General features: G+C 72.4%; 35 protein-coding genes and 2 riboswitches. Of the genes, 16 read left to right on the top strand and 19 right to left on the bottom strand.

The features are described from left to right. Window positions 1-74: 74 nt before the first annotated feature. From I0C86_RS09040 to I0C86_RS09015, 6 genes are all read right to left on the bottom strand, one after another. Entirely contained in the window at window positions 75-494 is a 420-nt protein-coding gene (locus I0C86_RS09040) for a hypothetical protein (RefSeq protein ID WP_196200768.1), read from the bottom strand. A gap of 53 nt (window positions 495-547) precedes the next feature. Continuing rightward, window positions 548-1333 carry a GTP-binding protein gene (locus I0C86_RS09035; RefSeq protein ID WP_230393829.1) on the bottom strand — a complete coding sequence of 262 codons (786 nt, stop codon included), beginning with the start codon at window positions 1331-1333 and terminating at the stop codon, window positions 548-550. After that, window positions 1311-1832 (bottom strand): DUF742 domain-containing protein, encoded by a 522-nt coding sequence (locus I0C86_RS09030; RefSeq protein ID WP_196200766.1) that lies wholly within the window; start codon window positions 1830-1832, stop codon window positions 1311-1313. Before I0C86_RS09030 ends, I0C86_RS09035 begins: the two co-directional genes overlap by 23 nt. 99 nt (window positions 1833-1931) lie before the next feature. Next, the gene (locus I0C86_RS09025; RefSeq protein ID WP_196200765.1) at window positions 1932-2402 is read right to left on the bottom strand and encodes a roadblock/LC7 domain-containing protein; all 471 of its coding nucleotides are present in this window, start codon (window positions 2400-2402) and stop codon (window positions 1932-1934) included. Continuing rightward, complete coding sequence (locus I0C86_RS09020) at window positions 2399-5548, bottom strand: sensor histidine kinase (RefSeq protein WP_196200764.1); 3150 nt, start codon at window positions 5546-5548, stop codon at window positions 2399-2401. Before I0C86_RS09020 ends, I0C86_RS09025 begins: the two co-directional genes overlap by 4 nt. Further along, complete coding sequence (locus I0C86_RS09015; RefSeq protein ID WP_196200763.1) at window positions 5535-6869, bottom strand: hypothetical protein; 1335 nt, start codon at window positions 6867-6869, stop codon at window positions 5535-5537. The genes I0C86_RS09020 and I0C86_RS09015 overlap by 14 nt, the downstream gene beginning before the upstream one ends. A 401-nt stretch (window positions 6870-7270) precedes the next feature. On the opposite strand from I0C86_RS09015, the gene I0C86_RS09010 reads away from it, so the two are divergent. From I0C86_RS09010 to I0C86_RS09000, 3 genes are all read left to right on the top strand, one after another. Next, entirely contained in the window at window positions 7271-10300 is a 3030-nt protein-coding gene (locus I0C86_RS09010; RefSeq protein ID WP_196200762.1) for an alpha/beta fold hydrolase, read from the top strand. Next, complete coding sequence (locus I0C86_RS09005) at window positions 10300-11193, top strand: ABC transporter permease subunit (protein WP_196200761.1); 894 nt, start codon at window positions 10300-10302, stop codon at window positions 11191-11193. Before I0C86_RS09010 ends, I0C86_RS09005 begins: the two co-directional genes overlap by 1 nt. Before the next feature lie 61 nt (window positions 11194-11254). Further along, complete coding sequence (locus I0C86_RS09000; RefSeq protein ID WP_196200760.1) at window positions 11255-12151, top strand: aldo/keto reductase; 897 nt, start codon at window positions 11255-11257, stop codon at window positions 12149-12151. 100 nt (window positions 12152-12251) lie between these two features. Here the strand turns inward: I0C86_RS09000 and I0C86_RS08995 are convergent, their stop codons facing one another. Both I0C86_RS08995 and I0C86_RS08990 read right to left on the bottom strand, forming a co-directional pair. Then, window positions 12252-12530, bottom strand: coding sequence for a DUF6295 family protein (locus I0C86_RS08995; protein ID WP_196200759.1), 279 nt, complete (start codon window positions 12528-12530; stop codon window positions 12252-12254). A gap of 35 nt (window positions 12531-12565) precedes the next feature. Further along, window positions 12566-13327, bottom strand: coding sequence for a dienelactone hydrolase family protein (locus tag I0C86_RS08990; protein WP_230393828.1), 762 nt, complete (start codon window positions 13325-13327; stop codon window positions 12566-12568). A gap of 231 nt (window positions 13328-13558) precedes the next feature. Between I0C86_RS08990 and I0C86_RS08985 the strand changes: the two genes are divergently transcribed. From I0C86_RS08985 to paaN, 5 genes are all read left to right on the top strand, one after another. Continuing rightward, complete coding sequence (locus I0C86_RS08985) at window positions 13559-14575, top strand: hypothetical protein (protein WP_196200758.1); 1017 nt, start codon at window positions 13559-13561, stop codon at window positions 14573-14575. A gap of 184 nt (window positions 14576-14759) precedes the next feature. Beyond that, entirely contained in the window at window positions 14760-15854 is a 1095-nt protein-coding gene (locus I0C86_RS08980) for a hypothetical protein (RefSeq protein ID WP_196200757.1), read from the top strand. 31 nt (window positions 15855-15885) lie between these two features. Continuing rightward, window positions 15886-16002, top strand: a riboswitch (SAM riboswitch). Between the two features lie 13 nt (window positions 16003-16015). Then, on the top strand, window positions 16016-17311 hold the full coding sequence (thrC, locus tag I0C86_RS08975; protein ID WP_196200756.1) for a threonine synthase: 1296 nt from the start codon (window positions 16016-16018) through the stop codon (window positions 17309-17311). Window positions 17312-17737: 426 nt separating this feature from the next. Continuing rightward, on the top strand, window positions 17738-18763 hold the full coding sequence (locus I0C86_RS08970) for a GNAT family N-acetyltransferase (RefSeq protein ID WP_196200755.1): 1026 nt from the start codon (window positions 17738-17740) through the stop codon (window positions 18761-18763). A 52-nt stretch (window positions 18764-18815) separates the two neighbouring features. Next, window positions 18816-20489, top strand: a complete 1674-nt coding sequence (gene paaN / locus I0C86_RS08965) for a phenylacetic acid degradation protein PaaN (protein ID WP_196200754.1) — start codon at window positions 18816-18818, stop codon at window positions 20487-20489. 61 nt (window positions 20490-20550) lie between these two features. Here paaN and I0C86_RS08960 read toward each other — a convergent pair whose 3' ends face one another. After that, window positions 20551-21039, bottom strand: a complete 489-nt coding sequence (locus tag I0C86_RS08960) for a GNAT family N-acetyltransferase (protein ID WP_323373546.1) — start codon at window positions 21037-21039, stop codon at window positions 20551-20553. Between I0C86_RS08960 and I0C86_RS08955 the strand changes: the two genes are divergently transcribed. Further along, a complete protein-coding gene (locus I0C86_RS08955; protein ID WP_196200752.1) occupies window positions 20996-21373 on the top strand; it encodes a hypothetical protein in 378 nt (125 codons plus the stop codon). The two genes, I0C86_RS08960 and I0C86_RS08955, sit on opposite strands and share 44 nt — an antisense overlap. 280 nt (window positions 21374-21653) lie before the next feature. After that, window positions 21654-21857: a cold-shock protein gene (locus I0C86_RS08950; RefSeq protein WP_173040429.1), complete on the top strand. Its 204-nt coding sequence runs from the start codon at window positions 21654-21656 to the stop codon at window positions 21855-21857. A 219-nt stretch (window positions 21858-22076) separates the two neighbouring features. On the opposite strand, the gene I0C86_RS08945 is transcribed toward I0C86_RS08950, so the two are convergent. Next, the gene (locus tag I0C86_RS08945; RefSeq protein ID WP_196200751.1) at window positions 22077-22331 is read right to left on the bottom strand and encodes a hypothetical protein; all 255 of its coding nucleotides are present in this window, start codon (window positions 22329-22331) and stop codon (window positions 22077-22079) included. A 150-nt stretch (window positions 22332-22481) separates the two neighbouring features. On the opposite strand from I0C86_RS08945, the gene I0C86_RS08940 reads away from it, so the two are divergent. Then, entirely contained in the window at window positions 22482-23261 is a 780-nt protein-coding gene (locus I0C86_RS08940; protein ID WP_196200750.1) for a hypothetical protein, read from the top strand. 329 nt (window positions 23262-23590) lie between these two features. Further along, window positions 23591-25213, top strand: coding sequence for a chaperonin GroEL (gene groL / locus I0C86_RS08935; protein ID WP_196200749.1), 1623 nt, complete (start codon window positions 23591-23593; stop codon window positions 25211-25213). Window positions 25214-25504: 291 nt separating this feature from the next. Here groL and I0C86_RS08930 read toward each other — a convergent pair whose 3' ends face one another. The 5 genes from I0C86_RS08930 to I0C86_RS08915 form a co-directional block, all read right to left on the bottom strand. Continuing rightward, entirely contained in the window at window positions 25505-26464 is a 960-nt protein-coding gene (locus I0C86_RS08930; RefSeq protein WP_196200748.1) for a GNAT family N-acetyltransferase, read from the bottom strand. A gap of 100 nt (window positions 26465-26564) precedes the next feature. Then, the gene (locus I0C86_RS08925) at window positions 26565-29054 is read right to left on the bottom strand and encodes a S8 family serine peptidase (protein ID WP_407676282.1); all 2490 of its coding nucleotides are present in this window, start codon (window positions 29052-29054) and stop codon (window positions 26565-26567) included. Then, the gene (locus I0C86_RS45410) at window positions 29012-29293 is read right to left on the bottom strand and encodes a pentapeptide repeat-containing protein (RefSeq protein ID WP_407676281.1); all 282 of its coding nucleotides are present in this window, start codon (window positions 29291-29293) and stop codon (window positions 29012-29014) included. Before I0C86_RS45410 ends, I0C86_RS08925 begins: the two co-directional genes overlap by 43 nt. Before the next feature lie 68 nt (window positions 29294-29361). Continuing rightward, a complete protein-coding gene (locus I0C86_RS08920) occupies window positions 29362-29715 on the bottom strand; it encodes a winged helix-turn-helix domain-containing protein (protein ID WP_196200746.1) in 354 nt (117 codons plus the stop codon). Continuing rightward, window positions 29708-30481 (bottom strand): hypothetical protein, encoded by a 774-nt coding sequence (locus tag I0C86_RS08915; RefSeq protein ID WP_196200745.1) that lies wholly within the window; start codon window positions 30479-30481, stop codon window positions 29708-29710. Before I0C86_RS08915 ends, I0C86_RS08920 begins: the two co-directional genes overlap by 8 nt. A 194-nt stretch (window positions 30482-30675) precedes the next feature. Here I0C86_RS08915 and I0C86_RS08910 point away from each other — a divergent pair, with 194 nt between their 5' ends. Continuing rightward, window positions 30676-32505: a glycerol-3-phosphate dehydrogenase/oxidase gene (locus I0C86_RS08910; protein ID WP_323373544.1), complete on the top strand. Its 1830-nt coding sequence runs from the start codon at window positions 30676-30678 to the stop codon at window positions 32503-32505. Window positions 32506-32705: 200 nt separating this feature from the next. Here the strand turns inward: I0C86_RS08910 and I0C86_RS08905 are convergent, their stop codons facing one another. Further along, on the bottom strand, window positions 32706-34100 hold the full coding sequence (locus tag I0C86_RS08905) for an FAD-binding oxidoreductase (RefSeq protein ID WP_196200743.1): 1395 nt from the start codon (window positions 34098-34100) through the stop codon (window positions 32706-32708). A 162-nt stretch (window positions 34101-34262) separates the two neighbouring features. Here I0C86_RS08905 and I0C86_RS08900 point away from each other — a divergent pair, with 162 nt between their 5' ends. Further along, window positions 34263-35492, top strand: coding sequence for an FUSC family protein (locus tag I0C86_RS08900; RefSeq protein ID WP_323373543.1), 1230 nt, complete (start codon window positions 34263-34265; stop codon window positions 35490-35492). An 80-nt stretch (window positions 35493-35572) separates the two neighbouring features. Here the strand turns inward: I0C86_RS08900 and I0C86_RS08895 are convergent, their stop codons facing one another. Next, the gene (locus I0C86_RS08895) at window positions 35573-36850 is read right to left on the bottom strand and encodes an aminotransferase class V-fold PLP-dependent enzyme (protein ID WP_407676283.1); all 1278 of its coding nucleotides are present in this window, start codon (window positions 36848-36850) and stop codon (window positions 35573-35575) included. A gap of 66 nt (window positions 36851-36916) precedes the next feature. Further along, window positions 36917-37036, bottom strand: a riboswitch (SAM riboswitch). A gap of 24 nt (window positions 37037-37060) precedes the next feature. Here I0C86_RS08895 and I0C86_RS08890 point away from each other — a divergent pair. Next, entirely contained in the window at window positions 37061-38608 is a 1548-nt protein-coding gene (locus tag I0C86_RS08890) for a PrsW family intramembrane metalloprotease (RefSeq protein ID WP_196200740.1), read from the top strand. Window positions 38609-38669: 61 nt separating this feature from the next. Here the strand turns inward: I0C86_RS08890 and I0C86_RS08885 are convergent, their stop codons facing one another. Continuing rightward, complete coding sequence (locus tag I0C86_RS08885) at window positions 38670-39008, bottom strand: GroES family chaperonin (RefSeq protein WP_196200739.1); 339 nt, start codon at window positions 39006-39008, stop codon at window positions 38670-38672. A gap of 102 nt (window positions 39009-39110) precedes the next feature. On the opposite strand from I0C86_RS08885, the gene I0C86_RS08880 reads away from it, so the two are divergent. Further along, window positions 39111-40412, top strand: coding sequence for an AI-2E family transporter (locus tag I0C86_RS08880; RefSeq protein ID WP_323373545.1), 1302 nt, complete (start codon window positions 39111-39113; stop codon window positions 40410-40412). Window positions 40413-40469: 57 nt separating this feature from the next. On the opposite strand, the gene I0C86_RS08875 is transcribed toward I0C86_RS08880, so the two are convergent. Further along, a partial coding sequence (locus I0C86_RS08875) for an ATP-dependent DNA helicase (RefSeq protein WP_196200737.1) occupies window positions 40470-41179 on the bottom strand: 710 nt, incomplete at its 5' end.

Here is a 41179-nt window from a genome sequence, read left to right as displayed (position 1 = left end):
GGTCAGGGCTGGCGCGGCCCGGCCGGTCAGGGCTGGCGCGGCCCGGCCGGTCAGGGCTGGCGCGGCCCGGCCGGTCAGGGCTGGTGGTCGTCCGGGCCGAGCAGGGACGGGTCCCGCCGGATCAGGTCGGCCAGCCGGGCGGCGGCGTCGGGTGCCGGAGGATCCTCGGGCGCTGCCCAACTGGGCACTGTCTTGACCGACATCGGCCAGGAATGCGGGGGCTGGCCGGCTGTCGGCAACGCCGGCTCGGCCGCCGGCCGTACCGTCACGGTTCCGTCCATCCAGGCGACGTGCATGGCCGAGATGTTCGGGCCGTCGGCAACCCACATCGTGACCGCCAGCGCCCGATGTTCGGCGACGACCCGCTGTACGGCCTCGATCACCTCGTCGACGGGTGAGCCGGCCCGGGCCGCTGCCGCCTCCTCGGCCCGCCGTCGCTGCAACGCCTCGCGACGCTCCATCCGTGCCAGCGCGTCGTCCAGTTCGCCCCTCATGGTGTCACCTTCCCCGGCCCAACCGACGACCGAATTGGCCGGACCGTCGCGGGCTAAGTCTCCCGCTCCCGGATCGCTCGATCCAGGGCCCGATCCAGCACGATCAGTAGGGCATCGCGGACTGAAAGCCGCTCGCGCGCGTCAAACTGGATTAATGGGACATGCTCTCCGATCGCCAGCGCCCAGCGGATCGCGGTCAGATCGTGCGCGATCTGCCCGTCGAACGCGTTGACCGCGACCACGAACGGTATCCGGGCGCGCTCGAAGTAGTCGATGGCGGGGTAACAGTCGTCGAGCCGGGAGCTGTCCACCACCACCAGGGCACCGAGCGCCCCCCGGGCCAGGTCGTCCCACATGAAGCCGAACCGCGACTGACCGGGCGTACCGAAGAGGTAGAGCTTGAGGCTGCGGTCGATGGTGACGCAGCCGAAGTCCATCGCCACGGTGGTGGTCGTCTTGTCGGAGCGGATGCCCGGGTCGTCGATGCCGATCCCGGCAGTGGTCATCTCCGCTTCGGTGGTCAGAGGCGCGATTTCCGAGATCGCGCCCACCGTGGTGGTCTTGCCGACCCCGAAGCCACCCGCGATGAGGATCTTCACCGGGATCGGCGGGGCGGAGCCGCGTCGCTGTTCGGACCGGTGCGCCGCCACCGGATCGCCGTCCGACTCGCGCGCGTGGCGTGGCTGTTGGCGGGCGGGTTGGGGGTACCCGACCGGTGGTGGCATCCGCCCAGTCTGCACGCCGTACCCCGCCGGGCTGCCGTAGCGTCCGGGCGCACTGTTGGCCAATGGGCCGGCCGGCGGGGACGCCGGCCAGTCAGGAGATCGCACGAAGTCCATCGATCACTCGCATAATGAGGTCGGGGTCGTGGGCATCCTCTACGTCACAGACGTGTACGTCGAGGTGGCCGGCAGCCCGCAGGTCACCGACCAGGATCTTGGTGACGCCGAGGTGCATCCGGAGCCGTGCGGAGATCTCCGCCACGGACATCGGCTCGACGCACAGCGCGACGATGTCCTGGAGTTCCGTAGCGAGACGGGTGACCGGCTGACTGGTCCAGGAACTGTCCTCGTACCTGGCGGTGACCTGCGTCTCCAGCCCGATCGCCGGGTCGGTCCCGGACACCCGCCCAGCGGTGAGTACGAACGGACGTAACCCGGTCGGCACCGGGTCGGGCACCGGAATCTCCCCGGTGTCCGCCTCCGCCTCCGGCTCGGGCTCCGCCTCCGGCAGCACGGCCCGGAGGTACGGGCGGATCCGGACCGGCGCCAGCACATCCGACTCCGACTCCGGCTCTGGTTCCGGCTCTGGCACCTCGTCCGCAGCAGGCCAGCTCACGGCACCTCCTCGCTGCGTTCGGTCACGACGTCTCCTCACTCCGACGGTGGGCGTACCGCGATGTACGGCTGAGCGGACCGGACACCGCACCACCGGCGATCATGACTGCACGGAGTTCTTCAGCTCGACGATGAGCCGAGGGGTGAGCGCGCCTCCGGCCCGACCGGCGAAGAGGGTCATTTCGTAGGCGACGGTGCCGAGGTTGGCCGATCGGTCGGCGACCACCCCCAGGACCGAGCCGCTGCTGATCGCGCTGACCAGCAGGTAGCCGTCGGTCATGTCCACCACGACCCGGTTGAGCGCCCCCAATGTGTACCAGTTGGCGGCTCCACTGGCCAGGCTGGTCATTCCGGACACCACCGCGGCGAGTCGCTCGGCGTTGGACCGGTCCTTGATCGACGACATGGCCATCAGCAGGCCGTCGGAGGAGACCGCGATCGCCTCCTGCACGCCGGCGGTGCCGGACGTGAACGAGTCGAGCAGCCAGTTGAAGGTGCGCGCCTCCTGGCTCAGCTCGCCGGTGCCGTTTCCCTGCTGGTCCTGTTCCAAGCGGATGAAGGGACTGCTCATCGTGGGGTTCCCTCTTCGTGGCGGTTGTCTGAACGGACTTCGTTCAGCGCGCGGGCGACGCCGGACTCGAATTGCATGATCAACTCGCGGACCCGGTCGGGATCGTCCGGCGTGGCGGTCGCGGTGGTGGGCGGCGCCTGGCCGTGTGGGGTGGCAGGTGCCGGAATGCTCAGGTTCGCGCCGGGGACCCGCCGGTTGAGTTGCGGCGGGGCGGCGGCAGATCCCGTCCCGGCGGGGGCCGCCGCTCCCACCCCGTTGGCCCGGGCCGCCGTCGGCGCCGGCCGCAGGTCAGCCTGTTCCCGCTGGGAGCCACGGGATTCCGGCGGTGCCGGGCTTCCCGGGTCAGGTCGGGATCCACCCGGGTCGGTTCGGGATCCACCCTGGTCGGGGTGGGGGTCACCGGGCGTTGCCCGTGTACCGGACTGCGGGTCACCGGGCGTTGCCCGTGCGCCGGACTGCGGGTCACCATGCTCCACCCGCACTTCGGCCTGCGCCGGCCGTGGGCCTTCGGGCTCCAGTCGGCTGGCCTCGTAGCCCGGCGTCGGTCGACGGGCGGGAGGCCGGGACTGCTGCTCGCGCTGCGCCCGGCGTACCCCGGCCTCGAACTCCTCGATCGACGCCCGGACCACCGACGGGTCGGCCGGGGTCGGTTCGGGTCGGCTCTTGCGGCCGGTCACGGGGAGTTGAGCGCCCGGGACCCGCTGGCGCAGCCCGGTGCCGGGGCCGGATGCCGCGGGTCCCGGGCCGCTGTCGGCGGTGCCCGCCGCCGGACCGCCCGATGCCGGCTGGCCGGGCGCACCGTTGCGCTGGCCCGAATGATCCGGCCGATTCGAAGTGTCCGGCCGATCCGAAGCGTCCGGCCGATCCGGGACATCGGCTTGCCCCGGTGCGTCCGGTCGCCTTCCGAGGTCCCGGGCCTCCGGGTGGTCCGGACCATCCCCATGGGGCGCGGTGGCCGGTTGGTCCGGGACATCCGCTCCGGTACCCGAGGACGGCCGGGTCAGGAAGGCGTTCCACGGTCGCCCGGACGCCAGCGAACGGGTCGCCCGGCTGATCAGCTCGGCGTCGAACACCGGCGCGGTCGAGGCCGCCGCCGGTACCAGCTCCGGGATCGGCGCCATCGGCATCTGGCTCGGCCTCGGCGCGGTGTCCGGCCTCATGATCGGGTTTTCCACCGGAAGCCGGCCCGGCACCGGGGCCATCGGCGGGCCACCCTCGGGGGCGCTGACCGGCCGGACGGGCAGCGGCTGCGTCACCGGTGCCCGGGCCGCCACCACGGGCGCTTCCGGGTGGCGGGTGATCAGAAGCTGGTCGTCGATCTCGACGCCCACGGTCACGCCGCCACCGGGCGTGGTGCCGGAGAGGGTGACCCGCCAGCCGTGCCGACGGGCGAGCCGACCCACCACGAACAGTCCGAGTACCTCGGTCGGAACGAGGTCGAGCCGTTCCCGTCGGGTCAACCGGGCGTTCTCCTCGGCCATTCGCTCCGGCGACATGCCGATGCCGTGGTCGACCAGGTTGAGTCGTACCCCACCGGGCATGACCTCGGCGAGCACCGTCACCCGGGTGTGCGGTGGGGAGAAGGCGGTGGCGTTCTCCATCAGCTCGGCGAGGGTGAGGACGAGATCACCGATGACTCCCGGTGCCACCGCGACATCGAGCCGGACCTGCACGTCGACCCGGGTGTAGTCCTCGATCTCACCGAGTGCGAGCCGGACCACGTCGCCGAGCGGGAGCGGAGCCACGTGCCCGTCCCCGCCGGCTCCGCCGGAGAGCACGACGAGGCTGCTGGCGTTGCGGCGCAGCCGACTGGAGATGTGGTCGAGCCGGTACAGGTGCTGGAGGCGACCCGGGTCCGTCTCCTGGTGCTCCAGCCGGTCGATCAGCGCGATCTGCCGGCCGACCAGGTTCTGGGTACGCCGTCCGACGTGCCCGAACATCTGGGCCACGTTCCGTCGGCTGGCGGCCTGCCGTTCGACCAGTCGGGCGGCCGTACCCTGCACCCGCTCGAAGGCTCGGGCCAGGTCGCCGATCTCGTCCCGACCGCGTACGTCCACCGGGTCGAGCCGGATCGGGTCGGGCGACTCGGACTCGTCGTCGACGATCCGGACGAGTTCCGCCTCGGCGACCCGCGCCATCCGGTCGGCGGAGACCGTCAGCCGGGTCAGCGGCCGGGCGACGGTGCGGGCCACGGCCAGGCTGAGCAGCATCATCAGCGCGATGATGAGCAGCACCAGCAGTCCCACGGTGTACGCGCCGGCGATCGCCCGCTGGCGCTGGTCGGAGACCTCGGCGATCACGTCGGTGACGATCTTCTTCTCGATGAACTGGCCGAGGGTGGTCAGCGAGGAGACGGCCGGGAACAGCCGGTCCAGGGAGAGCCCGATGACGGCGCTGGTCGGGTTGAGCGAGCCGACGCTGAGGAATTCGGGGCTGGTCCGGGCCGCCACCGCCCGTTCCACCAGCCCGTACAGCTCGTTCTGGGCCGGGGTGGCGAAGCCGCGGAACCGGGCCAGGTTCGACTGTAGGCGGGACATGTTGGCCACGTACGCGGTGCCGGCCGACGCGCTGTTCGTCCCGACGACCAGCACGATCAGGGTGCCGGCGGCGCTGATCGCCTCGTCGGTCCGGAGCACCGCGTCCAGGGCGATCATCTGACGCCCCTCGGGCGTGTTCCCGTCCGCGGTCCGGGTCAGCCGCAAGGACTCGATCAGGGTGTTGTTGGTGTGCCCGAACCCGTTGACCACCTCGTCCGGGCTGATTCGCTTGGCGAGTACGCCGAGTCGCAGGTCGGTGAGCCGCTGCACGCTACCGAGGGCGGTCTCGATCTCCGGGGTCGACTCGTCGCCGAGTTCGAGGCGCAGGTCGGCGAGTCGGTCCCCGACCTGCGCGGTCTGGGTGACCAGTTCGGACCGGTCGACGGCGTTCAGCAGGTAGCCGATCGAGAGCAGGCGCTCCAGTTGCAACTCCTGCACGAGAGTGCCGACCCGGCCGGCACGGCGTACCGAGTCGGCGGTGTCGGCCGCGTTCCTGGCCGAGTCGATCCGGTCGACAAGCACCGGAACGGCGAGGCCGATGGTGCTGAGCAGCGGGATGACGACGAGCAGCGCGAGTCTGCCCCGGATCCGCAGCCTATCGAGCAGCATCGGGACGTCCCCAGTGCGCCGGCTGACCGTCCGGGCCTCCCGGCATGGCCGGATTGGCCTGCCCGGCGGGGACCGGGTCCGGCCAGTCCGGCAGTGGGCCGCGCCGGCCCGGCTCGCCGGCCGGGTCCGGCCGGTACGACCGGCGCTCGGGCAGCACCGACGGCCCGGTGGGCAGCCCCGACGGCCCTGCCAGGGGTGACGGTCCGGCCAGCGGCGATCCGATGACGGGCGGTGGTCCGCCCAGTGGTGGCCCGCCCGGCGGCGGTCCGACCTCGGGCGCCGCGCCGGGGTGGATCGCGCCCGGTGGGACCATGCCGGGCTCACCCAGGTAGGCGAAACCGGGTCGGGTCACCCGGCCCGCGATCATGATCCCGGCGGCCAGGGCCACGATCATCAGCACCGCGAGTACGAACGCGCCGATCGCGACGAGCCCCTGGTCGGTCAGTTCGTCGGCGCGCTCCTGGATCAGGATGTCCAGCTCGGACAGGATGATCGTGGAAAGCTCCGCCCCCGACAGGTGCGCCGACGACCGGGCGGTGCTCACCTGGATCGGATCCGCACTCCTCGGATCCGCGGTGAGGCCGGACAACGACTCCACCGCGCGCTGATAGCCGTCGAGCCGGCGGAGCAGGTTACCGCCCAGGGTTCGGCTCTCGGTGTCCTCGACCGCCACCCGCAGGCCGCTGACCAGGTCACTCGCGGGCTCGATCACGGCTGCGCGGGCCAGCGCCATCTCACCCGCCGTGCGCAGCCGTTCGGACGTCGGCCGCTTCGCCGCCATCACCGTGAGGTCGGCGAGGCGCCCGGCCGCGACCAGGGCCTCCGGCAGCTCCTCGGCCACGGCGTCCTGCAGGTGGTAGGAGTCGGATTCCGGGTCCCGGATCAGCCCGGAACTCTCCCGCACCTTCGCGTAGAGGGCCAGCAGCAGGTCGCCGGCCTCGCTGTACGCCGCCGACGCCGTCGCCGGATCGGTCGGGGTACGGGCCGGAAGCGCTTCGATCTTGGCGCGTATCCCGGCCCAGCGGTCGCTGGTCCGCAGTTCGGCGCCGTACCGGACGTCGACCGCGCTGGTGGCATCGACCGCGCTCCGCAGCGCCTCGCGGGCGCCCGATCTACCGGAGACCGCGCTCGACTGGGCGTCGACCAGGGCAACCGTCACGGGGCCGAGTGAACGAAGGTACTCGATGCCGTGCCGTTCCCGGTCCGCGTACGACCGTCGCTCGTCGTTGGTCTGCCAGTGCGAGCTGAACAGCACGCCGATCGGCACCAGCAGGGCGACCGCGAGGAGCACTCGCAGCACCACACCGGTCCGTTTCGACACGCGCCGAGACCGCTGCGCGGTAACTGTCATCGTCCATCTCCATCGGCAAGGGGTGCGATCTGGTGGAGGGCGTGGGGAGGCCGCCGGTCCCGTCCACCGGACCGGAAAACTAATGGACTCCGGACCCGGACGATCCAGGCCGAGCAGTCAGTTATGCGTCACTTGGGTACAGGTAACACCCAGTGACCGAAAATGTGACTCGGCGTGCATAGTTGCCTAGTCGCATGTATCGATTCATGGCTGGTGCACCGAAAGATCGGAATTCACAGGATCCGAATATGGCTCGCCGGATACCGGCCCGCCCGGCGCGGACGACCACCCCCGGACAACGAACGGGCCAGCCGGACGGACGTACGGCGGATCTCAGCCAACCCTCAGGCTTGGCGCCGTACGGTGTGCCCATGCCTTCCCCACTGCTGGCGCGGCTCCGCCGTGTCCTGCGTCCGGCCGAGCCGGCCCGACCGGACGCCGCCGGCCCGACCCCGCCGGCCCGGCGATGGCGGGCCCGCCTGACCCGGCGGCGGGTGGTGGCCGGCGGTGTCGTGGTGGTGCTGCTCGCGGCGCTGGTCGGCTGGGCGGTCTGGCCGGAGCGGACGGCCTACTCCACAACGGACGCGATGGTCACCGTCCGGTCCGGACCGAACGGCGACCAGCCGGTCGACCTGGACACCACGTTCTACCTGCCGGAGGGGGCGAGCGCCGCCCGACCGGTGCCGGCGGTGCTGCTGGCCCACGGGTTCGGCGGTACGAAGCGCTCGGTCTCCTCCGACGCCGAGGACCTGGCCGACCTGGGTTACGCCGTGCTGACGTACACCGCCCGGGGGTTCGGGCGCAGCGGTGGGCAGATCCACCTGGACAACCCCGACTACGAGGTACGGGACGCCTCCCGGCTGCTCGACTGGCTCGCCCAGCGGCCGGACATCCGCACCGACGCGGCCGGTGACCCCCGGGTCGGCGTCGTCGGCGGCTCGTACGGCGGCGGCCTGGCCCTGCTGCTGGCCGCGCAGGACCCGCGGGTGGACGCCATCGTGCCGATGATCACCTGGCACGACCTGGCCCGCTCCTTCCTGCCCGAGTCCACCGGCCGGGAGCCGACCGACGGCGTGTTCAAGAAGGGCTGGGCCGGCATCTTCTTCGGCAGCGGCGGCGGCAGTGGGCTCGGCGGCCTGGCCGCACCGGGCGGCGCCAACGGACCGGGCGGAAACTCGGCGAACTCCGAGGACGACTCCTCGGACGACTCCGGCTCGGACGGCGCCGGGAACGGGTCGCCGGCCGACCGGGACCCGGTGCTCGGCACGGTGCCCGGTACGGCACCCGGAGCCACGCCGACCGACCCGGCCTGTGGTCGCTTCGCCGCCGACGTCTGCGCCGCGTACCTGCGGATCGCCACCACCGGCCGGGGCGACCCGGCGGCGGTCGACCTGCTCCGCCGGTCCAGTCCGGCCGGGGTGCTCGACCGGATCAAGGCGCCCACCCTGCTGATCCAGGGTGCGGCGGACACCCTCTTCCCGCTCGCCGAGGCCGACGCGAACGCCCGGGGCATCTCGGCGGCTGGCACCCCGGTCCGGGTCGCCTGGTTCACCGGAGGACACGACGGCGGCGAGGGCCCGCAGACCGACCGGGACCGGTTGCGCTTCCTGATGGCCCAGTGGCTCGACCACTACGTCAAGGGTGCCGGCGAGACGCCGTCGACGAGCTTCACCTGGTCCCGGATCGCCGGCTTCGACGCGCTGGACCGTGGCCTGGTCGCCACCGGCTTCTCGGTCGCCGACTACCCCGGCGTCGGCGGCGCCGCCACCAGCACGATCGGCGTCGCCGGGCCGCAGCAGCGGATCGCGAACCCGCCGGGCGGCAACCCGGCGGCCATCTCGGCGCTGCCGTTCGCGGGTGGCTTCTCCTCGCTGCTCGACGGCGTGGCCGGTGACCTGCCGGGCCAGCACGCCCGGTTCGAGTCGGCACCGCTGGACCACGCCGTCGACGTGGTCGGCTCGCCGAGCGTCTCCATCCGGGCGGCGTCGCCGACCGGCGAGGCGGTGCTCTTCGTGAAGCTCTACGACGTCGACCCGAACGGCCCGGCCGCGCTCTCCAACGGCCTGGTCGCCCCGGTACGCCTGACCGGCCTGCCCGCCGACATCGCGGCGGCCCGGCCGGTTCGGGTGACCCTGCCCGCGATCGTGCGCCGGATCGAGGCCGGACACCGGCTCCGGATCGTGATCGCCAGCTCCGACCAGGGGTACGCCACCCCGGCCGAGCCGGTCACCTACACCGTCGCGCTCGACGCTCCGGCGGCCGGTGCATCCACCGCTCCGGGCGCCCCCGGCGGCGCCGGCACCGGCGCCGACCTGTCACTGCCGACGGTCGGCGGTGTGCCGATCGCCACCCCGGCCGTGGCCTGGCGCTGGGCCCTCGTCGGCCTGCTCGCCGCCATCGTGCTCGGGCTCGTCGTGGTCGTCACCGTGGTACGCCGCCGGCACCGCCGGCACGACACCTCGGTCGTCGCCGAGTACGCCGACACTCCGCTGGTGGTCCGCGAACTACGCAAGGAGTACGCCGACGGCTTCGTCGCGGTGTCCCGGATCGACTTCGAGGTGCACCGGGGCCAGGTGGTCGGCCTGCTGGGGCCGAACGGCGCCGGCAAGACCACCACCCTGCGGGTGCTGATGGGGCTGACCCAGCCGACGGCCGGCGAGATCCACGTCTTCGGCCACCGGCTGGTACCCGGCTCTCCGGTGCTGTCCCGGATCGGTTCCCTGGTCGAGGGACCGGGCTTCCTGCCGCACCTGAGCGGATTTGAGAACCTGCGGGCGTACTGGCGGGCCACGGGTCGGCCCTGGGCGGACGCGCACTTCGACGAGGCGCTGGAGATCGCCGGGCTCGGCGACTCGGTGCACCGGAAGACCCGCAAGTACAGCCACGGCATGCGGCAGCGGCTGGCGATCGCCCAGGCCATGCTCGGCCTGCCGGAGCTGCTGGTGCTGGACGAGCCGACCGACGGGCTCGATCCGCCGCAGATCGCCGAGATGCGCCGGGTGCTGCGCCGGTACGCGACCGACGGTCGGGCCGTGCTGGTCTCCAGCCACCTGCTGGCCGAGGTGGAGCAGACCTGTACGCACGCGGTCGTCGTGCACAGGGGGACCATCGTGGCGTCCGGCCGGGTCGACGAGATCGTCGGCGAGTCTCCGAGCACCCAGTTCGACGTCTCCGACGACGCCGCCGCGCGGGCCGTACTCGACCGGCTGGAAGGGGTACGGGTGCTGCCGGACTCGGGTGGCGGCCTGGTGGTGGACACCAACGGCACCGCCCGGAGCGAGGTGGTGGCCGAGCTGGTCCGGGCCGGGGTCGGGGTGGACCGGGTGGTGCCCCGGCGTCGCCTGGAGGACGCCTTCCTCGCCCTGGTCGGGGAGAACTCCCGGGGAAGTGGAGACCGCTGATGACGACGACGGAGACCAGACCAGCGGGTACGCCGGACGCGGCGGGTGGCGCCGCCGGCTACCGGCCCGGAGCCACGCTCGCGATCGCCGCCGAGTGGCGCCGGCAGGCCTCGCGGCGGCGTACCCAGCTCGCGCTGGGGTTCATGGTGCTGCTGCCGTTGGTCATCCTGGTCGCCTTCCAGTTCGAGGGCTCCGGGGACGACGACAACGGCGGGGGCGAGTTCGGCAGCCTCATCGAGCTGGCCACCACCGGCGGGCTCAACTTCACCCTCTTCTCCCTGCTCGTCTCGTCGTCGTTCCTGCTGGTCGTCGTGGTGGCACTGTTCTGCGGTGACACGGTGGCGAGCGAGGCGAGCTGGGGAAGCCTGCGTTACCTGCTGGCCGTCCCGGTGCCCCGGGCCCGGCTGCTGACGGTGAAGCTGGTGGTCGCGCTGGCGTACTCGCTGCTGGCCCTGCTGCTGATCGCCGGCACCGCCATGCTCGCCGGCACCCTCCGGTACGGCTGGGAGCCGCTGAGTAGCACGGTGGCGGCCCAGATCCCGGCCGGGGAGGGTCTGCTACGGCTGCTCGGCATCCTCGGCTACCTGGCCGTCGTACTGCTGGTGGTCGCCGGGCTGGCGTTCCTGCTCTCGGTGACCACGGACGCGGCGCTGGGCGCGGTCGGCGGGGCGGTGCTGCTCTGGATCCTGTCCAGCATCCTCGACCAGATCACCGCGCTCGGGGTGCTCCGGGACTTCCTGCCGACCCACTACAGCCAGGCCTGGCTGGGCCTGCTGTCGACCCCGGTGCAGACCGACGACATCGTCAAGGGTGCGATCTCGGCGATCTGCTACGCCACCGTCTTCTGGAGCCTCGCCTTCTGGCGCTTCACCCGCAAGGACGTCGTCTCCTGAACGGATCCCGGCCTGGTACGGCGGGCCGACCAGTACGCCAGCGAAGAGGGAGATTCTCGCAATGACCACTCCGGAGCTGCTCCCGGCCGCGTCCGCGGGCACCTGGACACTCGGCGATCTGCCGGTCAACCGGCTCGGCTTCGGTGCGATGCGGCTGACCCAGAACGCCGACGGCAGCCCGAGCGACCGGGACCGGGCGATCAAGGTGCTCCGGCTCGCGGTCGAGCTCGGGGTGAACCACATCGACACGGCCGCGTTCTACTTCTCGCCCCTGCGGTCGGCCAACGAGCTGATCAACCGGGCGTTGTCGCCGTACCCGGAAGGGTTGGTCATCGCCACGAAGGTCGGGCCGGGCCGTGACCCGTCCGGCACCTGGTTGCCACTGGCCAGGCCGGAGCAGCTACGCGGCCAGGTCGAGGAGAACCTGCGCCAGCTCGGGCGGGACCACCTCGACCTGGTGAACCTGCGGGTGCACGGGCCCGATCCGATCGCCGAGCGGTTCGGCGTACTGGCGCAGTTGCGGGACGCCGGTCTGATCCGGCACCTGGGCATCTCGAACGTCCGGCCGGAGCACCTGGCCGAGGCCCAGGCCATCGCGCCGGTGGTCTGCGTGCAGAACCCGTACGGCGTCAACTACCGACGCGGCACCGACGACCTGCTGCGTACCTGCGGTGAGCAGGGCGTCGCCTTCGTGCCGTTCTTCGCGATCGCCGGTGCCGGCCGCGAGGCGGGCCCGAGCGGGGCGGAGCGTGACGACGTCCGCGCCGTCGCCAGCGCCCACGGGGTGAGCGTCGCGCAGGTGCGACTCGCCTGGACACTGCGGCGCGGGCCGCACGTGCTGGCCATCCCGGGCACGGGCAACCCGGACCACCTGGTCGCCAACCTGGCCGCCGGTGCGCTGGAGTTGTCGGAGGACGACCTCGCCCGGCTGGACCGGACCGACGACGACAGCGCGTGATCGCACCGACACGACGGCTGCGGGATCGATCGGGACCGACACGACGACTGCGGAGCCGGCGTGGCGTGGCGTGGCGTGGCCCTGTCCTCCGCAGCCGCGGTCAGACCTTCTGGTCGCGGCTGGCCATTCCGGCCGGAGCGGCGGCGAGTGCCCCCTGGATCGCCTCGATCAGGGCGAGTGCCGACTCCTCGGTCAGCTCGACCGCGACCCGGGCCGCCGGCCCGGCAGCGGGATTCAGGAAGTCGATGTTGAGGGTGTGGGCGTACGGTGCGTGCGTCGGATGGTCGACGTAGACGGTGGTCTGGCTGACCGGGAACCAGCCGCCAGCACCCTTGCCACTTCCCTCGACCTCACGCTTCACGGTGACGTACGTGCACATGCCGGCCTCCTCGGGCTGGTCGCGGGCGGTCGGGATCAGGCACCGAGCTGACGGTCGAAGAACTCGCGGACCCGCTGCCAGCCCTCGGTCGCGGCGAGCGGCCGGTAGCTGGGCCGGTCCACGGCGAAGAACCCGTGTCCGGCGTCGGGGTAGGTGTGGAACTCGTGCGGCTTGCCCAGTCGGGTCAGCTCGCCGGCCAACTCTTCCACCTGCGCCGGGGACGGGTACTGGTCCTCCGCGCCGAACATGCCGAGCAGCGGGCAGGAGAGCGTGCCGGCCTGGTCCAGCAGCGGCGTCACGGCCAGCGGGAAGCTCTCCGGCGGGTTGCCGACCACGAACGCGCCGTAGCAGTCGACGGCGGCGTCCAGCGGCAGCCGGCAGGCGACCAGGAACGCCTGGCGTCCACCGGAGCAGTAGCCGATCACGCCGACCTTGCCGTTCGAGTTGGGCAGCCCGCGCAGGTGATCGGCCGCGCCGCCGACGTCGCCGACCAGCCGGTCGTCGGGTACGCCACCGGCGGCCCGCGCCGTCGCCGCCGCGTCGTCGGGGCTGGCGCCCGGCGCCTCCCGGCTGTAGAGGTTGGGGCAGATCGCGGCGAACCCGTAGCTGGCCAGCCGCCGGGTGATCTCCTTTGTCGCTTCGTCGTAGCCGGGCATGTGGTGGATCACCACCACCCCGCCGCGCGGCGCCGCGTCGAGCGGCTGGGCGAGGTACGCCTCGATCTCGTCGCCGCCCGCCCCGGTGATCCGGACCGTTCCGGCCTGCATCGCGTCCTGCATCGCGTCCTGCAACGTCATGCTCCCGTCTGTTCCCGCCGGCTCCCGTCTGTTCCCGCCGGCGTGGTGGTCTTCGTAGGCCCGGGTCGGCGCGGAGTCGTCGGCGGTCCGGACCGGTCCGGCGTGATCGTTAGCCTAGGGCAACGATCACGCGGCGGGTGCCGGACCCCGACGGCGATCTCACCCCGGCCGGGGAGGTGCCTCCCTCCGGCGCGGGAGGTGTCGTCGGGCCCCGCCGACGAGGGTGACGGCATGACACCATGGTGGCGGCGCAGGCCGGAGTGGACGGGTTACGCGGCGAGCGGTGCGGCCTGCGGGTACGGCGTCGTGCTGCTGGTCGCCGTGCTGACCGGGCGGCACTCCCTGGTCGGCCTGCCGGGCCTCGCCGCGCCGGGCGCGGGGATCCTGCTCGTCGGGTCGGCGCTGGCGGCCGCCACGGTACGACCGTGGGGGCGGCGGATTTCGGCCCCGGTGCTGACCGTCGGCCTCTGGACGGTGGCGGGGCTGATCCTGCCGGGTAGCGCGATGGTGCTGCTCAACCTGATCGAACTGGTCCTGACCGGCTCCGTCCACGATCCGGACGGAAACAGCGACTGGCTGACGTTCGCCCAGCGGCTGGGGCTGGCCACCGTCGCGGCGCTCTTCGCCGCCGCCGCCATCCGGTGGCGCCGCCGTACGTCCGGCGGCTGCCCGCGGTGCGGCCGGGCGCATCCGCCGGGCCTGGTGGACCGGCGGCATCCCGCACCGCATCCGGCGCCGACGGTGGTACGCCGGATCGCCTACGTCGGCTCCGTCGCGTGGCTGCCCTATGCCAGCCTGCACACCCTCGGCGCGTTCGGCGTTCCCGGGATCGAGGGGAACGGCTACCGGCCGACCTGGTACGCGGCCGTGGCCTTCTGGGCCGGCATCGGACTCGCCGTGTTCCTGCTCGCCGGTCTGGTCCGGCCGTGGGGGATGGTCTTCCCGCGCTGGACGCTGTGGCTGGCGGGTCGACGGGTACCCCGCTTCCTGCCGCTCACCCCGGTCTGGCTGGTCGCACCGACCCTCGCCCTGTACGGCACCGGCGCGCTGGTGCTGATCGCCGCCGGTGTCCTCGACTGGCACTGGGACGGCGTTCGGGGACTGCTCGGCGTGGCGGCTCCGCTGGCGTTCGGCGGGTACGGCTGGGCACTCGCCGTCGCGGCCGTTTCGTACCAGCGTCGGACCCTGCCGTTCTGCGTACCCGGGAGGTTCCCGCAGACGCCGGTCGCCGCACCGGTGGGGCGGTAGCGCCCGGAGGGCTACCAAAGGCATCGACCTTGGTCGGGCCGGAGTCGACCGATGACCGTTACCGACGGGTCGACCGGGGCGGGAGTGTGTCGGTGTGCCGGACCGGCGGCGGCGTACGGAGATCACTGCTCCGTACCGACCGTCGCGTCCGGCCGGCCATGTCACCGTCCGGAGAGGACCACCGATGCCCGTCGCCCCCACGTCCCCGACACCCGACCCCGCGGTACCCGCCACGGGCTCCGGCCTGCCCTGGCGGCGCCGGATCGGGCCGGTCGTCGCGCTCTTCCTTCTCGCCCCGTGGGCCGGCGAGGTCTCCTGGGGCGGGTTCACCGCCAACGACTACCTGCTGGTCGTGATCTTCCTCGGCCCCCTGTACGGCGGGGCCGCGCTGCTCATCCGGGAGACCGCCCGGCGTACCGGTGGAGGTTGGCCGGTGATCGTCCTGCTCGCCGCCGCGTTCGGGCTGATCCAGGCCGGGCTGGTCGACCAGGCGCTGTTCAACCGGAACTTCCTCGACGACACGGAGTTCGCCGAACTCGGCACCGCCGCGAGCGCGACCTGGGTGCCGGGGCTCGGGTTCAGTGCCCAGCAGGCGTTCGGCTACGTCGGCGGCCACATCGCGCTGAGCATCTGCGTACCGATCGTGATCGTCGAGTCGTTCCTGGCCCCCGGCCGACGCCGGCAGCCGTGGCTCGGCCGTCCCGGCCTGGTCGTCGCCGCCCTCCTCTACCTGCTCGGCAGCCTGCTGATCTTCGCGGACGCCGAGGACGGCCGGAAGGGCTTCCAGGCCGCCCCGGTCCAGGTCGCCTTCGTGCTGCTGCTGGTGGTCGCGCTCGTCGGCACGGCCATGCTGCCGAGGTGGCGGCGTCATCCCCGGCCGGTACCCGCCCGCGCGCCGCATCCGATCTGGGCCGGCCTGCTGGTGTTCGGTGCGTTCGTCAGCGTGGACCTGGTGCCGGGTTGGCTCGGCCTCGGGGTGCAGGCGGTGACGGTCGGGTCGGCGGCGACGGTGATCGTCGTCTGGTCCCGACGTACCGGCTGGGGGCAGCGGCACGCCCTGGCCGCCTGGTCGGCCTACCTGATCGCGGCGGCGGCCGGCGCCTACCTGGTGCCGAACTACGCCCCGGCGTCCCCGACGGAGGCGCTGGTCGGCGACCTCGCGATCAGCGTGATCACGCTCGCGCTGGTCGGCGGCGCGTGCTGGCGACTGCGCGGTGACGGTCGGGACACCGGTCGGGATTTAGGTCACAGCGGGCGAGTGGCCGGGACAGCGGGATAGCCGGACCCGTAGACTGACCGGACAACTTAATACCTCATCCAGAGGGGCTGAGGGATACGGCCCGATGACGCCCCGGCAACCACTCCACCCGCGGAGCAGGTGCCAAATCCGTCCCCGCCGCGCCGTGCGGTCCCGGGAAAGATGAGAGGACGGCCATCGCCATGACGTCGATCATCGACGCGACCCCCAGCCAGAACACCGGAATCATCCCCAGCCCCGCCCGCGCCCTGGTCTGTCGCGGCTGCGGATCCGAGTACCCCCTCGTCGCCCAGCATGCCTGTTTCGAGTGTTTCGGCCCGCTGGAGGTCGGCTACGACACCGAGGCACTGGCCCGGGTCACCCGGGCCGAGATCGAGGCCGGTCCGCAGAACCTGTGGCGGTACGCCGCGCTGCTGCCGACCGGCCAGGACCCGGCCACCCGGGTCACGCTCGACCCCGGCCTCACCCCGCTGATTCCGGCCGCCGGCCTCGCCGCCGAGCTGGGCATCCGGGCGCCGCTCTGGGTCAAGGACGACAGCGCCAACCCGACCCACTCGTTCAAGGATCGGGTGGTCTCGGTCGCGTTGACCGCCGCCCGGGGGCTCGGCTTCACCCGGTTCGCCTGCGCCTCGACCGGCAACCTGGCGAACTCGGTCGCCGCGCACGCGGCCCGGGCCGGGGTCCCGTCGATCGTCTTCATTCCCGGTGACCTGGAACTCGGCAAGGTGATCACCACCGCCGTGTACGGCGGGGACGTGGTCGCGATCGACGGCTCGTACGACGACGTGAACCGGCTCTGCGGCGAACTGGTGGAGACCGACGAGTTCGAGGACACCGCGTTCGTCAACGTCAACGTCCGGCCGTACTATGCGGAGGGTTCCAAGACCCTCGGGTACGAGGTCGCCGAGCAGTTGGGTTGGCGGATTCCGGAGCAGGTGGTCATCCCGATGGCCAGCGGTGAGCTGCTCACCAAGATCGACAAGGCGTTCAGCGAGCTGGTCGAGATCGGTCTGGTCGAGGCCCCGGCCAACGGCTGGAAGGTCTTCGGCGCCCAGTCGGCGGGCTGCAACCCGATCGCCACGGCCCTGCACGCCGGCACCGACGTGATCAACCCGGTCCGACCGACCGGCATCGCGAAGTCGCTGAACATCGGTGACCCGGCCGCCGGCCTGTACGCCCTGGAGGCGGTACGCCGGACGGGGGGCTGGATGGACTACGCCGACGACGACGAGATCCGGTCGGGGATCCGACAGTTGGCCCGGACCACCGGAGTGTTCGCCGAGACGGCGGGCGGCGTCACCGTGGCCGTACTGGGCAAGCTGGTGGCGAGCGGCCGGCTGGATCCCGATGCCGAGACGGTCGTCTACAACACCGGCGAGGGACTCAAGACCCTCGATGCGGTGGCGGCCGAGGTCGGGCCGACGTACCGGGTCAAGCCGTCGCTGCGCGCGGTCCGCGACGCCGGTCTGCTCCGCTGAGCCGGCCCGTACGACCGGATCCCCCGACTCTGGAGCGCGACGTCCCGGCCACTGTCCGGAGCCGACGGTGGCCGGCCGCAGCCGCGCGCGCGCTCCGCGTGCATATGCGAGCCAAGGTCCACGCCCGTGGTACGGATGCGGCCTGTAGCTGGGGATTTGCCATGGGTGACGAAAACACGCGGAAGAGGACTTGACGACTGCATCTGCAGGACGCAAGATGCTCCGTGCGGGAGGACGCACCGCCGTAGACTTTTTAAGCTCTTACGACCCAGCGCCGGAGGCGTTGTGCGGGCGTCCTCCCGACCAAACTTTCCCCGAGCGGCCTGACGCCCGACGGCCTACGGACTCAACGACGATTCGGCCAGCAGGTGACGACGTCGGCGATAATCGCTCGCGCCCGCCCGGTCCGACCGGCACTCTCGATGTATGGACATCGTCGTCATCCCGTTCGACACCGCCGACGCCGCCGGGAAAGTCGCCGCCGAGCGGGCGTACGAAATCCAGGCCGTCAGCCGGGCGGCCGAGCAACCGGACATGCCACCGTCGTCGAGGCAGCGCTTCTTCGGCGCACTGAAGCATCCGTGGCCGGGCGACGAGGAGCGGCACGCGCTGGCCTACCTCGACGGGGTGCCGGTCGGTCACCTGGCACTCACCCTGCCCCAGGTGGAGAACCGGGACAACGCCCAGGTCACCCTCACGGTGCATCCCGAGCACCGTCGTCGCGGCGTCGGCCGGGCCCTCTACGAGTACGCGGTCCGGTCGCTCCGGGAACTGGGCCGCAAGCGCATGATCAGCGAGACGGCCAGCATGGATCCCGCCGCCGGTCGGATCGCGCCCGGCGACGCCTTCGCCACCGCGATGGGGGCGCACCCGGCGCTCGCCGACGTCCGCCGTCGGCTCGACCTGACCACGCTGGACGAGCCGGAGCTGGACCGGCTGCTGACCGCCGGCCTGACCCACGCCGAGGGCTACTCGATCGTGCGCTGGCACGGGCGTATCCCGGACGAGTACGCCGAGGACGTGGCCTACCTGGACAGCCGGCTGATCGAGGACGCGCCGATCGGCGACCTCACCTGGGAGGCGGCCAAACCGGACGTCGGACGGCTGCGTGCCATGGAGGCGGCGCTCGACGCGCGGGGTCTGCGCTGGTACAACTGCGGCGCCCGGCACGACGCGACCGGCCGGCTGGTGGCCTGGACGGCGCTCGGGCTGACCGAAGACTGCGACTGGCACGCCTTCCAGCAGATCACCCTGGTCGAACCGCGGCACCGGGGCCACCGGCTGGGCATCATCGTCAAGATCGAGAATCTCCGGTACGCGCGGACGCACGAGCCGGCGCTGCGGGTCATCGACACCTACAACGCGGCGGTGAACGAATACATGATCTCGATCAACGAGAGGCTCGGCTTCCGGGCGGTCGCCGGACTGAACAGCTGGCAGGCGACCATCTGACTCCGCCGGGCGGCCACTGGGGCGGCTCCGCCGGGTGCGGCATGATGGCGGGATGACGGAGACCCCGCACCCCTTCTTCGCCCGGCACGCCGACACCCTGGAGCGTGCGCTGACCGCGATCACCGAGCGGGCCTACTGGTCCGCCTATCCCGAGTCGCCCAGCCCCCGGGTGTACGGCGAAACCGCCGCCGCCGAGGGCGAGGCCGCCTTCCGGGCGTACCTCGACGGGAAGTTCCCGCTCGACCAGCCCGGCACGCTCGACTGGGTGGCCACCGAGGCGAGCCCGTTCGGCATCGACCTCGGGGTGACCTACCCGCACGGCGACCCCGACGTGCTGCTGGCCGCCGCCGCCAGCGCGCTGCCCGGCTGGCGCGACGCCGGTCCGCAGACCCGGGTCGGCGTCTGCCTGGAGATCCTGACCCGGCTGCACGCGCACATCTTCGAACTGGCCAACGCGGTGCACGCGACCAGCGGGCAGGCGTTCGTGATGGCCTTCCAGGCCGGCGGCGCGCACGCCCTGGACCGGGCGCTCGAATCGCTCGCCTACGCGTACCGGGAGATGACCCGGCAGCCGGCGACCGCCTCCTGGGAGAAGCCGGCCGGCAAGGGCGACCCGCTGCGGATGACCAAGAACTTCCACGTGGTGCCGCGCGGCGTGGCGCTGGCGATCGGCTGCAACACCTTCCCGACCTGGAACACCTACCCCGGCCTGTTCGCCTCGCTGGTCACCGGCAACCCGGTCGTGGTCAAGCCGCACCCCCGGGCCGTACTGCCGCTCGCGATCACCGTCCGGTACGCCCGCGAGGTGCTGGCCGAGGCCGGGTTCGACCCGAACCTGATGCTGCTCGCCGCCGAGGCCCCCGGCGAGGGCCTCGCCTCCACCCTGGCGCTGCGCCCCGAGGTCAGGATCGTCGACTTCACCGGCTCCACCGAGTACGGCGACTGGCTCGAAGCCAACGCCCGGCAGGCCGCCGTCTACACCGAGAAGGCCGGGGTCAACACGATCGTGGTCGACTCGACCGACGACTTCACCGGAATGTGCCGCAACATCGGCTTCTCGCTGACCCTCTACAGCGGACAGATGTGCACCACGCCGCAGAACATCCTCGTGCCGGCCACCGGGATCGAAACCGACCAGGGGCACAAGAGCGTCGACGAGGTCGCCGCCGGCATCGCCGCAGTGGTCGGGAAGCTCACCGGCGACCCGGCCCGCGCGGTCGAGCTGACCGGCGCGATCGTCAACGACGGCGTACTGGCCCGGCTCGACGAGGTTGCCGGGGTCGGTGAGGCGGTCCTGCCGTCCCGTCCCGTCGAGCACCCCCAGTACCCCGGCGCGGTCGTCCGGACCCCGCTGATCACGAAGCTCGGCGCGGACGCCGTCGGAACGTACGGGCGGGAGTGGTTCGGGCCGATCTCCTTCGTCATCGGGACCGACTCCACCACCCACAGCCTCGCCCTGCTCCGCCAGACGGTGGGCGAGCGCGGCGCCCTCACCGCCGCCGTCTACTCCACCGACGAGGCCGTCCTCGACGCCGCCGAGACGGCAGCGATCGAAACCGGAGTCCACCTCTCCTGCAACCTCACCGGTGGCGTCTTCGTCAACCAGTCGGCCGCGTTCTCCGACTTCCACGGCAGCGGCGCCAACCCGGCCGCGAACGCGGCCCTCACCGACGGCGCCTACGTCGCCGCCCGGTTCCGCGTGGTCCAGTCCCGCCGCCACAACTGAGGGTGTAAGGAAGGGCCCCTTCTTATCGTTTTCTGTAGAAGAAGGGGCCCCTCCTAACAGGTCAGGTGGCGCGGCGCATCTCCAGCTCACGGAGCGCGGGCACGATCGGATGCGGCACGCGTACGCCCGTGTCGACGAAGCCGAGCCGCTCGTACGCCCGTACTGCGCGGTTGTTGCCGACCACGACCTCCAGGTGCAGTTCTCCGCGTCCGGCCGCGCTGGACCAGGCGGCCACCTCGTCGATCAAGGCGGCCAGCAGTCCACTGCCGCGCCACGACGGGGTGACGTAGACGGCGAAGACGACGGTCACGCCCGGCCGGCCGTACGCCGCCTGTCCGCCGGCGTGGCCGACGATCCGCCCGTCGACCTCGGCGATGAACGCCGCACTCCGATGGCCGGACGCCATTCCGGCGACTCGGGCGGCGACCTCGGCGTGTGGCCGGGCCGCCGCGTCGGCGAGAGTCTCCAGGAAGGCCAGCGGTGAGTCGGCGAGCATCTCCAGCCGGATGGCCCGGAACCGGGCGGCGTCGGTGGCTCGTACCCGGCGGATCGAGGGGAGGTCGGCTGCCGGGCGATCGTCCGCTCGGCCCGCCCCGTCGGTTCCGCCGGCCGGCCTCGGCGAGGACGGGGCCGGCTCTGTCAGGGCCGACTCTGACGGGTTCGACGGGTTCGACGGGTTCGGAGGGCTCGGCCGGTTCGGCGGGTTCGACGGGTTCGACGGGTTCGGAGGGTTCGGCCGGTTCGATGGGTTCGGCGGGGTCGACGGGCTCGGCCTGGATGGGCCGGAGGGCTCGGCGAGCGCGGCGTCGGTGGCGGTCTGCGGGGTGGGTGCCGGCACGTTCGCCATGGTCGCACGCGGTACGTCGACCCGTTCCGCCGGGTAATCGGGCCCATTCCGGTTACGGTCGGCCTGCGGCAGGCGGCACAGCGATGGTCGCCAATGGGATCCGGTGGGGAAACGGCCGCCCGGTTGTCGGCCTCATGACCGTTTTAGCCTAGTGCGCTGCCGCCCGGCCTTGGTGTACCGTGCGGGTTCGGCCGCTTGATTCGTTCGATGCCTCAATCGTTTGACGGTGCGGTGAAAACGGGTCGGCGGCCCCGGCAGGCGTACGTCGACGCCGGGGCTCTGTCAGCTCCGGCGCGACCGGAGTAAGGAAGTGCACCGTGGCGCAGGGCACCGTGAAGTGGTTCAACAGCGAAAAGGGCTACGGCTTCATCGCGGTCGATGGTGGACAGGACGTCTTCGTCCACTTCTCCGCGATCGAGATGGACGGCTACAAGGCGCTTGACGACGGTCAGCGCGTCGAGTTCGAGATCGCTCAGGGTCAGAAGGGCCCGCAGGCGGAAAAGGTCCGCCTCATCGCCTGATCGTCGGCGTCTCACCGGGCCCGACACTGGCTTGGAGTTTGCTACTCCCGCTCGACCGGGTTTCACTCCTGGCGTCGCGAGTTCAGCCTCGACCGATCGGCGGCTGTGCTTGTCGTCCCACAGGCCGCAAGATCGGGAGCTGTCCCCCTTCGCGCTCCTGCCTGAGGAGAGTCCGTGGTCGAGCCAACGCCTCCTGGCCCCCCCGGTCCCGGTGCCGGTTCAGGGGGCCGCCCCGGCGAGCAACCGGAACCGACCGAGCCGATTTCTCCGGTCCAATCCGGTCACCCGACGACGCCGGTTGACCCGACGGTCCCGGTTGACCCGACGGTCCCGGTTGACCCGACGGTCCCGGTTGACCCGATCCGGGCGGCCGATCAAGGTCTGCCGGTCGACCTGGTCCGGCCGCCCTATCAGGGTCCGCCGGTCTACCCGGGTCAGCCCGGGTACCCCGGCCAGCCGGTCTACCCCGGTCAACTCGTCTACCCAGGTCAGGCCGCCTACCCGGGCCCGCCGACGGGGGTTGGCCCCGGCCAGTGGTCTCCGCCGGGTTATCTGGATCCGCGCGATCCGCTCGTCCCGCTTCCGGGTGCGGGTATCGGCGGTTGGTGGGAACGGTGCTGGACCGTGGCGCGCCGGAGCTGGCGACAGCTGGTGTCGATCGTGCTGATCACCCAGGTGCTGCCGTTGGCGGTCATGACCCTGCTGATGGTGCCCTTCCAGCCGGACCCGCCGGTCGTGGGGTCCACCGGGGAGTTGGCGCCGGGAGAGCTCGAAGCGTTCGTGGGAGGGTTCCTCGTCCTTTCCGGGGTCGTCCTCGCCGTCGCCCTCGTGGCGGGCCTGGTGCAGGCCCTGGGCTGGGCGGCCGCCGTCTGGGTGATCGTCCGGCATGCGTCCGGCGAGCCGGTGTCGCTCGGCCCCGCCTTCCGGTACGGGCTGCGCCGGGCGCTGGGTCTCTGGGGCTGGTACCTGGCCTCGAGCCTGATCATCGCGGCCGGCTTCTGTGCCTGTGTCCTGCCCGGTCTCTACCTCGGCCTGGCGCTGAGCCTCGTCGGTCCGATCTACCTCTTCGAGCGGCGCAACCCCATCGGGCGTTCGTTCCAGATGGTCCACGCCCGGTTCGGCATGGTCCTCGGCCGGGTCGCGATCATCCTGGGTGTGGTGGTCGGCGGCACCCTCGTGGTGGCCGTCCTGGAGAACGTCGGCATGCTCGCGCTCGGGATCGGGGCCACGCCGGGGGAAGCGGTGGGCTTCTCCGTCGGGTACGTCGTGATCACCCTGATCGGTGCCGTGCTGGGCCTGCCGTTCCAGCTCGCGCAGGTTGTCGGGATCCTGCTCACATACACCGAACAGCGGGGTCAGGAGGCGCCGGTGAACACCGCGCGACTGGCCGCCGAACTCTTCTGACCGCTCCCGAGTGGCTTGCACTCGGCAGGGGAGAGTGCTAAACAAGTCATTGGCACTCGCGCGCTGCGAGTGCCAATGGTCGGGACGGTAGGGCCACGGTCGCGGGCTTGGGAGACAGGTCGGTGGCACATGGCCGGTCGTCGCGGGCTGTCCGGCCCGGCCGGCGGACGTCACTGTCGCACACGCGACGGAGTCGATCAGGCGCCCTCGGGTGCCCGGGAGGCCCCGTCCGCGAGTGCCGTAGTGACGTCCGAAGGTGCGTAATCAGGCGGCAGGTTCGGGGTCGGCAAGGCCCCGGCGGCCGTGAGTGTCCAGGAGGACAACGCCGTATGGCCAAGATGATCGCGTTCGACGAGGAGGCGCGCCGCGGCCTCGAGCGGGGCATGAACACCCTCGCCGACGCTGTAAAGGTGACGCTGGGCCCGAAGGGCCGCAACGTCGTGCTCGAGAAGAAGTGGGGCGCTCCCACCATCACCAACGATGGTGTGAGCATCGCCAAGGAGATCGAGCTCGAGGACCCGTACGAGAAGATCGGCGCTGAGCTGGTCAAGGAGGTCGCGAAGAAGACCGACGACGTGGCCGGCGACGGCACGACGACGGCGACCGTCCTGGCCCAGGCGCTGGTCCGCGAAGGCCTGCGCAACGTCGCGGCCGGCGCGAACCCGATGGCCCTGAAGCGGGGCATCGAGGCTGCGGTCGCGAGCGTCTCTGAGGAGCTGAGCAAGCTCGCCAAGGACGTTGAGACCAAGGAGCAGATCGCCTCCACCGCCTCCATCTCCGCCGGTGACAACACCGTCGGCGAGATCATCGCCGAGGCGATGGACAAGGTCGGCAAGGAAGGCGTCATCACCGTCGAGGAGAGCAACACCTTCGGGCTCGAGCTGGAGCTGACCGAGGGTATGCGCTTCGACAAGGGTTACATCTCGGGGTACTTCATGACGGACCCCGACCGGATGGAGGCCGTCCTCGACGACCCCTACATCCTGATCGTCAACAGCAAGATCGCGACGGTCAAGGACCTGCTGCCGATCCTCGAGAAGGTCATGCAGTCGGGCAAGCCGCTGGTCATCATCGCCGAGGACGTCGAGGGCGAGGCCCTGGCGACCCTGGTCGTGAACAAGGTCCGGGGCACCTTCAAGTCCGTTGCCGTCAAGGCGCCGGGCTTCGGTGACCGCCGCAAGGCCATGCTGGGCGACATCGCCATCCTCACCGGTGGCCAGCCGATCAGCGAAGAGGTCGGCCTCAAGCTCGACGCCGCCGGCCTCGACCTGCTGGGCCGCGCCCGCAAGGTCGTGGTGACCAAGGACGAGACCACCATCGTCGACGGTTCCGGCGACGCCGACCAGATCAACGGTCGGGTCAACCAGATCCGCGCCGAGATCGAGAAGAGCGACTCCGACTACGACCGCGAGAAGCTGCAGGAGCGCCTGGCCAAGCTGGCCGGCGGTGTTGCGGTGATCAAGGTCGGCGCGGCCACCGAGGTCGAGCTGAAGGAGCGCAAGCACCGCATCGAGGACGCGGTGCGCAACGCGAAGGCCGCCGTCGAAGAGGGCATCGTCCCCGGTGGTGGTGTCGCGCTGGTCCAGGCCGGCAAGACCGCCTTCGACAAGCTGGACCTCACCGGTGACGAGGCGACCGGCGCGCACATTGTCAAGGTCGCGCTGGACGCCCCGCTGCGGCAGATCGCCGTCAACGCCGGTCTCGAGGGCGGCGTCGTGGTGGAGAAGGTCCGCAACCTGGACGCCGGCCACGGGCTCAACGCGGCCAACGGTGAGTACGTCGACCTGCTCAAGGCCGGCATCATCGACCCGGCCAAGGTGACCCGTTCGGCACTGCAGAACGCGGCGTCGATCGCGGCCCTGTTCCTCACCACCGAGGCTGTGGTGGCGGACAAGCCGGAGAAGAACCCGGCCCCGGCGGCTGCGCCGGGCGGCGGGGACATGGACTTCTGAGTCCAGTCGTCACGTCAGGAAGGGGCGGTCCGCGGAAGCGGTCCGCCCCTTCTTCATGCATTCATATGATCATGCGTCGTTGGCGCGCCGCTTCTCGGCGCCCGGTGAACAATTCTCGGATCTGCATAGTGCGCCGACCGACTCGATGGGCTCGTGGAGGGACGCGTCCATGATCTCGTCCATTCGTCCTTCGCCACGACTTCCGCCTTCTCCGCAAACGGCAGAAGGCTCCCGGTCGATGGCGCCGGAAAATGGCACGGGAAAATGGCACGGTACGGATTTGACCTGGGTCTAGAGCTGCTTCCGGTAGAGGAAGAACACCCGCTCGATCCCGGCACCCGCGCTGCGGGCGTAGAAGGAAATCGGGCCCACCCAGCCGATCTGCGCGCGTTCATGTCCCGCCGACCGCTGGTCGCGCAGACAGCGGCGGAGCAGCACGCTCCCGATCCCCAGGCCCTGGGCGTTCGGAGCGGTGCCCATCGGCCCGAACCAGCTCGGCCGGGACGAGCCGTACGCGGCGAAGCCGAGCAGTTCCACCGGCCCGCCGCCCTCGGGCGTACGGACGGCGAGGTGGCAGCCGGCGCCCTCGCGGTTGATCGAGTGCAGCAGTTCGGCGTCCCAACTGCCGCCGAAGGTGGTTCGGGCGAAGTCGGTCAGCGTCGGGACGTCGTCCGGCCCCGCCCGGCGTACCGTGACGCCCTGGTCGGCCAGCCGTCGTTCGGCGGCCTCGGTGCTGCGCAGCGCGGGAGAGGACTCGGTGGACAGGTCGGCGGTCATGTTCCAGGCGGTGCCCTCCGGTTCGTAGCCGAGCGCCAACGCCGTGCAGATCGCCGGGGTGTACCGGACGTCGATGCCGGGCCAGACGTAGTGCGGGGCGTTGCCGGCGAGCCGTACCTGGGTGGCGCCGAGCCCGGCGAGCGCGCTCTCGGCCCGCAGCAGCAGCCCGCGCCCGATCCCCCGGCGCCGTTGGTCCGGATGGACCGCCAGCAGGTCGAGGTGGCCGATGGTGGGATCCCGGTACGCCAGCGAGCCGAGCGCCACCCCGGCGAGTGCGCCGTCCGAGAGTGCGACGAACCCGACCGTACGGCGCCGGGACGTCGATCCGGGCGGGGGTGCGTCGTCCCGCAGCCGGGCCACGATGGCCACCGCCTCGGCGGCGTCATCGGGCAGGTCCAACGCCTCCCGGCACAACTGCACCACGGCGGGTAGCTGGTCGTCGGTCAACTCGACGATCGAGAACTCGGCATGCACGAGCGCCGACCCTAGGTCATCGTCGGGCCGATGGCGAGACCGGCGCCCGCCCGGTCAGCCTCGTACCGCCCGCCCGGTCAGCCCCGTACCGCCCGCCCGGTCAGCCCCGTACCGCCTGCTGGGCGGCGCGCACCGCGCCGTACGCGTCGACCAGGCCGGCGCCCGTGATGTTCTGCGCCGACCCGCACCGGTCGGCGCTGTTCTGGGACCGGTAGGTCGGTTCGGCCGGGGTCGCGCTGTCGCGCAGGATCCGGCTGGTGCTCTCCAGGTCGCCGACCAGTCCGGGATTGGCCGACCACATCAACGCCACCACTCCGGCCAGGTGCGGTGTCGCCATCGAGGTGCCGCTCTGGGTGCCGTATCCACCGCCGGGCAGAGCCGACAGCACGGCGACGCCGGGCGCCACCACGTCCGGCTTGCCGGCCCCGCCGGCCGCCGGACCACGGCTGGAGAAGGTGGCGACCCGGCGCTCCCGGTCCACCGCACCGACGGTGAACACCTCCGGGTACGGCGCGGGTGCGGTGTCGATCGATTCGCAGAACGGGCCGGTGTTACCGGCGGCGGCGACGAAGAAGACACCGGCGGCCGCGAACGCGTCGGCGGCCGGGCGGAGGGTGTCCCGGGCGCAGCCCTCGATCTCCGGACAGCCCCACGAGTTGGTCAGCACCTGCGGCGCCCGCTCCGGCCGCCCGGCGTGGAATGGGTCGGCGCCGGGCGGGAACGGCGCGAGCATGAACTGGAGGCAGTCCAGGTAGTGCGCGGGATTTCCCAGGTTCCGGTCGAGGTTCACGCAGCCGACCCAGCGCGCACCCGGTGCCACGCCGACATTCTCGTCCCCGACGGCGGTGGCCAGGGTGTGCGTACCGTGGCCGCCCTGGTCGGTGGGGGAGCGGGAGCCGTTCCACGGGTCGAACCAGGAGTCGTCGCCGCCCCGGAATCCGGCGGAGAGGGCGGGATGTGTCCCGTCCACTCCGGAGTCCGAGCCGCCGACGACGATGCCCGAGCCGTCCACCCCGAGCTGGGACCAGACCCGGTCGGCACCGATCAGGCGCAGGTTCCAGCCCGGTACGGTCGGCGCCGACTCGGTCCCGCGGGCCGGGGACCCGGCGGCGGGCAGTGCCCGTAACCGCTGGCTGACCAGTACCTGTGCCACGTCGGAACGGCCGGCGAGCCAGGCGCGTACGGCCGTACCGCCGTCCACCTCCACCGCGTTGACCAGGTAGTACGGCGTGTAGTTCAGCCTGCGCCGGTCCAGCTCCCGGCGCAGTCCGGCCTGGGACCGTTCGGCGGTGGTGACGAGCCGGCGGTAGACCTCACGCCCTCGGGCCTCCCGGCCTGCGGAACCGCTCGCGGTGCTGGTCACCCCGCTCAGGTCCGCCTGCTCCCGAAGCACCACGAACAGCCGCTCACCCTGCCATCCGGGTGAGCCGAGGCCGACGTACACCCCGGCGGAGGCGACCAGTAGCCCGGCGGTGACGGTTGCCGCCACCATCCGACGGGGGACGGTCGCGCCGGCCCGGCCGAGGCCGAAGCCGTACCCGAGGCCGAGCAGCACCGCGACGGCCAGCGAGCCGGCGGCGGCGACCGCGGCCCAGAACGGCACGTCCCGGGTGTTGGTGAGCAGTAACGTGATCTCCTCGGGATCCACCAGGACCAGCGGCCCGGCGGCGGCGATGCCGACCAGCCAGCCGACCGCCGCAGTCCCGCCGAACGGCAGCCCGGCGGTCGGCAGCCCGGCGGTCGGCAGCCCGGCGGTTGGCAGCCCGGTGGTCGGTTCGGTGGTCGGGCCGGCGGTCCGACGCACCGGTCGTGAGCCGGGCCGGAGGGCGGCGATCACGAAGCCGGCCGGGGGGAGTACGAGCAGCGCGGCGAGCTGTGCGCCCGGCTCACCGATACCGGCCGCCAGGAGAGCCAGTGCCACCCCGGCGACCAGACCGCCGACCAGGACCAGACGCGGGCCGCCGACCGGCCGGTCCGGCACCGAATCCGCCGCCCCGGCACCTCCCGGCCGCTCGTAGCCGGCCCAGAACGATCCGTTCAGGATGGTGGCGGCCAGCCAGCCGACCGCCGCCGCCGCGAGCAGTCCGAACATCGTCTCCAGCAGCCCGCCCAGTGCACCCAGCCAGAGCCAGGGCAGCAGCAGGGCGAGCCCGCCGGCGGCCGCCAGGCCGGTCGCGGCCGGCTCGGTACGGGCCGGTTCCACTCGGGAGCCGCGTCGCCGGACCAGCCGGGCCAGCCGGACCATCCGGATCAGGAGTGCGGCGAGCGCGGCCGACGCCGCCAAGCCGGCCAGGTAGACCTCGGGCAGCGGCGTCGGAATCGCCCGGAGCAGACCGAACGCGCCGAGCACGATCGCAGCGAGCAGCCAGGCCCTTCCGGCGGCCCGGACCCCGGGGGATCGGGGCAGGGTGGCCAGCAGCACCGTGGGCACGCCGACCAGCACCGCGTTCACCAGTCCGGTCGCCGGCCAGATCCAGGCCGGCTGGTCCAGCCCGGCGACGAGCAGGACCTGTTCGACGAGCCACGTGATGGTCTGCGCGCCGACCGTCACCACGACGGCCCAGACGCCGACGAAGGCGGCGGCGACCACGGGCCAGACGCCACTCCGCGGCGCCGGTCGAGGCGGCCAGGGCGGCAACGGTCCCCCCGCCGGCGCCGGAGTCGGGTACCCCGCAGTCGGGTACCCCGCAGTCGGGTACCCCGCAGTCGGGTACCCCGCAGTCGGGTACCCCGGGGTCGGGCCGGGTGGTGGTGCGGGTGGCGACGGTGGCGGTTGTGCCGGACCGGGAAGCGGCACGGACGGTTCGTCGGGTGGCGGCGGCGGGCCATCCTGCATGTCCCGAACAGTACGACGCCGGCCGGCGGGCCGTGGACCGTGGACCCACCGCTGGGCGGGGTCAGGTATCGGTCTCGGGTTCCTCCGCGGGAGCGTTGCGGAGCCGCTCCACCAGTTGCTCCAGCGCGGCGACCTCCGCGCGCAGGGCGGTCCGGCCCTGCCGGGTCAGCCGCAGCCAGGTGCAGGGACGGCGGCCCTCGTACCCCTTGATCACCTGTAACAGATCGGCCTGTTCCAGGATCCGCAGGTGCCGGTTGAGGTTGCCGTCGGTCAGCCCGAGTTCGTCCCGCAGCGTGCCGAACTTGCACTCCCGGGTCTCGCTCAGCACGGTGAGGATGCCCAGCCGGACCCGCTGGTGGACGGTGTCGTCGAGGGCCAGCGCCGGATGTGGTGGCCTCGGCCGGCGGTCAGGCATGGTGGAGCCGCCAGGCCCGCGCACCGCGTACCACGGCGAAGACGACGAGCGGCAGGGCCATCAGCCCGAGATAGTGGCCGGGCCGGAGCGCGAGCTGGCCACCGTATGAGCTCGTTCCGCCGTCCATGAGTCCGATGACCAGGGACGGGATGTGGCCGAGTGGCAGGGTGCCGCACAGCCAGACCGTGAGCAGGGTGATCCACAGCCCGGAGGCGGCCAGCCCCGGGCTGCGTTCGGCCCAGGCGAGCGCGAGGACGGCGGCGGCCACCGGCAGCAGCGGGGTGAGCAGCCCCTGCCACCACCACGTGGGGAGGTCTGCGGTCATGCCGTCGGACCCGAGCTTCGTCTTCGGCACGGCGGCGACGATCGCGAGCAGCAGCAGTACGCCGAGTCCGGTGGCGGCAAAGACCGGCCAGGCCACGCGAACGCCCAGTTGGCGTGCCCGCCGCGCGTACCAGGCTGCGGTGACGACGACCAGCAGCGGGATGGCGACGAACCAGAAGGCGTACGACAGCACCGGGTGACGCTGCTCGTCGGGCAGCCCGGCCCAGTAGGGGTGGTCGATGGTGAGCGAGTTGATCTGCGCGAAGGGGGCCCGGTAGAGGGCGCTGCTGGCGAGGAGCAGTAGGGCGACGAGGGCTGCGGGGAGCCACGCTCCACTGTGCGTCCGAGTCCGGGTACGGGTCCGCAGCCGGTCCAGCTCGGCCAGGGTCTCCTCGGGTCGTACGTCGTCGTCACTGGTCCATACGTCGTCGGTGGAACTCATCGTCGCCCCCTCAACTCTGTATCAGTACTTTACTCTGCATTGCAAAGCTTATGCGGCCCTGTCAAGATGCGATCTCCTGCCTGCCGAGAAATCGCCGGTCTCCCGCCGAGAAATGGCTCGTCTCGCGCCGGGCCCCGGGCGAAGCCGGAGCCTGCCGGCGGCACCGGAGCCACCGGTACGGTTACCGTGGACGGGTGCGTGACCCCAGTGTTTCCCGGAACACCGCCAGCCGGCTCTCGCCGTCCCGTCGCACCGCCGACCTGCGTCGGCTGCGCGGCGAACGGTTCGACGTGCTCGTCATCGGCGGTGGAGTGACCGGTGCCGGCGCCGCCCTCGACGCCGCCTCCCGGGGCCTCAAGGTGGCTCTCGTCGAGGCCCGCGACTACGCCTCCGGCACCTCCAGCCGATCCAGCAAGCTGATCCACGGCGGTCTGCGCTACCTGGAGCAGTTGGAGTTCGGCCTGGTCCACGAGGCATTGACCGAGCGTGGCCTGCTGGCCACCCGGCTCGCGCCCCACCTGGTCCGCCCGGTGCCGATCCTGGTCCCGCTGCCGCCCGGCGCCGGCCCCACCGCGCTACCCGGCCGGGCCTGGCGACGCTCCTACTACGGCGCCGGAGTGGCCGCGTACGACGCCTTCGCCGGGGTGTTCGGCGGCGGGCGGGGGATGCCACTGCACCGCCACCTCAGCCGGGAAGGCGCCCGCCGGATGTTCCCGAGCCTGCGCGCCGACGCGATCGCGGGCGCCATCCGCTACTACGACGGCCAGGTCGACGACGCCCGCCTGGTGGTCACCCTCGCCCGCACGGCGGCCAGCCTGGGCGCGGCGATGGTGACCAGCGCCCGGGTCGTCGGCCTGACCCGGCAGGCCCGCGAGGTCACCGGGGTACGGGTCCGGGACATGGAGGCACCCCCGGGCGCCCCCGACGCCGAGTTCGAGGTACGGGCCCGCACCGTCATCGCCGCCACCGGGGTGTGGAGCGACGACATGGCGGAGCTGCTCGGCGACGTCGGAGTACGCCGGGGACTGCGGGTACGCGCCTCCAAGGGCGTGCACGTGGTGGTGCCCCGTTCGGCGATCACCGGCGAGGCCGGGCTGATCCTGCGTACGCCCAGTTCGGTGCTGTTCGTGATCCCGTGGGGCGGGCACTGGATCATCGGCACCACCGACACCGACTGGCGGCTCGACCGGGCCCATCCGGCGGCCTCGGCCCGGGACATCGACTACCTGCTCGACCAGGTCAACACCGTACTGGACCGGCCGCTGAGCACCGACGACATCGAGGGCGTCTACGCCGGGCTGCGCCCACTGCTCTCCGGCGAGGCCGACTCGACCTCGAAGCTGTCCCGGGAACACGCGGTCTACGAGCCGATGCTCGGACTGCTGCTGGTGGCCGGCGGCAAGTACACCACCTACCGGGTGATGGCCGCCGACGTGGTCGACCGGGCGGCCCGCCGGCTCGGCGGCGTACGCCCGTCGCGTACCGGCGACCTGCCACTGCTCGGCGCGGACGGCTACGGCGCGCTGTGGCGGGACCGGGCGGACCTGGCCCGCCGGCACGGGATACAGGCCGGCGTGGTCGAACACCTGCTGGAGCGGTACGGCAACCTCACCACCTCCCTGCTCGGGATGGTCGACGCCGACCCGCTGCTCGGTTCGCCGCTGGCCGGGGCACCGGAATACCTCGCCGCCGAGGTGGCGTATGCGGCCCGGGCCGAGGGTGCGCTGCATCTCGACGACGTACTGACCCGGCGTACCCGGATCTCCTTCGAGACTCCGCACCGCGGCGTGGAATCGGCGGGACAGGCCGCCGAGATCATGGGCCGCGTGCTCGGGTGGGACGCCAGGGTACGGGCCCGCGAGGTCGAGCACTACCTGGCCCGGGTGGAGGCGGAACGGCAGTCTCAGCGGATGCCCGACGACGCCACCGCCGACGCGGCCCGGGTCGGTGCCCCGGACGTACGCGGCTTCGCGGCCGACCGGAGCGCCGACGCCGGAATGGGCGGCGTGGAACTTCCCGGCTGACCGGGAACGGGCCGGTCGGCGGCCCGGCGACCGGCGGCCGGGTGGCCCGGTGGCCCGGTGGCCGGGTGGCCCGGTGGCCCGGTGGTCCGGTGGTCCGGTGGCCCGGTGGCCCGGTGGCCCGGTGGTCCGGTCCGGTCCGGTCCGGTCCGGTCCGGTCCGGTCAGGTCCGGTCAGGTCAGGTCCGGTCAGGTCAGGTCAGGTCAGAGCACCTTGCCGGGGTTGAGCAGGCCGGTCGGGTCGAGTGCGTCCTTGATCGCCTGGTGCACCCGTACCCCCACCGGCCCGATCTCCCGGGCCAGCCAGTCCCGTTTCAACAGCCCGACGCCATGCTCCCCGGTGCAGGTGCCGCCGAGGGACAGGCCCAGCTCCATGATCGCGTCGAATGCCGACCGGCCCCGTTCGAGGCTGGCCGGGTCGGCCCGGTCGACCACGATGTTCGGGTGCATGTTGCCGTCCCCGGCGTGCCCGACCACGCCGATCGGGATGTCGTGCTCGTCGGCGATCCGGGCCACCCCGTCCAGCAGCGCGGCAAGCGCGTTCCGGGGTACGGCCACGTCGTCGATGATCAACCCGCCGTTCCCGCCCGGGTACGTCTCGGCGGCGAACCGTTCCATCGCCGGATGGGCCAGCCGACGGGCCTGGAGCAGCGCGGCGGCCTCCTCCGCGTCGGTGGCCGCGAAGACCTCGTCGGCACCGCTCGCCGTACACACCTCGGCGAGCTTCGCCAGGTCGGCGGCGGCCCGGGGGCCGGTGTCGGCGGCGGCCAGCAGCACCGCCCCGGCGTCGGTACGCAGTCCCATCGGCCGGTACGCCTCGATCGCGCCGAGGTGGGTCCGGTCCAGCAGCTCCAGCAGGCTCGGGCTGAGCCCCTGCGCGGAGATCCCGGCCACCGCCTGCCCGGCGGCGGTGGTGGACGGGAAGACCGCGACGAGTGTCAACGACTGCTCGGCGGCCGGACGCAACGACACGGTCACCTCGGTGATCACGCCCAGTGTTCCCTCCGAGCCGACGAAGAGCCGGGTCAGGTCGTACCCGGCGACCCCCTTCGCGGTACGCCGTCCGGTGCGCAGCACCTCGCCGCTGGCCAGCACCACCTCCAAGCCGATCACGTACTCGGTGGTGACGCCGTACTTCACGCAGCACATCCCGCCCGCGTTGGTCGCCACGTTGCCACCGATGGTGGACGACTCCCAGGAGCCGGGATCGGGGGGGTACCGCAGGCCGTGCCGGGCGACCTCGGCGGCGAGGGCGGCGTTGACCACGCCCGGCTGGACCACCGCGATCCGGTTGACCGGATCCACCTCCAGGATCCCGTTCATCGCCACGGTGGAGAGCAGCACGGCTCCGTCGACCGCGTTGGCGGCACCGGCCAGCCCGGTCCGGGCCCCCTGCGGTACCACCGGGGCACCGTGCGCGGCGGCGGCCCGGAGCACGGCGACGACCTGGGCGGTGTCGCGCGGCCGTACCACCACCGCGGGCATCCCGGCGGCGCAGAGGTCCGCCTCGTCGCGCTGGTGCCCGCGGAGCAGGTCGGGATCGGTCAGCACGGCAGATTCGCCGAGTACGGCCCGCAGGTCGTCGAGAAGATCCGGCATGCCCCGCAGGCTATCCGCCGATGTCACGCGTTAAGAAGGGGCCCTTTATATGCAGAAAGCGCTAAGAAGGGGCCCTTCCTTACCGGGGTTCGGGAGGTTCGGAAGAGGGTAGTCCCCGCCATGCGCTCCGTCCGTGAGACCGTGGCCAAAACGCCCTTGGACGTGGATCGGGAGCGTATCGCCAATCTGGCGAAGGAGGCGAAGAAGCGGTCCCGGGCCACCGTGCGGGACCGCTGGCACGCCGTGCAGTTCAATCTGGTGCTCGCGCTCCAGGCCTCGGTCGCGGCGGCGTTGGCCTGGGTCGGCTCGCACGAACTGCTGGGCAACCCGTCGCCGGTCTTCGCGCCGATCTCCGCGATCGGCACGCTCGCCTCGTCGGTCGGACAGCGGTTCCGCCGGACGATCGAGCTGATCCTCGGTGTCGCGGTGGGGATCGGTCTCGGTGACGCACTGGTCCTGGGCGCCGGCACGGGGCCGTGGCAGCTCGGCCTGATCGTCTTCCTGTCGATCGTGGTCACCATCTTCCTGGGCGGCGGCCCGGCGGTGGTGACCCAGGCGGCGGCGACCGCGGTGCTGATCGTGACCGTGACCCCGCAGTCGATGCAGAACATCGAGTCTCCCCGGGTCATCGACGCGCTGATCGGCGGCTTCGCCGGACTGGTGGTCATCGCGCTGGTACTGCCGCTCAACCCGCTCCGGGTGGTGGACCGGGCGGCCCGACCGGCGCTCGGCCGGCTCGTCGAGGAGTTGAGCGAGACCGCCGAGGCGCTCAAGGGCCGGAACGCCGGCCGGGCCCAGGCGGCCCTGGACCGGCTGCGCCAGGTGGAGGACCACATGCAGGGCTTCGTCGAGGCGCTGGAGGGTGGGCGGGAGACCTCGATCCTGGCCCCGGTGCGTTGGCACCGTCGGGGGGCGCTCACCCAGTACGTGGAGAGCGCCGAGTACATCGAGCATGCCGTACACAACAGCGGAACCCTGATCCGACGAGCGGTCACCGCTCTGGAGGACGACGAACCGGTGCCGGAGGAGATGGCGACGGCGGTGGCGCTGCTGGCCGAGTCGGTGCGACTGCTGCGCAAGGACCTCGGCCTCGGCGTACGGCCGGAGGCCGCCCGTGAGCAGGCGCTCCAGGCGATCGGTCAGGCCGGTCGGGCGTACGCCGAGGGGGTGGGGTTCTCCGGCAGTGTGGTGATCGCGCAGGTGCGCACCACGGGCAGTGACGTACTCCGGGCCACCGGGATCGAGCGGACCGAGGCGAACCGGCTGGTGCGGCGGGCGGCGGGCGGCCATGCCGGCGAAGCCAGCGACGAGGCGCTCAAGGATCACCGCGAGCGCGCCTCGGACGCACCGTCGGACGCACCGTCCTCGGAGGCCCGGTCCGCACGGAAGTAGCCCGAGCGGCCGGGCGCCCGCCCCGGGCTCCGGGAGCCGCGACGGCGGAACCGGGGCGCGGCCGACGGCGGACCGGGAAGTCAGCGCGGAGTGGCCAGGGCGGACAGCAGGCGGTCCACCTGCTGGGTCGTGCTGCCCAGCCCGATGCTCGCGCGCAGCGCGGTCGGCGGCAGGTCGGCCCGACCGCTCCGGACGGCCGCCTCGGCGAGCAGCCGTCGGGCCAGCGGGTGGGCGCAGAAGAGGCCGTCGCGCAGGCCGATCTGCCAACGCCCGGCCAGCTCGGCGGCGACCTGCGCCGAGTCCCGGCCGGCGACCACGAACGAGACGATGCCGACCCGGGGCGAGTCCGGGCCGAAGGTACGCAGTTCGACCACGTCCGGGGCGGCGGCGATACCGGCGCGCAGGTGGGCGAGCAGGGCCTGCTCCCGGGCGTGCAGCGCGGCGCGGTCCACGCTGGTCAGCGCCTCGCAGACGGCGGCCAGCGCCACCGCGCCGAGCAGGTTCGGGGTGCCCGCCTCGTGCCGACCGGGCCCGTCCGCCCAGCCGACGTCGTGGGTGGCCGCCCCGACCGTGCGGGTGGCCCCGCCACCGACGAGGTACGGCGGCGCGGCGTCCAGCCAGTCCGCCCGCCCGGCCAGTACGCCGACCCCGAACGGCGCGTACAACTTGTGTCCGGAAACGGCCACGTAATCGACCCCGAGGGCGGTGATGTCCACCTCGGCGTGCGGGGCGAGCTGGGCGGCGTCCAGCGCGAACCGTGCACCGTGCCGGTGGGCGGCGCGGGCCAGGTCGGCGACCGGCCAGCATTCCCCGGTGACGTTGCTGGCCCCGGTCACCGCCACCAGGATCGGTGCGCTGCCGTCGGTGCCCCGGCGCAGTTCGCGCAGTGCGGCGTCGACGGCTCGTACCGCCGCGTCGGCCGAGCCGGGCACCGGCAGCCGGACGGTGTCGACGGGCCACGGCAGCAGGTTGGCGTGGTGCTCCGAGGCGAAGGTCACCACCTTGCCGCCGCTGGGCAGGGCCCGGGCCAGCAGGTTGAGCGCGTCGGTGGTGTTCCGGGTGAAGATGACGTGGTCGTCGGGGCGTACCCCGAGGAAGTCGCCGACGCGTTGCCGGGCCCGCTCGTAGGCCAGGGTGCAGCGCCGGGACAACGCCCCGGCGCCCCGGTGGACGCTGCCGTACCAGGGCAGCAGTTCGGCCACCGCGTCCGCGGCGGCCCGCGCGCAGGGCGCGGTGGCGGCGTAGTCGAGGTTCACCTGTCCGGGTACGCCGAGCACGTCCAGCGGTCCGCGACCGGCCGGGGCCGGATCGACAGGTACGGGTGCGGCGACCCGCCGCGCGGGAAGGGTACGGGACACGGGTGCGACGATGGTGCTCACCGGGTTACCTCCGGGGTCCAGGGACCCCGGGGCGGGTGGAGACGGGGTCCGCGCTTGCCCGGTGCGGCATGCACCGAGCCCGGTCATCACCCGGGGCACCCCACCGCGAACTCGACGAGGGTTGCCGGCCAGCAAGCCGGGGCTTGGACGCTGGCACTCGTGACCTGCGGACGAGCATAGCCGGACCGGATGTGGTCGGGCCAGCCCGTCCGGGGTGACTACGCTGACCACATGGCCGACACCCCGCCCGGTACGGCGGCACCCCAGTCGCCGGCACCGACTCCACCGTGGTCGCCGCCCACGCTGTCCCCGGCGCCCCAGCCGCCGCCCGGTCTTCCGGCGGTGAAGATCGCGGGTCAGCGGCAGGGGTTGAGCGCGCAGCGCCTGGCGGTGATGATCGGCGCGATCCTGCTGATCGCCGTCTGCGCGGTGTTGATGCTTGTCGAACTCGGTGAGCCGGCCGGGGTCACGCCGCTGGTGATCGGGCTGGTCGCGGCGGTCCTGCCGGTGCCGGTCCTGGTCGCCTGCTTCCTCTGGCTCGACCGGTACGAGCCGGAGCCGATCAAGTACCTGCTCTTCTGTTTCGGCTGGGGCGCGGCGGTGTCGACCTACTCCGCCCTCCAGGTCAACACGTTCGCGGGCGACGTGGGCCTGCCGGTTCCGCTCGTCGGGGTGCTGGTGGCGCCGTTCATCGAGGAGTTGACCAAGGCCCTCGGGCCGGTCCTGCTGCTGCTCTACCGGCGCCGGCAGTGGTCCGGCATCACCGACGGCATCGTCTACTGTGGCCTGTCGGCGGTCGGGTTCGCCATGGTCGAGAACATCCTCTACCTCGGCCTGCACGGCTACGCCGACGGCGCCGACCAGTACGGCCCGGCCACCGGCGCGCAGAACGTCTTCGGGATCTTCATCATGCGGGTCCTGATCACCGGCTTCGCCCACCCGCTGTTCACCTCGATGACCGGCGTCGGGCTCGGAATCGCGGCCCGCACCGCCGACATCCGGATCCGGATCCTCACCCCGATCGCCGGCCTGCTGCTGGCGATGATCCTGCACGGCACCTGGAACCTGACGGCCACCCTCGTCCAGGAGACCGGGGAGACGTTGATCCTGCTCTACGGATACATCAGCCTGATGGTGCCGATCTTCCTCGGTATGGTCGGGCTGGCGATCTGGCTGCGAAGTTGGGAGGGCCGGATCACCGAACGTCGACTGCCCGGCTACGTACGGGCGGGCTGGCTCACCCCGCCCGAGCTGGCGGCGCTGACCAACATCGGCCGCCGGCACGCGGCTCGCCGCTGGGCCCGCCGGGTCGCCGGCGACGAGGGCTTCAAGGCGATGCGGCGGTTCCAGTTCGCCGCCACCCGGCTGGCACTGCTGCGCGACGGGCTGACCCGTGGCCTGGACGCCAAGCCGGTACAGCGGGCGCGGGCCCTGGCCGAGGAACGGGAACTGCTCGGCGCGATGAACGACGCCCGGCAGGCCTTCGTCGGGCGCGATCCGCAGGCGCCGGCCGGGGTGTGGGACGGAAGCTACTACCACCTGACCTTCCCCGACGGGAGCCTCCGGACCCTGGAGGCGCCGCACGAGCCGGTGGTGCCGATCCCGGTGGTGCTCGCGCCACCCCGTCCGCAGGTACCGGCCGGTGTCGGCTACGGCCCGCCCGGCTCGTACTGTGCGGCGCCCACCTTCGGGGCACCTCCGGGAGCGTCCTGGCCCGGTCCGCAGCAGCACCGCTGAGGTGGGCCGCCGGAGGGTGTCGCTTCCCTGGAGGCGTCGCTCTGCTAGAGGTGTCGCTCCGCTAGAGGTAGAGGCCGGTGGAGTCGGTCTCCACCCGTTGCGCGGCAACCGCGTGCACGTCACGCTCCCGGAGCAGGACGTACTCCCGGCCGTGCAGTTCGACCTCGGACCGGTCGTCCGGGTCGAAGAGCACCCGGTCGCCGGAGACGATGGATCGGACGTTCGGACCGACGCCCACCGCGGTCGCCCAGGCCAGTCGCCGCCCCATCGAAGCGGTCGCCGGGATGACGATGCCGGCGGTCGAGCGCCGCTCCCCCTCGCTGCCCTCGGTACGGACCAGCACCCGGTCGTGTAGCAGTCGGATGGGCAGGCCGTTGTCGTTGTCTGCGTCGGCGGTCACGACCGGAACGGTACCGCGCCTGGTCGGCGGGCCGGCTGCTGGCACCAGCCGGCGTAGCGTCCCGAGCCGACCGTTGCCGACCCGGCTACGGTAGGAGGGCCGATTCCTCAGTGGGAGGTGCGCTTGAGCCGCTTCGAGCAGTTGCGGGCGAGGATCCGTCGGGCCTACGAGGCCGGGCGGCCCCGGTCCGGTTCGACCGGCAACCCGGAAGAGGGCCAGGGGGCCGGTCCGGTGGACTCCCCGTCGCTCACGCATCCGCTGGCGCCGGTCGACGCCGACTCCTCGGCGGACGTCCACCCCTCGACGGCGAGCCGGGACGACGCGGACGTACCGCACGGGCTGCGCATCGCGGCGGCCTGGTCCTGGCGGCTGATAGTGATCGGTGTCGTCGGCTGGACGCTGATCCGGGTGGTCGGCACGATCCGGATCGTCATCATTCCGCTGATCATCGCGCTGCTGCTCTCCGCGCTGCTGGCCCCGGCGGTCGGGCTGCTGCTCCGGGCCCGGTTCCCCCGCTCGCTGGCCACCGCGGTGGTGCTGGTGACCGGGCTGGCGGCCGTGGTCGGCACCCTGACCCTGGTGGTCAACGAGTTCATCCGGGGCGTACCGGACCTGAGCCGCAACGCCACCGACGGCATCCGGCAGATCCAGGAATGGCTCAAGACCGGTCCGCTGCACATGTCGGACAACCAGCTCAACTCGTACATCGAGCAGGGCGAGCAGTGGATCAACGAGAACACCCAGGCCCTGACCAGCGGGGCGGTCTCCACCGCGACAACCGTCTTCGAGGTGCTCACCGGCGCCCTGCTGGTGCTCTTCGCCACCTTCTTCTTCCTGCGCGACGGCGGGAAGATCTGGCGCTTCATCGTCCGGCTGCTGCCGGTGGCCGCCCGCTGGCGGGTCGACGACGCGGGCAGGGCCTCCTGGGCGACCCTGGTCGCGTACGTCCGGGCGACGGTGCTGGTCGCGTTCATCGACGCGGTCGGGATCGGCATCTTCCTGGTCATCTTCGACGTTCCGTTCGCGTTCCCGCTCGCCGCGCTGGTCTTCCTCGGCGCGTTCATCCCGATCGTCGGCGCGACCCTCTCCGGTGCGGTGGCGATCCTGGTCGCCCTGGTCGACAGCGGCTGGGTCACCGCGTTGATCATCCTCGGCGTGGTGGTCGGTGTGCAGCAGATCGAGGGGCACATCCTGCAACCGCTGATCATGGGGCGCGCGGTGGCCATCCATCCGCTCGCGGTGATCATCGCGATCGCTGCCGGTGTCGTCCTCGCCGGCATCGTCGGCGCCCTGGTCTCGGTGCCGCTGATCGCGGTGCTCAACACGGCGGTCCGCCGGCTGGCCCGCCGCCGGCCGCCCGAGGTGCCGCCGCACGCCGTGGTGGTCGCCAGCCAGGCACCGTGACCGGAAGTACCAGCCAGGCACCCTGACCGTGAGCCCCGGCCGTTCGGCGGCCGGGGCTCAGGTCCGGGCCAGTCGCTCCAGGGCACCCCGGGCGATGTCGGGTCGGGTCGTGTACCAGAACGGCGGCAGCGACCTGCGCAGGAAGGCGCCGTACCCCCGGGCGGTCTCCAGCCGGGAGTCGAGGACCGCGACCACGCCCTTGTCGCCGGTCGACCGGATCAGCCGGCCTACCCCCTGAGCCAGCCGTACGGCCGCGATCGGCACGCTCACCGAGGCGAACCCCGAGCCGCCGGCCGAGTCCACCGCCGCCGCCCGGGCCGCCGCCAACGGCTCGTCCGGGCGCGGGAACGGCAGCCGGTCGATCACCACGAGTTGGCACGAGTCGCCCGGCACGTCCACGCCCTGCCAGAGCGACATGACGCCGAACAGGCAGCTCGCCCGCTCCTGACGGAACCGGCGGACCAGCAGCGGCAGCGCCTCCTCGCCCTGGAGCAGCACGGGCAGGTCGGTCCGGGCCCGCAGCAGCTCGGCGGCCTGGAGCGCGGCCCGCCGGGACGAGAACAGCCCGAGGGTACGACCGCCGAGCGCGCCGACCAGCCCGAGCAGTTCCTCGCCCGCGGCGGCCGGCAGACCCGAGGCGGCAGGGCGGGGCAGATGCGCGGCGACGTACAGGATGCCCTGGCGGGAATAGTCGAACGGCGAGCCGACATCGAGCGAGCGCCACCCGCCGGCCGGCTCGGCCGTGCCGCCCCGGGCCGGTCCCGTGG

Origin of the sequence: Plantactinospora alkalitolerans, assembly GCF_015690345.1 — a bacterium.
GTDB classification, from domain to species: domain Bacteria; phylum Actinomycetota; class Actinomycetes; order Mycobacteriales; family Micromonosporaceae; genus Plantactinospora; species Plantactinospora alkalitolerans.
Note: the sequence above shows the minus strand (reverse complement) of the source record. Positions and strands in the feature narration are given on the sequence as shown.

Bases quoted from the DNA above. Each gene is read 5' to 3' on its own strand.
- I0C86_RS09025 (WP_196200765.1), bottom strand. From the start codon at position 2,402: ATGAGCAGTCCCTTCATCCGCTTGGAACAGGACCAGCAGGGAAACGGC.
- I0C86_RS08995 (WP_196200759.1), bottom strand. From the start codon at position 12,530: ATGTGCACGTACGTCACCGTGAAGCGTGAGGTCGAGGGAAGTGGCAAG.
- groL (WP_196200749.1), top strand. From the start codon at position 23,591: ATGGCCAAGATGATCGCGTTCGACGAGGAGGCGCGCCGCGGCCTCGAG.
- I0C86_RS08990 (WP_230393828.1), bottom strand. From the start codon at position 13,327: ATGACGTTGCAGGACGCGATGCAGGACGCGATGCAGGCCGGAACGGTC.
- I0C86_RS08985 (WP_196200758.1), top strand. From the start codon at position 13,559: ATGACACCATGGTGGCGGCGCAGGCCGGAGTGGACGGGTTACGCGGCG.
- I0C86_RS08915 (WP_196200745.1), bottom strand. From the start codon at position 30,481: ATGAGTTCCACCGACGACGTATGGACCAGTGACGACGACGTACGACCC.
- thrC (WP_196200756.1), top strand. From the start codon at position 16,016: ATGACGTCGATCATCGACGCGACCCCCAGCCAGAACACCGGAATCATC.
- I0C86_RS09010 (WP_196200762.1), top strand. From the start codon at position 7,271: ATGCCTTCCCCACTGCTGGCGCGGCTCCGCCGTGTCCTGCGTCCGGCC.
- I0C86_RS08920 (WP_196200746.1), bottom strand. From the start codon at position 29,715: ATGCCTGACCGCCGGCCGAGGCCACCACATCCGGCGCTGGCCCTCGAC.
- I0C86_RS08890 (WP_196200740.1), top strand. From the start codon at position 37,061: ATGTGGTCGGGCCAGCCCGTCCGGGGTGACTACGCTGACCACATGGCC.
- I0C86_RS45410 (WP_407676281.1), bottom strand. From the start codon at position 29,293: ATGGCCCGCCGCCGCCACCCGACGAACCGTCCGTGCCGCTTCCCGGTC.
- I0C86_RS08905 (WP_196200743.1), bottom strand. From the start codon at position 34,100: ATGCCGGATCTTCTCGACGACCTGCGGGCCGTACTCGGCGAATCTGCC.
- I0C86_RS08970 (WP_196200755.1), top strand. From the start codon at position 17,738: ATGGACATCGTCGTCATCCCGTTCGACACCGCCGACGCCGCCGGGAAA.
- I0C86_RS09035 (WP_230393829.1), bottom strand. From the start codon at position 1,333: ATGGACTTCGTGCGATCTCCTGACTGGCCGGCGTCCCCGCCGGCCGGC.
- I0C86_RS09005 (WP_196200761.1), top strand. From the start codon at position 10,300: ATGACGACGACGGAGACCAGACCAGCGGGTACGCCGGACGCGGCGGGT.
- I0C86_RS08955 (WP_196200752.1), top strand. From the start codon at position 20,996: ATGGCCCGGAACCGGGCGGCGTCGGTGGCTCGTACCCGGCGGATCGAG.
- I0C86_RS09020 (WP_196200764.1), bottom strand. From the start codon at position 5,548: ATGCTGCTCGATAGGCTGCGGATCCGGGGCAGACTCGCGCTGCTCGTC.
- I0C86_RS09040 (WP_196200768.1), bottom strand. From the start codon at position 494: ATGAGGGGCGAACTGGACGACGCGCTGGCACGGATGGAGCGTCGCGAG.
- I0C86_RS09000 (WP_196200760.1), top strand. From the start codon at position 11,255: ATGACCACTCCGGAGCTGCTCCCGGCCGCGTCCGCGGGCACCTGGACA.
- paaN (WP_196200754.1), top strand. From the start codon at position 18,816: ATGACGGAGACCCCGCACCCCTTCTTCGCCCGGCACGCCGACACCCTG.
- I0C86_RS08980 (WP_196200757.1), top strand. From the start codon at position 14,760: ATGCCCGTCGCCCCCACGTCCCCGACACCCGACCCCGCGGTACCCGCC.